The organism is Ruminiclostridium cellobioparum subsp. termitidis CT1112 (genome assembly GCF_000350485.1).
Taxonomy (GTDB): Bacteria; Bacillota; Clostridia; order Acetivibrionales; family DSM-1351; genus Ruminiclostridium; species Ruminiclostridium termitidis.
Window position 1 is genome coordinate 115,344 of record NZ_AORV01000025.1, and the last position, 57,671, is coordinate 173,014.

At 39.3% G+C, this 57,671-nt stretch carries 47 protein-coding genes (2 of these 47 cut by a window edge); 12 read left to right on the forward strand and 35 right to left on the reverse strand.

Annotated features, from left to right (window positions below):
* Positions 1–138: the 3' portion of a hybrid sensor histidine kinase/response regulator gene (locus CTER_RS07035; protein ID WP_004624537.1), read on the forward strand. 2,823 nt of this gene lie to the left of the window's left edge; the window shows 138 of its 2,961 coding nt (coding positions 2,824–2,961); its start codon lies off the left edge, out of view; it ends in the stop codon at positions 136–138.
* A gap of 127 nt (positions 139–265) precedes the next feature.
* Here CTER_RS07035 and CTER_RS07040 read toward each other — a convergent pair whose 3' ends face one another.
* A complete protein-coding gene (locus CTER_RS07040; protein ID WP_004624716.1) occupies positions 266–628 on the reverse strand; it encodes a VOC family protein in 363 nt (120 codons plus the stop codon).
* A gap of 151 nt (positions 629–779) precedes the next feature.
* Here CTER_RS07040 and CTER_RS07045 point away from each other — a divergent pair, with 151 nt between their 5' ends.
* Entirely contained in the window at positions 780–2,285 is a 1,506-nt protein-coding gene (locus CTER_RS07045; RefSeq protein ID WP_004624599.1) for an Ig-like domain-containing protein, read from the forward strand.
* Between the two features lie 217 nt (positions 2,286–2,502).
* Here the strand turns inward: CTER_RS07045 and CTER_RS07050 are convergent, their stop codons facing one another.
* Positions 2,503–3,543 carry an HD-GYP domain-containing protein gene (locus CTER_RS07050; protein WP_004624637.1) on the reverse strand — a complete coding sequence of 347 codons (1,041 nt, stop codon included), beginning with the start codon at positions 3,541–3,543 and terminating at the stop codon, positions 2,503–2,505.
* A gap of 165 nt (positions 3,544–3,708) precedes the next feature.
* Here CTER_RS07050 and CTER_RS28720 point away from each other — a divergent pair, with 165 nt between their 5' ends.
* A complete protein-coding gene (locus tag CTER_RS28720; RefSeq protein WP_004624588.1) occupies positions 3,709–4,977 on the forward strand; it encodes a helix-turn-helix domain-containing protein in 1,269 nt (422 codons plus the stop codon).
* Between the two features lie 318 nt (positions 4,978–5,295).
* Here CTER_RS28720 and CTER_RS07060 read toward each other — a convergent pair whose 3' ends face one another.
* The 3 genes from CTER_RS07060 to CTER_RS07070 form a co-directional block, all read right to left on the reverse strand.
* Positions 5,296–5,583 carry a CD3324 family protein gene (locus CTER_RS07060; protein WP_004624686.1) on the reverse strand — a complete coding sequence of 96 codons (288 nt, stop codon included), beginning with the start codon at positions 5,581–5,583 and terminating at the stop codon, positions 5,296–5,298.
* A 605-nt stretch (positions 5,584–6,188) separates the two neighbouring features.
* A complete protein-coding gene (locus tag CTER_RS07065; RefSeq protein ID WP_004624602.1) occupies positions 6,189–8,972 on the reverse strand; it encodes a glycoside hydrolase family 3 protein in 2,784 nt (927 codons plus the stop codon).
* A gap of 191 nt (positions 8,973–9,163) precedes the next feature.
* The gene (locus tag CTER_RS07070; RefSeq protein ID WP_004624624.1) at positions 9,164–9,367 is read right to left on the reverse strand and encodes a hypothetical protein; all 204 of its coding nucleotides are present in this window, start codon (positions 9,365–9,367) and stop codon (positions 9,164–9,166) included.
* Between the two features lie 110 nt (positions 9,368–9,477).
* Between CTER_RS07070 and CTER_RS28525 the strand changes: the two genes are divergently transcribed.
* Together CTER_RS28525 and CTER_RS07080 are read left to right on the forward strand one after the other, a co-directional pair.
* On the forward strand, positions 9,478–9,786 hold the full coding sequence (locus tag CTER_RS28525; protein ID WP_004624712.1) for a hypothetical protein: 309 nt from the start codon (positions 9,478–9,480) through the stop codon (positions 9,784–9,786).
* A gap of 129 nt (positions 9,787–9,915) precedes the next feature.
* Positions 9,916–10,218, forward strand: a complete 303-nt coding sequence (locus tag CTER_RS07080) for a transposase (RefSeq protein ID WP_242834942.1) — start codon at positions 9,916–9,918, stop codon at positions 10,216–10,218.
* Positions 10,219–10,549: 331 nt separating this feature from the next.
* Here the strand turns inward: CTER_RS07080 and CTER_RS07085 are convergent, their stop codons facing one another.
* Complete coding sequence (locus CTER_RS07085; RefSeq protein WP_004624652.1) at positions 10,550–10,891, reverse strand: LytR/AlgR family response regulator transcription factor; 342 nt, start codon at positions 10,889–10,891, stop codon at positions 10,550–10,552.
* Positions 10,892–11,177: 286 nt separating this feature from the next.
* Here CTER_RS07085 and CTER_RS07090 point away from each other — a divergent pair, with 286 nt between their 5' ends.
* The 5 genes from CTER_RS07090 (at position 11,178) to CTER_RS29250 (ending at position 13,980) form a co-directional block, all read left to right on the forward strand.
* Positions 11,178–11,675 (forward strand): hypothetical protein, encoded by a 498-nt coding sequence (locus tag CTER_RS07090; RefSeq protein ID WP_004624610.1) that lies wholly within the window; start codon positions 11,178–11,180, stop codon positions 11,673–11,675.
* A gap of 90 nt (positions 11,676–11,765) precedes the next feature.
* Positions 11,766–12,620, forward strand: a complete 855-nt coding sequence (locus tag CTER_RS07095; RefSeq protein WP_004624571.1) for a hypothetical protein — start codon at positions 11,766–11,768, stop codon at positions 12,618–12,620.
* 73 nt (positions 12,621–12,693) lie between these two features.
* Positions 12,694–13,437, forward strand: coding sequence for a hypothetical protein (locus CTER_RS07100; RefSeq protein ID WP_131469383.1), 744 nt, complete (start codon positions 12,694–12,696; stop codon positions 13,435–13,437).
* Positions 13,438–13,620: 183 nt separating this feature from the next.
* The gene (locus CTER_RS29245; protein ID WP_165585949.1) at positions 13,621–13,824 is read left to right on the forward strand and encodes a DDE-type integrase/transposase/recombinase; all 204 of its coding nucleotides are present in this window, start codon (positions 13,621–13,623) and stop codon (positions 13,822–13,824) included.
* Positions 13,825–13,863: 39 nt separating this feature from the next.
* Entirely contained in the window at positions 13,864–13,980 is a 117-nt protein-coding gene (locus tag CTER_RS29250) for an IS3 family transposase (RefSeq protein ID WP_083908935.1), read from the forward strand.
* A 142-nt stretch (positions 13,981–14,122) separates the two neighbouring features.
* Here the strand turns inward: CTER_RS29250 and CTER_RS07105 are convergent, their stop codons facing one another.
* The 9 genes from CTER_RS07105 to CTER_RS07145 form a co-directional block, all read right to left on the reverse strand.
* Positions 14,123–15,688 (reverse strand): extracellular solute-binding protein, encoded by a 1,566-nt coding sequence (locus CTER_RS07105; RefSeq protein WP_004624546.1) that lies wholly within the window; start codon positions 15,686–15,688, stop codon positions 14,123–14,125.
* 56 nt (positions 15,689–15,744) lie between these two features.
* A complete protein-coding gene (locus CTER_RS07110; RefSeq protein WP_004624663.1) occupies positions 15,745–16,608 on the reverse strand; it encodes a carbohydrate ABC transporter permease in 864 nt (287 codons plus the stop codon).
* A 15-nt stretch (positions 16,609–16,623) separates the two neighbouring features.
* Complete coding sequence (locus CTER_RS07115; RefSeq protein WP_004624616.1) at positions 16,624–17,574, reverse strand: ABC transporter permease; 951 nt, start codon at positions 17,572–17,574, stop codon at positions 16,624–16,626.
* 374 nt (positions 17,575–17,948) lie between these two features.
* Positions 17,949–19,466, reverse strand: coding sequence for an extracellular solute-binding protein (locus tag CTER_RS07120; RefSeq protein ID WP_004624707.1), 1,518 nt, complete (start codon positions 19,464–19,466; stop codon positions 17,949–17,951).
* Positions 19,467–19,549: 83 nt separating this feature from the next.
* Entirely contained in the window at positions 19,550–21,907 is a 2,358-nt protein-coding gene (locus CTER_RS07125; protein WP_004624623.1) for an AraC family transcriptional regulator, read from the reverse strand.
* 443 nt (positions 21,908–22,350) lie between these two features.
* Positions 22,351–22,575 carry a hypothetical protein gene (locus CTER_RS07130; protein WP_004624536.1) on the reverse strand — a complete coding sequence of 75 codons (225 nt, stop codon included), beginning with the start codon at positions 22,573–22,575 and terminating at the stop codon, positions 22,351–22,353.
* Positions 22,576–22,845: 270 nt separating this feature from the next.
* Positions 22,846–24,756 carry a glutaminase domain-containing protein gene (locus tag CTER_RS07135; RefSeq protein WP_004624607.1) on the reverse strand — a complete coding sequence of 637 codons (1,911 nt, stop codon included), beginning with the start codon at positions 24,754–24,756 and terminating at the stop codon, positions 22,846–22,848.
* Between the two features lie 42 nt (positions 24,757–24,798).
* Positions 24,799–26,973 (reverse strand): pyruvate formate lyase family protein, encoded by a 2,175-nt coding sequence (locus tag CTER_RS07140; RefSeq protein WP_004624587.1) that lies wholly within the window; start codon positions 26,971–26,973, stop codon positions 24,799–24,801.
* Positions 26,974–26,995: 22 nt separating this feature from the next.
* Positions 26,996–27,895 (reverse strand): glycyl-radical enzyme activating protein, encoded by a 900-nt coding sequence (locus tag CTER_RS07145; RefSeq protein WP_004624638.1) that lies wholly within the window; start codon positions 27,893–27,895, stop codon positions 26,996–26,998.
* Positions 27,896–28,176: 281 nt separating this feature from the next.
* Here CTER_RS07145 and CTER_RS07150 point away from each other — a divergent pair, with 281 nt between their 5' ends.
* Complete coding sequence (locus CTER_RS07150) at positions 28,177–29,394, forward strand: GntR family transcriptional regulator (RefSeq protein ID WP_004624544.1); 1,218 nt, start codon at positions 28,177–28,179, stop codon at positions 29,392–29,394.
* 220 nt (positions 29,395–29,614) lie between these two features.
* On the opposite strand, the gene CTER_RS07155 is transcribed toward CTER_RS07150, so the two are convergent.
* The 19 genes from CTER_RS07155 to CTER_RS07250 all read right to left on the reverse strand — a co-directional run bounded on the left by CTER_RS07155 (position 29,615) and on the right by CTER_RS07250 (position 54,772).
* Complete coding sequence (locus CTER_RS07155; RefSeq protein WP_004624635.1) at positions 29,615–30,574, reverse strand: glycoside hydrolase family 43 protein; 960 nt, start codon at positions 30,572–30,574, stop codon at positions 29,615–29,617.
* Positions 30,571–32,337, reverse strand: a complete 1,767-nt coding sequence (locus CTER_RS07160) for a glycoside hydrolase family 2 protein (protein ID WP_423219199.1) — start codon at positions 32,335–32,337, stop codon at positions 30,571–30,573. Before CTER_RS07160 ends, CTER_RS07155 begins: the two co-directional genes overlap by 4 nt.
* 147 nt (positions 32,338–32,484) lie before the next feature.
* Entirely contained in the window at positions 32,485–33,327 is an 843-nt protein-coding gene (locus tag CTER_RS07165; protein WP_004624621.1) for a carbohydrate ABC transporter permease, read from the reverse strand.
* A 25-nt stretch (positions 33,328–33,352) separates the two neighbouring features.
* Complete coding sequence (locus tag CTER_RS07170; RefSeq protein ID WP_004624719.1) at positions 33,353–34,243, reverse strand: carbohydrate ABC transporter permease; 891 nt, start codon at positions 34,241–34,243, stop codon at positions 33,353–33,355.
* A gap of 107 nt (positions 34,244–34,350) precedes the next feature.
* A complete protein-coding gene (locus CTER_RS07175) occupies positions 34,351–35,724 on the reverse strand; it encodes an ABC transporter substrate-binding protein (protein ID WP_004624705.1) in 1,374 nt (457 codons plus the stop codon).
* 385 nt (positions 35,725–36,109) lie between these two features.
* A complete protein-coding gene (locus CTER_RS07180; protein WP_004624609.1) occupies positions 36,110–37,060 on the reverse strand; it encodes an ArsR/SmtB family transcription factor in 951 nt (316 codons plus the stop codon).
* Between the two features lie 342 nt (positions 37,061–37,402).
* Positions 37,403–37,621, reverse strand: a complete 219-nt coding sequence (locus CTER_RS07185) for a hypothetical protein (RefSeq protein ID WP_004624683.1) — start codon at positions 37,619–37,621, stop codon at positions 37,403–37,405.
* 245 nt (positions 37,622–37,866) lie between these two features.
* Positions 37,867–39,702, reverse strand: a complete 1,836-nt coding sequence (locus CTER_RS07190) for a DUF2264 domain-containing protein (RefSeq protein WP_004624684.1) — start codon at positions 39,700–39,702, stop codon at positions 37,867–37,869.
* Between the two features lie 16 nt (positions 39,703–39,718).
* Positions 39,719–40,906, reverse strand: a complete 1,188-nt coding sequence (locus tag CTER_RS07195; protein ID WP_004624633.1) for a glycoside hydrolase family 88 protein — start codon at positions 40,904–40,906, stop codon at positions 39,719–39,721.
* Positions 40,907–40,950: 44 nt separating this feature from the next.
* The gene (locus CTER_RS07200) at positions 40,951–41,799 is read right to left on the reverse strand and encodes a carbohydrate ABC transporter permease (RefSeq protein WP_004624579.1); all 849 of its coding nucleotides are present in this window, start codon (positions 41,797–41,799) and stop codon (positions 40,951–40,953) included.
* Between the two features lie 50 nt (positions 41,800–41,849).
* The gene (locus tag CTER_RS07205) at positions 41,850–42,767 is read right to left on the reverse strand and encodes a carbohydrate ABC transporter permease (RefSeq protein WP_004624554.1); all 918 of its coding nucleotides are present in this window, start codon (positions 42,765–42,767) and stop codon (positions 41,850–41,852) included.
* Positions 42,768–42,837: 70 nt separating this feature from the next.
* Positions 42,838–44,178, reverse strand: coding sequence for an ABC transporter substrate-binding protein (locus CTER_RS07210; RefSeq protein WP_004624649.1), 1,341 nt, complete (start codon positions 44,176–44,178; stop codon positions 42,838–42,840).
* 193 nt (positions 44,179–44,371) lie between these two features.
* On the reverse strand, positions 44,372–45,982 hold the full coding sequence (locus CTER_RS07215) for a response regulator transcription factor (protein ID WP_004624617.1): 1,611 nt from the start codon (positions 45,980–45,982) through the stop codon (positions 44,372–44,374).
* Between the two features lie 42 nt (positions 45,983–46,024).
* Positions 46,025–47,800, reverse strand: a complete 1,776-nt coding sequence (locus tag CTER_RS07220; RefSeq protein WP_004624639.1) for a sensor histidine kinase — start codon at positions 47,798–47,800, stop codon at positions 46,025–46,027.
* A 102-nt stretch (positions 47,801–47,902) separates the two neighbouring features.
* Complete coding sequence (locus CTER_RS07225) at positions 47,903–48,718, reverse strand: DUF7402 domain-containing protein (RefSeq protein WP_004624647.1); 816 nt, start codon at positions 48,716–48,718, stop codon at positions 47,903–47,905.
* A gap of 651 nt (positions 48,719–49,369) precedes the next feature.
* Positions 49,370–50,992, reverse strand: coding sequence for an extracellular solute-binding protein (locus CTER_RS07235; RefSeq protein WP_004624592.1), 1,623 nt, complete (start codon positions 50,990–50,992; stop codon positions 49,370–49,372).
* Between the two features lie 52 nt (positions 50,993–51,044).
* On the reverse strand, positions 51,045–51,938 hold the full coding sequence (locus CTER_RS07240) for a carbohydrate ABC transporter permease (RefSeq protein WP_004624717.1): 894 nt from the start codon (positions 51,936–51,938) through the stop codon (positions 51,045–51,047).
* A gap of 31 nt (positions 51,939–51,969) precedes the next feature.
* Positions 51,970–52,920: an ABC transporter permease gene (locus tag CTER_RS07245; protein WP_004624713.1), complete on the reverse strand. Its 951-nt coding sequence runs from the start codon at positions 52,918–52,920 to the stop codon at positions 51,970–51,972.
* Positions 52,921–53,188: 268 nt separating this feature from the next.
* Entirely contained in the window at positions 53,189–54,772 is a 1,584-nt protein-coding gene (locus tag CTER_RS07250) for an extracellular solute-binding protein (protein ID WP_004624670.1), read from the reverse strand.
* Positions 54,773–54,957: 185 nt separating this feature from the next.
* Here CTER_RS07250 and CTER_RS07255 point away from each other — a divergent pair, with 185 nt between their 5' ends.
* Positions 54,958–57,237, forward strand: a complete 2,280-nt coding sequence (locus CTER_RS07255; protein WP_004624680.1) for a helix-turn-helix domain-containing protein — start codon at positions 54,958–54,960, stop codon at positions 57,235–57,237.
* A 164-nt stretch (positions 57,238–57,401) separates the two neighbouring features.
* Here the strand turns inward: CTER_RS07255 and CTER_RS07260 are convergent, their stop codons facing one another.
* Positions 57,402–57,671, reverse strand: the final stretch of a protein-coding gene (locus CTER_RS07260; RefSeq protein ID WP_004624674.1) for a family 43 glycosylhydrolase. The gene runs 1,146 nt beyond the window's last position; the window shows 270 of its 1,416 coding nt (coding positions 1,147–1,416); its start codon lies off the right edge, out of view; it ends in the stop codon at positions 57,402–57,404.

Here is a 57,671-nt window from a genome sequence, read left to right on the forward strand (position 1 = left end):
AGGCTGCTTAGGCCTTTATTGCTTCAAAGCTTTGAGCAAAACAGGATGGGCGAACTTGAGGAAGCAATCCGGCAAATGGACTGGGAGGCTGCACTCAAAATTTTAAAAGAGCTTTTGAAAGGTATAAATATAAGATAAGGTCCAATGTAAAATGCAGCCTTTGGCAACTGGCCCACAGGCAGTTTTCTAAAGGGAGTTTGCAAAATGAAGTATTTTCATTTTACAAACTCCCTTTCAATGAAAAAGAATACCTGCAAAATTGTATCTACATATTTTCTACAAATTGTATTTTTAAGCCATCGGGGTCTGTCACATAGAAAAACTTCACGTGGGGGTTGGGCTGGAAAGGTCCGCTGTGAACAGCTATTCCCTTTTCCTTTACAGAGGACATCATTTCATCAATTGATGCAACTTCAAAGCCAAGTGATATATCCTTTCCAAGGTTTGCTTCATTTACGCCTTTATTATAAATCAGTTCAACCTGAGTCTCCCCTTCTCCCAAAAAAGCTATTTCCATATCTGTCCCCATACCGAAATGCCTGTTTACGGGAAGCCCCACAATTTCCTGATAAAATCGAAGGGATTTCTCCATATTTGTCACCTTTATGGTAGTCCAGCAAAATTTCATGTCATTTTCCTCCCAAGCTTGAATTTATTTTACTTCCGTATCTCTACATATATCATTATATTCAGTTTTGCAGACTTTATCAAACTTTCAGTGTCATAAATTTACATCCATGACCGCGTGTGTTAAAATGTAGATAATATGGAGGTGTATTATGAAAACAATTTCAAAAATATTTTGTCTTATCCTGGTTTTAACTTTGAGTTTGACCATTCTCGCCGGCTGTGCCACCGATGAGCTTGTACTTTTAAGTGCTTTAAGCAAGCAGCCTGAAATAACTTCGAGCGAGAGTAAAACTGACGTAACCTTTAATTTGACCTCGGAAGGCTTAAAGGATTACGACAAGGAAAGTTTTGAACAAATAGCCGCAATGCTCAATGGAATGAAAATTGAAATTAATCAAAAATCCAAAAGCAATGCCGAAAAAACCGTCTCACAGGCTCAAGCCGATTTATCCGTTGATATGAGCGGAATCAGTACCAAGGCATCCGTATGGGTTGATACAGACCTGACAGGAGATGTCCCGAAGGTTAAGGAAATATTTAAGGTTCCCTCCCTTTTGACAATGTTTATGTCTTCAGAGAACCAGGGTAAGGATTACATGGTGCTGGATACCGATAGCATGTTCTCCTCCAAGGATGCCGCTGTTTTCAACACATCCGGCAAACAACTGATGCAGTACAGCACCAAGCTGACTCCCAAGGTTATGAATTTTATCAAGGATTTTGCCAGAAACTCCAATCCCGGATTTTCCATAGTTACCGGCAAGGGAAGCAAAACCGTTGATAACCAGACAGTTTCTGTATACAACCTGAAGCTTGATGACACTACCTTTAAAAAGCTGTTATCCTATACTGTAACCAGCCTTGCCCAGAATGAAAATGCATTGAACCTGTTCAGAGATCTTTCCATGGACACCGTTGACATATCCGGCCTTTCATATATGGAAAGGATGAAAGCAAAGGGGGAAATAAACAGATCCTTTGAAAAATTCAAGGCTGAACTTCCTGAATTCCTCAAAACCTGGGACAATATCATGGCTTCGGTCAAGGATGTAAAAATTCTTGGAGACAAAGGTATAGATATTGATTTTGGAATCAACAGCCAGGGCTATATTGTCAGCGAGAGCGGTACCTGTGATTTTGTCATCAACCTGAAAGAAATCAGTGCTGCCTATGAAAACTTCAATGCTCTTGAAGACCCTGATTACATAAAGGAAGAAAGTAAAGAGGAAGGTATTATTAAGCTTGGAATTACCTTTAACACCGTTAACACTAAAATCAATAAAGATGTCGTTATTGATTTCCCGGCAGTAACTCCTGAGAATTCCTTCAATTTCAGCGATATGCTAAATACGGGCAGAAGTTATTCCAGTGTCGCTTCCCAGGAGTACAGTTACGAACCGGATACCGTAGCGCCCGATGCGCCTGTTGTAAATAAGGTTTTAAAAACATCAAAAACAGTAACGGGTAAATCAGAAGCCTTCTCAACAATTACTGTTAAAAAGGGTGAAACCGTTATCGGAGAGGGGATATCCGATGAAAAAGGAAACTTCACCGTCGACATTACTCCCGTAAAAACAAATTGTACACTGACGGTTACGGCAACCGATGTTTTTGGAAACGAAAGCAAAGCAACCACTGTAAAGGTTGATAAATAATTTCCGCAAAAACTACTGGAACTGTTGCACAATGAATAAATTTTATTCATCCGGGCAGCAGTTCCTTTTTTATTTTTAAATATAGTAAAATGGGATCTCAAGGTGAGAGAATTGCAAATAATGGATTACTGAGTTCGCGAGTTAAAAATAAAAACCCATAAAGAAGGCCATTTCTGGGCACTCCTCTACAGGTCACTTGGGGCTGTGAATACCGTTTTTATACAAAGCTCACAATCTGGGGGCTTTCATTTCTCGTTATCTTCAGGAAGGTCGAACCCACCCTTATTATAGGATTTATAATTTCATGAGGAGGTATATATACAATTTCTCCTACCTCTCCCGTGTCAAGCTGAACCTTGGCTCCCACAAGATGTGTTGAAAAATTCACCAGGAATGTGTGCAATACCGATGTATCGAATGTGCTGAGTCCTGTGGTAAGGAACATGTCGAAGGCCTCAAAAGGTGTTACCCTCTTCTTATAGGGACGATCCGAAGTCATGGCATCATATACATCTGCAATGGCAACAATTTTTGCATATTCTCCTATCCCCTCATCCTTTGCGCCTGTTGGATAGCCTGAGCCATCTATCCTCTCATGGTGCATAAGCACAGCGTTCTTTATGTTGATTCCGAAATGTGAGGACCCGTTGAGTATCTCGAAACCCAGGTAACTGTGCGTTTTAATTGTTTCAAATTCTTCGTCGGTCAGCTTGCCTCTCTTGTTGAGAAGTTCATTGTCTATTTTCATTTTACCTATATCGTGCAGCACCCCGGCCTGTATCAGGTCTATCAGCTTGGAATCCTGCATGTGAAGCCGCCTTCCGATCAGCATTGAATAAAAACCCACATTTACGCTGTGTGAATAAGTGTAGTCGTCATACCCTTTAAGCTGATTAAGGTATTGTATTATAATATCTATACCATCCAGATTATTGTAAATTGATTCGGCAATACGTTTTATTTCCTTGTATTCAAACCTTTTTCCGGCTGCAATTTTATTAAAAACCTGTTTAACTGACAGAACTGTTTCCTTGTACCCCGCAACCATCTTTTCCTTTTTTTCGTAATATCTATATGTGCGGCTTGAGTCTTTAAATATCCATACAGAAGTTATGCCGATAGTTTTTAATTTTGAAATGATGAAATCATTCAGTACTAAATTTTCTGCAGCCAAAATCAATCCTTTGTCACTGATTACATCCCTGGCTATAACGTCACCGCATCTGCAATCAAATACACTCACCCGTAATTTAGTCATATTAAACTCCTCAGGAAAATCTATCTTTGAACAAATATTGTCACATATAGTTAAAATATTGTAACTATTGTAGCATTTTGTATATTATAATACATATATGAAATAAAGATTTTTTACATTAAATTAATGTACTTTTGTACATTTACCCACAAGAAAGGAATAATTATGCACGAAAAAAGTACAGTAGGCAAAATAATCGACACCTATACCGGAACTACTCAGGTACCTGTTATGTATATTGAAGATCCCGATTCGCCCCCTACTCTATTTTCCGAGAACTACGATTACGCAGGCATTCTGGAATACGCCGACTTTGAAGAAATATCCGGCTTTCTTAAGGATTTGTTCTTCCAGCCCGCCGAATTTTCAAAGAATATTAATACATATCACACAAAAGGATACCTGGCATACATTATCGTACCCATCAGCAGTGAAAAGATAATCAAGGCTGTTTATATTGCCGGACCCATGCTCTCATATGTACCCGATACAAAAAAAATTGAAGATATCTTCACCAATAAATCCTTACCTATTCATAAAAAAGTTAAATATGAAAATTTAATAAGGACTTTACCTATTGTCTCCGAAGAAAGGCTTTGCCATCTTGGACAGCTTTTGCTGGTTTTAAGCCAATCGGAGGAAAACAGTTGGTATTCTCCTGTCCGTGAGGAATACGGAAATAAGGATATTAAAGTTACAACACTGCCGGTTAAATTAAAGGAGCACACTACAAATACATCGGAAAATGATGAGTATAATGCACTTTATGCTTTCTGCCTTAAATTGAAAGATAAGATAATACAGGGAAATATGGACGACATTGTAGATCTGCTTAACAGTCATTCAAATCTTTTATGGGATACCAGGATCATCGATGACAATTTCCGTATATTAAAAAATAAGTCCATAGTGCTTTGTGCTGTCTCATGTGTTTTTGCCGTTCTGGGAAATGCGCCGTATAAAAGGGTAATCGGATTGATCGAGAGCTTCTCGGCAAGTGTTGTCAATATGAAACAGCCACAGGAGATTATATTAAAGACCGCATATACCATTGAAACCCTGGCGTATCTGGTTTCGGTTTCAAACAGCAGCAATTATTCACTTCATATAAAGCGTGTAATGCAATACATTAAAAGCCACTATAAAGAAAAGATCACGCTTACGGTACTGGCCGAATATGTAAATCTCAATTCGGTATATCTGTCCAGTCTGATAAAAAAAGAGACCAATTTATCGCTGCTGGACAATATAAATCTCATACGCGTGGAGGAAGGAAAAAACCTGCTGATATTCACAAATAAGTCAATACAGGAAATCTCATTTGCACTGGGATATAATTATCAGAATCATTTCAACAATGTATTTAAAAAATTTACAGGTATGACACCTCTGGAATTCCGCCAGAATTACGGCCGAAACTCCTTCGAGCTGTGAGAAATAAAGTGTGCCGCGAAACAACCAAATTGCAATACATGATTAACTGTGATTATAGTGCGCGAGTATAACTTCAATAAATGGGAAGCTCAATTAAAAGTACATGCCTGAAATTTCAGGTGAAACACAAGTGTTTTAGCTGGCAAATCGGCAGGAAGCCGATTTGAGCAGCGATCCGAGACAGGAGGTCGAGTGTCCTGCGACAGCAAAAATACTTGTGATGAGCCGTACAAATTTCTGGCATGTACTTTGTGAGCAATCCATTTATTGAAGTTTGTATGGGAGCACTATTACAATATTTTTTCATGTGTATTTCAATTATTTTAGTTTCAAAACATCCCCTCTATTTTGTATTATCTTTTTAATGCTGTACTCGGAAAGGTGATATCTGTCGGCAATATCCTCCTTGCTGACACCGCTTTTATAAAGCATTATGATTTCATTATTCCTTATAATGTATTTCTCCCTGGTTCCGTTTGCTTCTCCCCAGCCGGCCCTTGGTGAGTCATCACCCGGGACATATATCATTTCCCCTCTGACATATTGCTGAAGTTCTTTTAACAGGCACTCAGGAAGAATTGTTTTGGCATTTTTATATTTTAACAAGAAAATTCACTCCTTAATATCGGTATTAACCGTTACAAAAAAACCGCAGAGAACAACCCCTGCGGACATGAAAAAAGTACGATAACCATACCGTACTTTAGCTTTAATAAATAATCGGTTTTAGGGTTATTACAAGTTGTTGACGCAAAAGGCATACAAAACAAACCAATAAATAATTGGTATTCGGAACAGCTATGCCTTTCACATGTATTCAGTTATATAAAGGCCACCTCATTATCAAATAAACTCATCATTTCAACACTCCCCTTTCACCAGAATTTTCAGAACAACAAATAGTTATTCCTACTTTTATTTTATTATGTGACCCGGTTGGCAGTCAAGATAAAGAACTGCTATAACCATTTATGATCAAGGGCTCAAAAAAAGGGCGCTCAACCCTTTCAGGCCGAACACCCCGGGCCGTCAAACGGCGGCCACCTCCATTATAGTCTTCAACGCAAACCACTCCTTTCATATAGGATTCGGTTCCGGATACCGTTGCACACAAATGTGTACAATCACATTATAACCCTTGAAACAAACGGTCTCAAGCCACTATTCAGCTATAGTCAAATTCTATCTTAAAAGTTGCCGGCGCAAACACCCTATTCCCTTTTACAGGTTATCTTAAGCTCACCCAATTCCATACCGCTCTGACCGAAAAACAGTCTCAGGTAGGCACATTTGCTTCTATAAGGGCCTATTTCCAGAGAACTGTCTATCCATTCCCCGTTTGCCGACCCATTAATAGTGACTATCTTTATCAGATGCTGATTTATAAATATCGACATAGGCAGCTGTGCAAGTTCAGAAGAGATAGCTCTTATTTTGAAATTCAGAGTATAGATACAATGCTCTGTGAGTTCAAGTCCGAACATTGCGTCAGAGCCCCTGTCGGTATTAACATTTGAGACATCAATAACCAACTGGTCGCCTACCGGAATACAGCTGAGACCGGATGTTGACTTTTCTTCCGGCTCAGTCTGCCATATATCAGCAGTCTCTTCCTCTGAAAGCCTTCCAAGATACCTGTCCATAACAGGAAGTTTCATAAGTGCCCTGCATATGTTTCCAGCGGCTCTTTGAAGCTCTCCGCGGGTAACCATACTCCGTTCCAGGCCTTCCAGCGTATTGTCCCTGCCGCTGTTGGTCAGGGAATCACTAACAACCATATATACATCATTCTGTCCTCTTATCATGGCGGCAGTATTGTCCAGGCGTCCATCCCCTCCCTCATCATTGATCTTTGCCCACCAATCGGTCATGACTAATCCGTCAAATCCCCATTCCTGCCGGAGCACAGTGGTTAGAAGATCATAGTTTCCGGCCGTCCACAGCCCATTTAAGGACCCGTAGGTGGACATGACCAGAAAGGCCTGCCCTTCATCAACCGCAATCTTGAAACCTTTTAAATAAATCTCCCGGAGTGCCCTTTCCGAGATGACGGAATCTATAAAGCTGCGCCTGAACTCCTGATTATTGGCAGCGAAGTGCTTGATGGTTCCAGTGGCTCCGTGACGGTGCATGCCGCGCAGCTGTGCTGCTGCCATTTTTCCCGTCAGAAGGGGGTCCTCTGAAAAATATTCGAAGTTTCTTCCGTTCAGAGGATTCCTGTGTATGTTCATACCGGGTCCAAGCAGTGTATCGATCTGATTTTTTCGTAGCTCAAGACCCAGCATTTCAAATAATTCTTCTATCAGCCCTGTATTAAAGGTGGCTGCCGCCGCAGTTCCATTGGGCAGGCTGAAGGCATGGGTCCCGCAGTCCATACGTATGCCTGAAGGGCCATCTGCACAGCACCCCACCGGAATTCCGAATTTCCGCAGGCTTTCGGTTACACCCCCAAACGCGGCAGCAGTTCCGGGCGTCACTTTTGGAGAGCACATACCTTCCCCGCGGACCATGCATGCCAGATCCTCATCTGAAAGCTGGCTCAGGAAATCATCCATGGCTGCCTTCCGGTCATATACCGACTCCAGCCTGATTCCCCGGTCCCCTTTATAAGGTACTCCGTCAGGGCGGTTGATTTTAATTCTTTCAGTTAAATTAATGGTGCGAAGCGGTACCGCTTCCTCCGCCCTTGCAATTTCGCTGCCGGTATCAATCCCATCAGCTGTCCCAACAGCTTTCAGCCTTTTAAAGGGTTTTACGGGAGCCAGGGCTTCCTGAAGCCGTTCGGTTACAACTGTTTCATCTATCTCAAAGCTTCCTGCCGGGCCGGCACTCCTGACGTCACTTCCGGCATATATAACATATTTTCCCGCTTCCAGGACATAACATGACTTGTATCCGGTGCAGCCGCCATCATCATAGGAGGCCATATCTTTCTTGAGGAGGGTGAAGCTTAGCAGTTCCCTCTCTCCCGGCTGCAGCAGCTTTGTCTTTTCAAAGGCAGCAAGGCTTCTGACAGGCTTTCCCAGCTTTCCCTGGGGGGCAGATACAAATATCTGTATAACTTCCTTGCCTGCCGTTCCTCCCCTGTTGGTCACCTCTACAGAAAGAGAAACCTTTTCCTCACCGACTTCAAAGCTTGTGATCCCTGCGGCGAATTCGGTATAGGACAGCCCAAAGCCAAAGGGATACAGTACCCTGTCTTTCGCAAAGGTTTCAAAATACCGGTAGCCCACGTATATATCCTCGGCATAGAAAACCTCATCAGCATCTCCAAAATTTCCGGTAGAAGGGTAATCCGAAATATCGCCGGCAATGGTATCCGGGAGCTTCCCGCTGGGATTTATCCTGCCTGTCAGCACATCCACAGCCCCGTTTCCGCCTTCCATTCCGCCCTGCCATACATAGAGCACTGCCTGCGGATCATACTTGTCTACCCATTTCATGTCAAGGATGTTGCCCACATTCAGCACAACTGCAGTACGCTTAAAATGCCGGCACACCTTTTGCAGCATTTCCTCTTCAAGGTCACTGAGCAGGTAGCTTCCCTTTTCAGCTTTATTATCCTGGTCTTCCCCGGCGGTACGTCCGATTATAACTATGGCAATATCCGAGCGTTTTGCCGCGGCTTCCACTATTTCATCCGTCAGTGGCATTTCCTGCTGTGACCAGGGTTCCTGGCCCCAGCCCTTTCCCTGGTCGAAAGGCTGCTCAGTAACCCATTTTTCATATATATCCAGCAGTTCCCCATCTATGGTAATATCCTCGCAGGCCTTTAAAGCATCCAAAATGCCTGTGACATATTTTGTGTTAACCATTCCTCCCGAGCCTGTTCCGCTTTTGTAATAATTGAACTGTATCCTGCCAAAGACAGAAACTGTTTCACCGCTTTTTACAGGCAATGCCTGTGCGTCATTTTTTAATAAAACCGAACTTTCTGCGGATACCGCCCTTCCGAGAGCAGCATATTTTTTCATATCCAGCGTATATTTTCCCATGTTTTTCCTCTCCATACGGCACGTATATAACAACAAACCGACAGTATTAAACGCAAGTACAAACAGATATATTATACTGAAATTACTCCGGAATTGATAGTGGGTGAGGGCACATTTACGCCAGGTTTGATTTTAAGCGGTTGTGATGTAATATGTTGGAATAGGAATTTAAAAAAATAAAACGCTACCGGTCAGATAGCTTTTGTCTTGTCATTTAAAACTTGGATTTTCATATCATGGTATGTAATTTGTTCTTTAATAGTTGCTGCTTCATCAATGATCATGTCCAACTTTTGATGTGTAACCTTGCCTTCAGCTTTTAAAGCATTAATATCGGCCTCGAGTTTATCCAGCTTTCCCAGCTTATCAAGTATGAGGTTCAATGTTTCTTCCATGATTGCATCCCTCCGGAGAATTATTATATCATGCGTTAATATCATAATTCCATACTTATTGCGATATTTTATTTACAGGTTTAAAATGGTATATATAGGAGGTAACAGACATGAACAGAATTAAAAGAATAATCCTGGGCTTATTGGCCGCATTGCTTTTACTTACCGCAGCACCGATTTCAGCCGACAATCACATTTACAATCCGGAAGCGCAAACAGCCAATATATCAAGTTCCCTGCAGACCGACCGATTGGCGTCAAGCAATAAGAAATCGGTAACCGTTTACATAACAAAAACCGGTGAAAAATATCACCGTTCGAACTGCAGGTATCTTAAAAAAAGTAAAATTTCAATAAGTTTAAGCGATGCCAAAAAGGACGGCTATACTGCATGCAAGGTGTGTAAACCGCCAAAATAGGGAAACCGAAGTCCAAAATGACTTCTTCTTCACGCAAGTCAATTACCACCAGCACAGTGAAGTTATAAAAGAAAAGTAGACAAGGATTATAAACCACCTTGCCTACTTTTCTTTTATAATTAATTACAGGTGTGTGAGATTATTGGAATTGGTAAAGGTACTAGAAGAAGAAATTGGACTTATGAAGAAGAATTACGAATAGTACAACGTTATTTATATGCATATTCAGGCATCAAACGTCTAGCGAAAGAAGAAAATATGGATTATAATCTATTAAATCATTGGGTTCATAAATATCTAGATAATGGTGAAGATGGCCTAAAACCTAAGGGTCATCCAGGGAATAAATTTGCAGCTATACATACTAGTTCTGATTTACCTGAAATCGAACAATTAAGACTTACTGTCGCTAAGCAGGGAAATAAAAATTGAAAGTTTAAAAAAAGAATACCTGGAGATATCAGGGCACTCACACCACTTATATGTACACATCAACCCATATGGCAATTTTGACCTCAATATGAACGAAAGACTTTTAAATTGATATTGCTATACAATTACCTTTACTTTTCAGTACATGACACGGCTGCTCCCATTACCCCATTTTACAGAAAAAAAGAACTACTCCTATGCTTATGAAAGAATCAGAGAGTAGTCTTTATACATAATCAGTTATCTATTCTTTACTTTCAGTATTACCAGAACCTTCCTTCTTGTTCTGAAACTGGGGTATGTATATATTTAACCAGTTGAACCTTTAATACTAGATTATTGAAATTTTTTCTTTTAGATTTTTTAGATTTTTTTGGGTTATATAAACCTGATTTTTAATATCCTTGAAACTAATGTTATAAGTCTTATTATTAAACTTACTGATACAATCTATCTTATTTAAATTAATAATAAAGCTTTTATGGCATCTGAAAAAGTTTGAGCTGTTATTAGATAATAGTTCATTCAAATAATTTAAAGATGATACTGCTAATTCAATGCTAGAATCTATAGTAAATGCAATAATTTTATTTCCTACCGTTGAGAAGTAATATATTTCGTTTAAATCAATTTTTTTTAAGCAATTTCTATCCTTAACAAATAATTGTTTCATTTATTTCCTCCTTGTAAATGGTATATCTTCAAAATTATATCATTTATTGTCTGAAAAAAATTGTCAGAATAAGGTGAAACTGCTTTAATCTCATGTACTAGGTCCTATATTGGATGTTAACCCAATATAGGACCTAGTTTTTATACATAAAGCCCTTTTTATACCAATATATACCTATAATGAATTACCAGTATTTCTTTTTGATGATAATAAGTGTACATTAGATTTGTAGCTACGGGCATACCTGCAAGATAAAATAAGAAAAAATGTAAAGGAGATTTTTATTATGAAAAAATTAAAAAGAATTTGTATTAGTATGGGAATATTCTGTTTAATAAGTACCATGTTATTTTCTGTTGCATTTGCACAAAGCATAGATTCCAACACAAGTAGAGGCAATATAATTATTAATGACTCCCAATCCACAGACTCTAAATTGGCGACTAGTGATTCTAAAGTTACTCCACTTGATGTTGTAATAGGAGGAACGTGTGAATTGATATTAGTACCAATAGGTAATTTATACTGTGATGCTGATTGGACGGTTGCTAGTACAATGGCATTATCTCGTGTAAGTCCGGTTGTTACATGGGGAGATGGTACTAAACAAACTACTACAGTATATGGTGGAATATTACTAAAACTATATGGATCATTTCAAAGAAGGTTTCCAGCACCAATAACAACTAATGCTACTCTGACAGGTACAGCTTTATTAAATAATGAATATACAGCTACTTTAGCACCGTATACCCCTCCTGCTTCTGTAAATGTATACCGCTAGTCTAGAATTTAAGATTGTAAAAAATTAATAGAATCCTTCTACAGATATTATATCTGATAGAAGGATTCTAAATTAAAAGGAATTTTTAATATGTTAAGAAAATTAAAATTGACTTTCATGCATTACATTGTAGTCTTTACAGTGGTATTTATTATTGGAACAATAATTTCTTTTTATACAACTAGAAACACTGCAGTAAAAATATTAGAATCCCATCCTGAGTTTAATGTCTTCTACTGGTTATCTCCTGAGTTTTGTGTAATTCAAACAGGTAATTTTATACTACTTTGTGGTGGGATTTTTGCTTGTATTTTTGGCACCATTTTACCTAGTGAGAAAAATAATTTTTTACTACAAATTTTTAGTACAATGAAAAAACTATTAATTGGAAACTTTATTTTTTGGGTTACATCAATATTGACATCATTCATTTTGGAAGAACTTACAATATCTTATGTACGTAATATTAATATAAGTAAAGATATTTTATTTCATTCTTTAAAAATGTTTATAGCAGTGTATATCTTTTTGTCATTTTGGGGAATGATTGGGTATGGATTAAAATTAACTTTTTCCAACATCCCTATAGCATTAATTTTAGGAACATCAATTCAACTTTTAGAGATTTATGTTATTTTCTTTTATTTAAAATCCACCTTTTTAAAATTTCTTCCGACAGCATTAAGTAGGCAGATAGTTGTATACCAATTTCCATTTTGGGAATTAGATTCTTGGGCAAATGTAAAGTCAGTGATTCCTTTTGCTAGTGCTCCATTAATTATGGATAAATCATTACAATTAGTAAAAATTAATTATATTTGGATATTTTGCTTTTTAATTTGGTATCTTCTTTTAGTTTATTTCAAACCAATGTATAAATACGTATTATATAATTTACAAAAAAAAGAAAACTCTGTTATAATTAGTGATAGAAAAAGTTTTTGAACGGGAGGGAAAACTCACGCTTATTAAGTACAATAATAGAATTCTTCCAGATCTTAAGGACGAACAAAATATATTGAACCAAAGTATTTTAAAATGTAAACATATAAATTATATGAATTTTTTTCACAAAATTGATTCTAAAGGTATTTTAGTTTCAAATAGTGAAATACAATTTATGGTCGCGATGTTATATTGTTACAATGACAATTCGCTTCGGATTCAGTATACACCACCAGCTAATTTAGGTAATATAGAAATCTTAACACTACCTACAGTACAAGCTTTAACAAGCATTTTCAAAGATGTCACGGTTTTAACAGACGGCCAAGGAATACTACAATTTTATTTAACTGGACTTTTACCAGAATGTGAAAAAGCTTTTACTGTATTATGGAATAATAACATAATAGACAAATCTATAATAGACTGTTTTAAAGGAAAAAACATAATAAATGTAGTCGATCCAGGATCTTCACCTATTATTTTTGAGTTAGTAGATAAAAACTATTCTTTTGATGAGATGAAGATATGTTCACACATATTAAGTAATCACTTTTTATCATTTTTATTTACCCAATGTATAAGAAATGATATGTACTTAGTAGTCCCATTAAAGGGATGGAATATTAATGAAATTGATAAGTGCGAATATTTTAATATGCTAACTCGTATCTTTCAAAACGTCTGGTTTTGTGGTTATGGAGATAAATGGATTAGTGATAATATTATTGTTTATCAACCTTATAAACATATAATTGCTCAATTTTCGCACTTGGATAGAAGTGGGTTCAGTAGTAATACTTTATTAAATGAATAAAGGTATAGTGTTATGCGTAGTGAGTATTAAAAGCTAAAATATCACTAATTTTAATATTCTATTGAATGTATCCGACTGTCGATCAAAATTTATTGAAGATAAGACAGAATAATATTTTGTATGAATGGACTTATATTTTAGACATCTTTAATAACGAAATTTTTTCTCATCATATTTCAACACGTGAAAGGTGATAAGGTTCCATACTATCAATGTCTTGAAGATTTAAAAGAAAAAGTAAAGGAACAGAAAGAACCCATCGTTTTGCACACGGACCAGGGATCAGTCTATTCCTCAAAAGCCTTTATCGAAGCTCCTAAAAATTATAACATAATTCATTCTATGTCACGAGTGGGAACTCCAACAGATAATCTATTGAATCAATAAATGGCTGGATAAAGGCAGAAATATATTGGAGAGGAAAAAATGGATTTTCCTAAATTTTTAAATAACTACGTCAATTATTTTAATAGTGAGCGGCCAGCTTATGCATTAGGGTACTTAAGCCCTGTTCGGTATAGAGCCAAACAAGACTTTTCCTAAGGTGGTTATTAAATCAGCCAACATTGACTTTACAACTTCACATAGCTTGTGGTTTTCTATACAACAAAACAACAAAACTCAAGGCTCCGAGCACCTTGAGTTTTGTTGTTTCTCTTTTATTTGTGTGTGTAATAACTATATCCTATTTAATATTATTTTTTGCCACAAAATCGTCTATCTGCTTCTGTGTATCATCTAATATCCTCTGAATACCGGCAGCCTTAAGGTTTTTAACAACCTTGTCATAGTCCTCACCTTTCTGCTTTGCACCGAAGAACAACGGAATCACTTCATCGGTCATAACCTTTTCTACTGCCGCCTTTTCAGCCTTTACATTTTCACTTGAGTATGAGAAGGTCGAAAGAGGTGCTGTCTCAGGCTTTAAGCTGTTCCAGAAATCCAATGCCTGTGTATATGCAGGTGAATCTGTCGTCCAGGTTCTCAGGTAAGGGAAATGCATTGTAAACCAGGGTGTAGGATTGTATCTGTCTTTAGGATCGGTGCCTTCCGGAACCTCCGCCTTTTCCCCGTTAAGTTTGTAGGTCTTTCCTTCAATACCCAGCATGTACATGTCATAATTCTTCTGGTCTTTTCTCAGCCAGTTCATAAACATTACTGCCCTGTCAGGATTTTTACTGGTTGAGGATATCATGCCGAAATTGTTAACCGGACCTATATTTATCCATTTTCCGCCCTTATTAATTATTGCCAGTTCAACCTCACCGTTTGGTACGTTCTTTTTGAGCTGGTTTTCACGGTCATTTATATTATAAAGGTCACCACCCATGGAAGCAGCTTTACCGGCGATGAATTTGCCGTCGCGGTCCTTGTCGGAGAGGAAATCCTTCTCAAACCAGCCATTGTTATAGGCCTTTATATCCTCTTTCCATATTTCCTTGAACAAATCGGTCTCTACATAGTTTTCCACCTTCAGAGGTCTCTTGTCCTGATCCACATACAGATAACTCATGTTATCTCCGCCAAAGGTAAATATCGAATGTCCGATTTTACCTGCGTCACAAACAACCGCGGAGGACAGGTCACCGCCAAGACACGGTATGACATCGGGTTCATTTTTAGCAATTGTATCAAGGAACTGCTCATATGTTGCAAGACTTGTTATCTCAGGAAGATTGTACTTTTCCCTAAGGTCTTTGCGGACCAGGAAACCTCTTCCCATTTCAGTCATTGCGTAAACTGCCGGTATGCCGTATATCTTCCCGTCAACAGTCAGAGAATCCCACAGGTTCTGCGGTATCTGCTGCTTCAGATCGGGACCGTATTTATCAAGGAGGTCATTTATGGAAATACACTGTTTTCTTGCAATATTGCCTGAAAGTTCTCCGAAAAAGCTGAGGAAAATATCGAATTCCTCTCCGGCAGATGCTTTCAGCTTGACCTGGCTTACGTAATCTCCCCAGGGTATGTAGTTAACTTTAAGATTGATATTCAGTTCATCTTTTGTCGCGTTATTTATTGCTTCCAGTACTTCATCCTGCTGCTTGGGTCTGTCTCCTGCCACGTAAATCGTAACAGGTACTTCCTGCAGTTTTGCGGCCGAGTTATCTGCCGATGCCGAGGATGCTGCCGACTGACCTGAAGAGGCCGCTGACTGTTCTGCCGAGGTATCTTTTCCGCAGCCTGCAAGAGTGGTTAAAAGCATTGTTAATGCCATAGCCAGACACAATAATTTAATTACCTTCTTCATTTTTTCAACTCTCCTTTAAATTAAATTTATGCCAACCGGATTTCTCCGGATTAAGCCTAACCTTTAACTGCGCCTATAGTTATACCTTTTATAAAGTATTTTTGTACAAAGGGGTAAACCAGCATTATGGGACCGATTGTTACAATAACCGTAGCCATTTTAGTGGATTCCGCCGGGATTTCCGATACATTTGCATTCATTGCCGCCTGACCTACGTAAGAGACTCTCATTAAGATCATTCTAAGCAGGTATTGAAGCGGATAAAGCTTGGTATCATTTATGAGCAGCAGTGCCAGATTCCACTCGTTCCAGTAATTCAAGGCATAAAAAAGAGTAATTGTTGCTATTCCCGGAGCTGCCAGTCTCATTACTATGCTGCGGTAGATCCTGAATTCACCGGCTCCGTCAATCTTGGCCGATTCAATGACCGCATCCGGCAGACCTCTGAAAAAGTTCAGGATCAGAAACATGAAAAACGGATTGAACAACATTGGCAGTATAAGACCCAGGATATTGTCCTTCAGGTGGAGCTTGAGCAAAACCATATAAAAGGGTACCAAACCCCCTGAAAAAATCATTGGGATGTATACAATCATATTCAGGACATTGCGGTATTTTAAACTCTTCCTTGACAGTGCATAACCCAGCATTGAGGTAATCAATACAGAGATAATAGTGCCTGCAACGGTTACAATTATCGATATCCTGTAAGCATCAAATACAACCGATCCTTCAAATAACAGCCGGTATGCACCCAGTGACCACTTCTCTGGAATAAGTCTGAAGCCGTTTTTTGCAATGCTGCTCTCATCCGAGAAAGAGACAGCCAGTACGACCAGAAAAGGAAACAGCGTTAATATTGATACTACTGCCAGAAATATTGTATTGGTTATTCTGAAAAGACTAAATCGTTTATCCATCCTGTATTTTCCTTTCTAAAACAATCCCATGGTGTCGTCATATTTTTTTACTAGCTTGTTGAATACCACTACCGTAATAAAACCGCAGACCGACTGGAAAAGCCCCACAGCCGTTCCGGTGCTGAAATCACCGTTATTTCTCATAGCTCTGAATATATAGGTATCTATGATGTCTGTGGTTTGATTTAAAATGCCGTTATCACCTATAATTGAATAAATCATGCCGAAATTGCCGTAAAATACTTTTCCCAATGCCAATAGAAGCATTAATACGATGGTGGGGATCAACTGCGGAAGTGTAATTCTGAATATTTCATCAAATTTTGAAGCCCCATCGATCCTGGCTGATTCATATAACTCATTATTTATTGAAACAATGGCCGCAAGATATATAACAACGTTATAACCGAAGGATTGCCAGGTATTTATGACAGTCAGTATCCCTCTCCACAGACGGGGTTCGTTGTACCAGGTGACCGTCGAAAAACCCATACTCTTGAGCAGCATGTTAAGCGCACCGAATTTATCATTAAGAAAGCTGTATACCAATGCGGATATGATTACCCACGAGAGAAAATACGGAAAAAACATTGACGACTGTAATACTCTCCTTACAAGGCTGTTTGTTATTTCATTAAGCAGGATTGCTATTGTAACCGAAACAATAAGACCTGTTACTATGAATAAAATATTGAGATATAATGTAGTAAATAACAAATTCCCCGCATAGGGAGATTTGAAAAAAATCTCAAAATATTTAAAGCCGACGAATGGACTGTGCCAGATTCCATCCTGAAAGTTGTAATCTCTGAATGCTATTTGAATTCCCAGCATGGGATAATAGCTGAAAATCAGCAGAAAGGCTATTCCCGGCAGTGCCATGAGATATAATGCCCTGTTTTGAAAAAGCTCAAATAGTATACCATGTTTCAGTTTTTTATTTATCAGCACCTTTTCATGATACAAATTATCATTCCCCCTAAATTAAATGTAATTGTCTTTTTAAAAAATTTTGTTACTGTGGCTGGCAAATTCATCATAAAATCCCGGCAGCTTTTTGTATATAATAACTATTTTGAGTTTTGCAAATTATTTAAAATTTGTGCATATTGACTTTTTATAAATTTATAAATCTCTTGGATTTGATTTTTTTTATAAAATTATAATTTTTTATAAAAACGTGAAGCAAGCCTTATACAAGACTTTCATGGCATAGCTGTAATTTGGGAGACAAAAAAAAGATACCCTTTCGGGTATTCTTCGGTGAGACTTTGCAATATTTAACTTGATTTACCTGATATTTTCCTGGATTGTTTACTATGCTTTCTTTAATTTACAGCTTATTTATTCCTCAAATGTTTATCTATCTGTTTTTGAGTATCCTCTATGATCTTTTCAATTCCCGCTTTGTCAAGCTCCTCCAGAAATTTCTGATACTCCGCCTCACTGCTGATTATTCCCGTATTGAGCGGACGCCCCGTTTCCTCTACCAGTCTTTGGACTGCAAGAGATTCCGCTTTTACATTGTCACATGAAAAGGCAAAGGATGCCAGCGGCGAAGTCTCAGGCTTGAGCTCTTTCCAAAAATCAAGGGCATTTTTATATTCTTCCGGGTCGGAAGTCCAGGTGCGGAGATACGGGAAATGCATTGTAAACCAGGGTGTGGGATTATACCGGTCAACAGGATTGATCCCGTCGGGTACCTGAACCTCTTCACCCACCAGGTTATAGGTTTTTCCTTCTATGCCCAGCATCAGCATATCATAATTCTCCTGGCTCTGCCTCAGCCAGTTAAGAAACATAATTGCCCTTTCGGGATGTTTTCCGTTGGAGGAAAGCATTGCGTAATTATTTACCGGCGTCAGGTTTATCCATTTGCCCTCTTTATTAAAAATCGCCAGCTCTATCCTGCCTTCGGGAACATTTTTGGAAAGCTGATTCTGCCTTTCTACAATATTGTACAGGTCTCCCGCCATTGCCGCGGCCTGTCCGGTTACAAACTTATAATCCCTGCTGGTATCGGATAAAATATCCTTTTCAAACCAGCCTTTTTCATAGGCTTTAATATTCTCTTTCCAGATCCTTTTGAAAACAGAGGTCTTAAAGTAGTTCTCCACCTTGTATTTTCCGCTGTCAATATCAATGTACATATATCCCAGGGCATCATTGCCAAAAATATATACCTCATGCCCTAAAAAATCCTTATCGTTTGCTATGATTCCAAGACTGTCGGCAAGGATGGGTATCATATCCTTCTCATTTTTTGAAATGGTTTCAAGGTAATTTTCCAGAGTACTCTGGTTTTCAACTTTGGGCAGATTATATTTCTCCCTCAGGTCTTTTCTTATCAGTATGCTCCTTCCCATACCGGCCCTTGCATAAACCGACGGAACACCGTATATTTGACCGTTTACAGTAACACTGTCCCACAAATCAGGGGGAATCTGTTTTTTCAAATCCTCTCCGTATTGGTCAATCAATCCGTTCAGCGGAATACATTGTTTCCTTGCTATACTTGAGGCCAGCTGGGACGCAAAATTAAGGCAGATATCATACTCTTCTCCCGATATGGACTTTAACCGCATCTGGTCTATATAATCCCCCCAGGGTATATAGTTTATGGTTAAGTCAATATTCAAGGTATCCCTGGTCTTCTCACTTATTACTTTACAGACTTCATCCTGCTGTGCGGGCTTTTCTCCCGCAACATAAACTGAAAGGGGATATCTCTCAAGCTCTTGCTGTTTTACTCCCTGACTCTGCACCTTATCCGATTCTCCGCATGACATTAAAGAACTGAAAGAAACAATAATCAAAATAATTATAAGAAACTTACAGGCAATAATTTTTAATTTCATAGCCTTCTCCCACTCCCTGTTTTATACCATATCATTAGAAAATCTGTCGTCTGAAAATATCTTCTTGAACATCGAAGCAAACGTTACAGGGGATTTTTAAATTGACCTCTGTACTGGTTTGGAGTTATTCCGTTCCACTTTCTGAAGGTTGCGGTAAAATATGATTGATTTGAAAAGCCTACCTGAGCTGCGATATCATTTACCGAGAGGTTATTTTTCTCCAGAAGTTCCTTTGCCCTGTTCATACGAAGCTCTATTATATATTCATTTACAGATTTGCCTACAAAGTCGCTGAAAATCTTACCGAAATATCCGGGAGTAAGACTGACCATGTCCGACAGCATTTCAGAGGAAATATCCGTTCTCAGATAATTGGTACGTATATATTCCAGCACTCTTTCTATCATATCCTTCTGCCTGTTATCCTTCTTTTGTTCGAGCCTGTGAATTATTCCGCAGCAATAAGATTCCAGCCACTCCTTTGCAGCCTCCAGAGTATCACTTTTGTTTAAATTGGAGTAAATATTATTGAAATCCAGTTCTTCCTCTGCAGGGTTCAAAATACAGCCTACAGCCGTCATAATATCCAGAACCAGCTGATTGATGGTCAGTCTGATAAAATCATACTGGCAGGCGCCTATGAGTTTTACAAGCTCCTCCAGGCCCAGTTTCACCTGTTTTTCGTCACATACCTTGATGGACTGGATAATTTTTTTACGGTTTTTGTCCAGCGCCACAGAATTATCCTTTATGCCTGGTTTTACAAGAGTATTGTCCAGGACACAGTTATACCCGTAAATAAATCTGTATTTCAGCAGATTGAGTGCATTGGCGTATGAAAGTCCGACATCCTCCAGGATGCTTACAAGCATACCCTTTGCAGCACTGAGGGTAATATCCAGCTCATCCCCGATTTGTTTCTGACAGGCCTTGATACATGTATTCAGCTGTTCATCATACTCTTCTGTGCGCCTGATATTGAGCATTAAGGCAAACATATCCTCCTCCAGATCCACCAACTCCATTCCGGAAAACTTATTAAAAGAGGCCCTGATGATTTTATCCGCAACATCCTTCTTTTCAGCAATTTCAATTTTGTTTTCTATACCTTTGAGCGCCAGATATCCATCTATGCTGAATAATACAACACAGGTCTTTTCCTGCACGATATTAATCCCCAGTTCTTTTACCTTGGTTGACACATCACTGGAAGAGAAATGGCCTGACAGCATTTCGGTCAGAAACATTTTTCTGAGCATTGGAATATTCTGCTGTATGGAATTTTCAAGTTCATTCGATTTTTTAATTATATTGGTAAAAGCATTTGACAGGTACTCAACCTCATTATAGGTTCTCCGTCTCCTGTTTTCCTTATATTCACTTTTCAGATGCCATTCAACGGTTCTTACAAGTCTTCCGAAGGGGAGGTAAACATTATATGCGGCCAGGCCTGCAACTATGATACATATGATTCCTATGAATACACAGATCAGAATAATTGAATTTTTAAGGTTTTGGACTTCCTGAAGCAGTATTTGATAATCATACCTGTTGACAAACAAAAAGGGTATTTTTGAAGACATATTGTAAGTTATCAGGTATTTCTTACCCTCATCGTCACTGATCATATATCCGCTTTTTTTATCCGATTCAAGTACTTTTTTTATATATTGCCTGTCCGATATGTTTTTGCTGAAATACCCGTAATCAGAGTCGCATATGACTTCTCCTCCCTTGTCCAGGAGGAAAATACTGCTGCTGGGGGAAGTGTACTGCCGGGTAAAAGCTTTCTGTATATAATCGGCGTTTAAATTTATAATGACTACGCTGTCCAGCAGTCCGTTGCCCTTTATGTCACTTTTTATATAGTCCTGGGATGAGTCTACAAAAATAAAGGTAATGATCTTTTCATTTGTTTTGCTGCCATTGGGAGACTTGTTGGTGTAGCTCAGCGGAATGAATTTCAACTTGTTGCCTTCCTTGTAGTCCACAGTCATTTTCTTCATTTCGGCATCCAGCGAGTTCAGACCGGAGGAACCCAGGCTGCTGGTAAACTGCTTTGTTTCGCTGTTGTAGACATATATGGAATGTATCATTGGATTGCTGCTTTTCACCTGATAGAGCTTTCTTGTGGCCTTATACTTTATTAATTCATCTGTAGCACCGTTACGGTACATTGAATCAACTATATCGCTGTCACTTATAAGCTGCAAGCCTATTGAATACACCTGGTCCCTTATAAGTTCAAGCTGATTCATGTTCTGTGCCAGATTTTCTTCTATATTTTTCCTTATACCCTCGACGGTAGCCTTTGAAAACCGCTGGTACAGTACACCTGCAATCAGCGAAGTGGACAAAATCACTATAATAAAGAATGATATGAGCATTTTAGTCAATGTTTTACTGACAACCAGTCTGTTATTCCTGCTAAAGCCAAGCATATTAACCTCCATGAGCCACATTCGTGGCCACAAAATGTTATGTAAGTGATTATCCCTTATCGCAATGTGGCGAATAAAGGAGGTTAATTGGCCATGTGCGCTTTCAAAGTATTGCGAAATACTTTGAATATTTCGCACGGCCATAAATTCACAGGTTTGCTTGGAATACAAACGCAAGTGAAGTCTTTCAAGTTAACCTCCCGAGTCTGAATTTCACAGACTTATCATAGCTTGCCTGTCATCCTGCGCAAGCTTTCTGTCTATATTCAACTTGTTCTTCGCTAGGGAACCCTATGGTTCCCTTCGACGAAACACTTCGTGTTTCTGAGCACCCTCCTTAAACCGGAAAAGGGGGATCCCCTTTTCAAACCCCTATGTTAAGAACATATTCGTATTTGAACTCACAATGCCTTATATCACTAGTTTGTATTCATTGATTAACATCATAATTTGCTTAACACCAAAAAAGGCTTTAGCCAACCTAAGCCTTTTTTTATTTGCAGATAATTAATCTTGATCAATTCTTTAGTTGCTGAAAATGAAACATGGAAAACATAAGTGATAGCCAGGGGTGTTACATCTAAAGGAATTATTTCCCGGCAGCCTGACACCGGGAAATAATTCCCAAAACCCCATATCCGGAGTGCTCTTAAATTATTTATATACATAATTAACTCCTCCCGTCGTCCGCGCTATCTCAAAGCTCTATCAAACATATGATAGTAAAAGATAAAGGATTATAGTGCAGTGCATATAATAATTTTGCAAGCGACATATGCTGACTATAAAAGGATTATTCCGTTAAATAAGTACATATTATAATTTAGCATGTTTTATATATAATTACAACCGCCTGCATTTTGGCAGGTTTCTGAGTATAGAGCTTCAGCAATACTACTGCCCCCCTTCAGTTTCACATCTTTGACTCCGGATTGACTCTACAGCTTCACCCGGAAACCACCGTCGACAAGAAGTTTTATGAACAGCCCGCCCTGTACGCTGCGGTGCTGAAAACCAACTTGCTTTGCTGTAAGAGTATCATACCAGTCGCTCATGGGCACTCTTGATTCTGATTCATTGTAAGCCTTCCACAGCGGTTCTATCATTTTTTCAAAATCGGCTTTGCCGGGCATAAGTGCCGCACTCCAGACAAGCCAGTCGGATTTTGTATACGCTGCTCGGTTGTCAAGAGGCATACCGTAGGTATTTATATGTATGAAATAGCTTTTCAGCTCGGCATCCAGCACCTCCTCCGGAAAAAGACCTGTCTTGAAAATACGGTCCCAGATCAGATTATATTTCATGCTGAAAGTGCCGGGTTTATCAAATGTAAGCCTGAAAGTGCCGTCCTCATTTAATGCTCTTTCCGTCCAGCTTTTTGCCATATCCCTGGCGGCATTGTAATATACCCAGCTTTCCTCGCTGCCCGACAGGTTTTCCATTATAATACCGAAGCTTGCAATGCCCATCACAGCCTTTGCCGCCAGATTGCAGTTGTGGGCCAGGTGGCCGGCAAAATCATCGGTGCACAGCTGGTTTTCGGGATCTGCACCGTTGCTGATAAGATATTCGGCCCACTGCTTCAGCAGCGGAAGATATTTTGCAGCAAAGTCAAAACTGCCCCCGGCCAGTGAAAGTGCAGCTGCCGTAATCAGCATATTGCCGCATTCCTCAATGGGCATCTGATCCTCAAGGTTTGTTCCGCCGCCATACACCTGCCCGTTAAGCAGAGGATATGTACCCGCATCATGGGGTGCAAAGTCATGGCACCATACATCTGAAGCGGCATATTTGAAAACAGGTCTCAGCATGCCCTTCACCAGTTCGGGATTGTACAGCAGGAACATGGGTATGGAGGGATATGTCACATCAACTGTGGCGGCACAACCATTGCTGAAGCATTCCTTGGAAATAAACAGCAGTTCTCCGTCTTTGTCAGCACAGAGCTTGTGGGCGGCAATTACCTGCCTGTAGGCCAGCAGCAGAAGCTCTGCATATTTTGAGCCGCCGCTTGCAGCAGCTCTTTTATACAATTCCTCCGAAAACAGGCTGCACCGGCTCATAATATCATCGTATTGGTCAAACGCCCGGCCGATGATTTCCTTAATATCCTCCGATTCTCTTGTCCAGAAGCCCTTAAGGTTTTGGCCGAAATATTGGATACTGTATATGTCATCATAAGCAAAGGCAAAAAGAGCATGGTTCTGTCCCGCCGTATCCAGCACTGCGCTTGCTTCAAGTTCTGTAGCTTCTCCCTGCTTCCGGATGCTTATCTCAGGACAGCCATACTTTGCCGCCAGATAAAAATAACCCCAGTCAATGCGGACATCATCCCCAGCCCGGTTAAGTACCTGCTGGCTGGTGCTGCCCATCCTGGCGCAAACCACCTCATTCTCCATTGCAAGCAGCTCTCCGCCGGTCTCCTGCTCATCTCGGTTGTTGACGCACAGATCGTCGGAGACATACAGGTTTATCTTTATATTGCGGGGCCGGCCGTCCAGGCTGCGGACCTGGGCTTTCAGGTAGGAAACGGGCCTGGACAGTACTTTCAGGTCATCCAGCAGCAGAGGTGATGTAAACACCAGCTTCAGTTCAACCGACTCAACTTCAAAGGTGTAAATTGTCGACATGGCGTTGATTTTGCAGCCTGTCTGGGCCATCTTCCCCATATTTTTACGGTCTCCCATAAACAGATATTCACGGCCGTCAAGCTGTAAAACACCGGTGACGGCGTTGGATTTTCCCGTCCAGTGCACGGTTTCTCCCCCATTCAGCTCATCCTTGAAAGACCAGACACTGAAGTAGGGGTCGATAGTAATAAGTGGTGTTGCCGGTGCTCGCAGTTTCATTGCTATAATTACCTCCATATTTGTTATGATCACTTTTATTTATCATTTCCTGCTGGAAAGAAATCTGTCCACTACCTGCTGCCTGTATTCCTTTGACAAAGATGCAAAAAATGCCGAATAACCCGTTACACGCACTACCAGGTCAGGATGCCTGGAGGGATCCTCATGGGCCTCCAGCAGCTTCTTTCCGGTAAGACAATTCAGGTTGATAAGGGTTCCTCCCATCTGATTATGGGTATGGATCAGTGAAATCAGTGCATCTATTCCTCCGGCTTTTCCCAGCATATCGGTATCAATGTCCAGGTGCAGGGGTGAAGAATTGCCGTAGCCCGGCTGCAGTGCCGCTACAGCATTGGCCTTTAATGAAGGCGAAAAGGAGTCGATTCCTGCCGCAAAACCCGGATCGGGTTCGTTGGAATGGGATATGGCTTCTCCGGCCTTTCTGCCGTTTGGTGTCGCAGGAAGCTTTGCCCCAAGTTCTCCTATATTCCCGTGTGAAAACATGCCTGGAATTATTGGGAGATTGTATTTCGGCGTGCCCTCATGCTTACAGCACCAGACATAGTGGTTCCTGATTCTGTCGGCCCATTTCTGCGCCTCCGAGCCCGGGCAGCCCAGCCGGCTGATATTCTTCAGCATAAGGCGGATATTTTCAGCCCCTTCATAGTTTTTGTCAAGAACATCAAACAATTCCTGCCATGTAATCCTGCCTTCCTTCACAACACGCTGCTCAATAGCTGCAAAGGAATCGGCGACGGTAGCCATTCCCACGCCGTCGATATTGAAGTTAAGAATGTCCACACCACCTTCGGAACAGTTAAGCCCCCTCTCAACAGGGCCGTGCATGAACAGATTGTATACAAGCTCGGGCGTATTTCTTCCAATCACCTCGTAGTGCCTGTCATAGCCCGACTTGATGCTGTCCACTATAATTTTTGTGTGATGGCAGAACCTCTCGAACAATGCTTCCAGCGAGGGCTCCCCGCACCTTATATCCTCCATGGCATAGTGGAAGGCAAATCCCAGATTGCAGCGGGTGACATCCTGAAGGGGATATTCTCTTCCGGGTATGGCGGTCCAGTTGCAGCCGACCTTTGCCCTCATACGGGCCAGTTGAAGCGGGTATCCGTTCTTTGCATAACCCTGCTCGCAGCCGATATTACAGGAATAGCTGACGCCTGTGCCATCCTCCAGCATATATTCCAGAGAACGCCTCAGCAACTGGGGATTGACGTCGTCATGGACCCTGAGGGCTATATTTGCCGGAATGCGCAGATAATGCATGGCGTCCAGTATGATGAACGACATGCGGCTGGTCATATCTCTGCTGCCGTCGGGTGTCAGTCCGGCAATCTGTGAATAGTGGGTATCGTTGAAGAACAGGCTGGCCACATACCATACTGCCTGTTCATCGGTGAGTATCCCCGCTTCCATATCCTTTTCATAGTAGGGCCTCAAAACCTCATCCAGCTGATCCATTGCCCCTCCTGCAAAATAAGTGCGGTCAAGGGTCTGGAAGTGTGCAATGAACTGGCAGGCTTCCCGCAGTGTCCTCGGAGGGTTGTTTACCAGCCATTGGTTGATTTCAGCTATTTCCAGAAGATTTTTCCTTGTATCCGGGTCGCTTTCCTCCTGTGCCATCCTTTCGGCCTCCAGGGCCAATGCGCCGGTCCATTCCTGCATACCCAGCACCACCAGTTCCTCTCCGTCATAGAAGGAGGTATCTGCCGGTGAGTTGAACTCCCTGAAATGCCTTATTTTATCCAGCAGCCCGCCCCAGCCCAGCTTTAGGCCTATTTCTATATCCCCGGCACAGTGGTTCATGCCTCCAAAACCCGGAAAGGTATTGTATTTTGCCCATACCTCCTTCAGGTCGGAGGGCTGGTCCTCAGGTATTATGCCCATCCTCACGAAATTCTGCAAAGGCCCTATCCAGGCCCCTGCAAGTGCGCTGTTTTTATTTATGTATTTAGGTATTTCATTGAAAAATCTTCTTAAGTGCTCTCCAATGGCCACATAGCCATATACAAGTCCCGAGGGATGATTGGGCCTTGCTTCGAATTTGAAATCGGGATAGTGGACAAAACCCCAGTCGTCAAAATCCTGGTGTCCGATTTCCTTTCTCTTGAATTCATTGATTTTCAGTTTGTCTTCACGGAGTCCATTAACCCTTTGTGAATATAATTGTGACAATATAACTCTGTCAGTCTGCAACATTGCTGCTCCCCCCATCTCCATTTTATGTTTTAACCGCATTCAAACCTTCACTTACCAGTATTTCAACTGCTCTGTCCATCATAGCTTCAGTTGGGACTTCAACAGCTTTCAGTTCATTATCCATACCAAGTGCAGTATATTTGTTGTCGCCCAGCTTATGATAGGGCATGACTTCAACTCTGCTTATGTTTAAAGACTTAAGTATCCCGGCAATCCCGGGAATTTGTCCGTCATTGCACTCCGGAACAAAGGGAATCCTTACGAGTATCTGCTTTCCTGAAGCCGAAAGCCTTTCCAGATTATTCAGGATACGGACGTTCTCGGCGCCTGTCAGCAGCTTGTGTAACGCCGGATCAGCCGCTTTTATGTCATACAGGAACAGGTCGGTCAAAGGCAGAATTCTCTCAAAGCTGCTCCAGGGGACGTTTCCGGCCGTATCTACCGCCGTATGTATACCTTTTTCCCTGCAGCGTTTCAGTATTTCATACAAAAATTCAATCTGGAGCATGCACTCCCCGCCTGAAAAGGTGACTCCGCCTTTCGAATTACTGTAATACAAATAATCCTCCATGATGGAAGCAAACACATAATCAGCATCCACGTATTTGCCTACGGCAGTTATGGCATTGGCAAAGCATACATCGGCACAAGCCAGGCATCCAATGCATTTGGCCCTGTTTATCATATGCATCTGCTTATCGTCAAGTACGTGCACACCATTTGGACACGCCTTGAAACAGGCCCCGCACCCGATGCACCGGTCGGAATAAAACTCGATCTGATTTTTGGGTGAGATTGATTCCGGATTGTGGCACCATTTGCATCTGAGGTTGCAGCCCTTAAAAAATACCGTAGTTCTGACTCCCGGGCCGTCATAAATAGAAAAATGTTGAATGTTGAATATATTTCCTTTGGAATTCACCGAAAATATCAACCCCCTTTATACCTGATCTTATTACATATTATATATCAATATTTGTCATGTTTATTATATATTATATATTTATTATAATCAATTTATTTCTTATATTTTCAATAATGCATTAATTTGTCAGGTTCTACACAAGTACATTTCTTTTTTAACCACATGGAACTTAAAAGTATCTTGATTCCTTAACATAAATCAAGGCATTGACATGTTTGTTATATTTGTTATATCATGTAATATATACATTAATTATTAAACTGGAAGGATCCTTAAATATGAAGATTGAATCAAGAACACCGTTGTATGCAATGATCAAAGATTATATAAAAAAGCAGATCTCAGAAGGAACTTTTAACGAGAACGACAGGCTCCCTCCCGAGGTTGAACTTATGAAAACCTTCAATGTAAGCAGGATTACCGTAACCAAAGCCCTTACCGAAATGGCCGATGAAGGAATAGTTTACAGAATACCAGGCAGGGGCACTTACGTCAGCAGGAACCCTGGCAACCCCATAGAGGCTTCCGAAGCAAATGAATCAAGGGCAAAGGAACCGGTTGATGTTAAAACAGACACAGCCGAAAACCGCCGGGAAGGATCAGGTTTGATAGGTTTTACCATTCCCACCCTTGAGGACTATTTCTCCACAAATATACTTAACGGCATTAAAAAATCCCTGGACGAAAGGGGGTATTCCCTGCTCATACAGATAACCTTCAACAGGGCCAAGGAAGAGCAGGCAATAAGGAATTTTATTAAATTCGGCGTCGACGGCATGATCATCTTTCCCGTGGATCAGGAAACCTACAACGAGGAAATCCTTGCCTTGAAGGTGAATCACTTCCCCTTTGTACTGGTGGACCGCTATCTGCCCGGAATAGATACCAGTTATGTAGTTTCAAACAATGTGCTGGGCGGGAAACTGGCCGTATCCCACCTGTATGAACTTGGTCACAGAAATATTGCAATCTGCACAAGCACAATGCTTCCCACATCTTCCACCGGAGACCGCATTAACGGTTACCTAAGCGAATTAGCTGAAAGAGGTATAAAGGAAAATTCCGAGCTGATCATAAAGGACATCGATGTATCCAAATTCGAAAGCAGCTCCGACAGCGCACTTAAAAACAATATAGTAACATCTGTAAACAACCTGCGCCTTATAGATGCGCTTAAAAACGGAAAAGCTACCGCCTTCATAGTAACCGACGGAAAAACAGCGGTTTATATTTCAAGAATTTGCGAACACCTGGGAATCCGCATTCCGGAGGACATATCTCTGATATGCTTTGACGATCCCCTATACACCCCCTTTAACTCAAGCTTTTTCACCCATATAAAACAATCCGAGAGCTCAATGGGTTACAGGGCAGGAGAAATCATGGCCGATTTGCTGAAACCCGAAAAGAGCGAGAACCTCCAGGCATACCACAAAATCATTTTGGATCCGGAACTTGTTGTTCGCAAGTCCTCCGGCCCCGTCAGGAAGAAATGAGATATCGCCGTTGTATGCTTATCCGAACATAAAAATAAAACTCAAGCCAGAAATTCCTGAGTTTTATTTCAAATATTCTGTTATACATCAAATGATATGCCAAATGTGTTTGCGATATATCATTTGATATGTCATATGTATTTGCAATATATCAAATGACATGTCAAGTGCATTTGTGATATATCATTTGATACGTCACAGGGTTCCGGGTTCAATCATTTCAGAACTCTCCCGACGGCTTTCCCAGCTCCGACCACCGGGACATGGGTTCTCCGAATTCCGGCAGCCCCTCACTGTTCCAATAAAACGGCTGCGCCCAGGTACTTCTGAATGCCGTATTCAGCTTGTGGCCTCTTTGCTCTGAGATCCCATGGAAGATTATCCAATCCTCCTTATCATCGGGAGATTTTACAAAGCTGTTATGACCTACGGCAACCACCCGGTTTTCTACCGATTTAGCAAATACCGGAAAAGCTGATTTTGTCCAGGAATCTATATCAAGCAAATCACTTTCATCGGGAGCAGACACCATTCCCAGGCAATAATCCTCAGTCCAGGTCGTGCTGGCGGAGTAGATAACAAATATCCTGCCATTTCTTTTCAGAATGGCAGGCCCCTCGTTTATAGCCATTCCGCCCCGCATTTCCCAATCAAATTCCGGTTTTGTCAATAAGACATCCTCACCGGAAAGTGTCCATGGGTCACTCATTTTTGCGATGTAAATCGCAGAGCCATACTCGGGAAAATTCCCATAGCCCGCATACAGGAAATACAGCTCACGATTATGCTGCAGTACCGTACCGTCCAATCCGGGGTATTGTGTATTAACCTGCCCTTTTTCGGTCCACGTTCCCAGCATGGGATCTTCGGATTCATTTTCCAGAACAAATATCCTTCTCGTTTCATCTCCGCCGCCATCGTTGGCAGTGAAATATACATACCATTTGTCATTTATAAAATGAAGCTCCGGCGCCCAAAGATTCTTTGAACAGGGTCCCGTTGACCCAGGAGTCCAGATTGTTTTCTTCGCAGCCTGCCCTATACCGGTAATGGACCGGGAAGCCCACATTTCAATCCTATCCCCTCTTGTCACCATAAAATAATAAAAGCCGTTACAATGCTTATACAGCCATGGATCAGCACCATTTTCAAAAATAGGATTTTTAAATGTATTTTTCATTTAACCTCATTAACCTTTCTTATGGCTTCAATATCCACCTTCGGTTTTCTGTCGGCCGTCAAAAGGCCGTTTATCTCCTGCATAACATCAGTCAGCTGGGTATAGCAATAGCCCCTGATATACGGAGTGTTTTTGATGGCCCCCGTAATATCTCCAAATCTTTCAAAAAAACTATTCTCATCAACAACCGTCCCATTATATCCCCAATTGCCGGAATCCTCGCTTTCAAAAGCTATTCCTCCATATTCAGACACCAGTATGGGCTGTCCCCCGTACTCCGTCCCTTCGGCGTACAGAAGCCTCCAATTGTTTACCGAACCTGTCAGCATTTGCTCCTTATCGTGGTACTTTTCATTAAATTCCCCGCTCCAGGCTTCATAATCGTGGATTCCGCAAATATCGGATTCCACCTGCTCCCATCCGTCATTGGTGCTGATCAAACGCGTTTTGTCCATTGAGCGGAGGATGTAATATAGAGATTTCGCAAAATCCTGCTGTGTTCTATCAGTATAAATATTCCTAACGCCCCAGGATTCATTCAGCGGCACCCACGCTACAATACAGGGGTGATTATAGTCACGGTTTACAAATTCAATCATCTCAGTTGTAATATTCTGAGTTTCCTCTATGCTAAAATCATATGCAGCCGGCATTTCACCCCAAACCAGCAAGCCTAATTTGTCAGCCCAGTAATAATATCGCGGGTCCTCTATTTTCTGATGTTTTCTGGCTCCGTTAAAACCCATTTTTTTGGTCATTTCTATGTCATGGATAATAGCCCGGTCACTTGGCGGGGTCAGCAGGCTCTCAGGCCAGTAGCCCTGATCCAGTATCAGCTTCTGGTAATAGGGACTGTTATTCAGAAGTATAAAGTCACCCTTTACCGATATCTTTCTCATGCCAAAATAGCTTTTAAATTCGTCCGACCGAATCCCGTCCTCTTTGACAGTAAACCTGACATCATACAAATTGGGCGTTTCAGGCTTCCAGTAGTGTATTTCATCTATGTAATCCTCCTCAGCCATATCAATGGTCAATTTGAATATCCTTCTATCAATGCCGGCTGTTATTTTTTTCTTTTCCTGCCCCTTATAATCCACAACGACAGTAAGCTCGGCATTCTCCGGCTCCCTGTTCAGAAAAATTTCAGTCAATACGGTTTTCCTGTCAATGTCGGGTGTTATTCTCAGTTTATCAACATACAATCCGCCTACTGCTTCCAGCCAAACAGTCTGCCAAATGCCTGAAGTCGCAGTATACCAGCACCGGTCGGGGTTTTCCTTCCAGTATTGCTTTCCCCTGGGCTGCGTGCATTCATATCTGTCCTCGGCCTTTACAGTCAGCCGGTTTTTCCCAGGCCTTATACTGCCGGTAATATCAAACTTGAAAGGCACATATCCGCCTTGATGTTTTCCTGCATATTCTCCATTTATCCAGACCTTTGCGGCGTAATCCACAGCTCCGAAATAAAGTAAAACCTTTTTTCCGGCAAAGCTTTCAGGAATTTCGAACTCTCTTTCATACCACAGGTATTCATGCATTTCCCTGCCGGCAATACCGCTTAGCTCACTCTGGTAACAGAAGGGCACCACTATTTCTTTGGAAAACTCCTTCCCTCTATACCATCTTTGTTCTTCACCGGCATTTTCATCATCAAATTCAAAATTCCAAACTCCATTGAGGTTCAGCCATTCCGCCCTCTCAAAATCCGGTCTCGGATATTCGCTTCTAGGTTGGTTAGTCATATTATTCAAAGCTTTCATCTCCCAAATTATTAGTCTGATCATTAAGTACTGCTCTGTTTTAGCTTCCAATTCCATTCTTTGAGTTTTTACAACCGCAGAAATATGAAATAATTTCAGCCCTTAATTGCCGGTTACCAGCAGCCAAAAATTTTTTCATATTTGTTATTATCCTTTTATTCCCGAAAGCGCAATACCTTCAACGAAAAATTTCTGTGCCAGCAGGTATATGACAAGAATGGGCAATATACAAATTACAGTGCCTGCCAACAACAAATTATATTGGATGTTGTATTCGAAGCCTCTGAATATGGCCAGGCCAAGGGGCAAGGTAAACATATCCTGTTTATTTGTGACTAGCAAAGGCCACAGGAAGCTGTTCCAGGAACCAATGAATGAAAAGACACAAAGTGTTATGATTCCAGGCTTTGATAATGGCATAATTATCCTGCAGAATATCCCGAATTTGCTGCTGCCGTCAATAGTGGCAGCTTCATCCAGTTCAGACGGAATGCTCATAAAAAACTGCCTCAGCATGAAAGTCCCATATGCCGTGAAAATAGAAGGCACTATGAGAGCCTGGTAAGAGTTCAGCCAGTGGAATACCCTCATGATAACGAAATTAGGTACCATAACTACCGGAAAAGGTATCATCATGGTTGCCAGGTAAGTGAGAAAGATTTTGTCCCTGCCCTTATAATGAAGTCTTGAAAATGAATAAGCAGCCAGTGAGCTGGTGGTAATCTGGCCCGCAACCGTAAGCACAGTTACAAATACGCTGTTAAAGAAGTATTTGCTGAAACTCGCCTTAACCCAGGCATCGGTGTAATTGGAAAGCTGCACGGGGTCCGGTATGAACACCGGCGGGTAAATGAATATCTGCCCCGAGGTTTTTAAAGAAGTTATGACCATCCAAAGAAATGGGAAGCCCAGGAATATGGCAAATATGGTCATAAAAATGTATATCAATGCTTTTCTGGTCATTCGAAGTGCTATATTGTTATCCAACACGTCTGTACCCCTCCTATGCACTCAGTTAATACTCGACCCATTTGTCCTGCATTTTAAACTGGACATATGTGAGTGAAAAAACGATCAAAAACAGGATCCAGGAAAGGGCCGAAGCATTTCCCATCTTAAAGAACTGGAACCCGTTATCATATATGTAACTGACAATGGATTTCGTCGTGTTGTTGGGCGCTCCTCCGGTCATCATGTACACATAGTCGAAGACCTGGAAGGAATTGATAATGGACATAACCAAAACAAAAAAAGTTGTGGGTGTGAGCATGGGTATAGTCACTGAAGTAAATTTGCGTATGGTGCCGCCTCCGTCTATCTCACAGGCTTCATACAGCTGTCTGGGTATTGCCTGCAGCCCCGCAAGGAACAGAACCATATTGTATCCCGCACTGCTCCATATTCCTACAGTAGCAATGGCAACCATTGCAGTCCTTTCGTCGGCCAGCCAGTTTATGGACGGAACATTGAATATTGACAGGAACTGGTTTATAAGTCCAAAATCGGTATTGAACATCCATGTCCAGACAATTGAAACCGCAATCGAGGAGGTCACTACCGGCAGAAAATATATAAACCTGTAAATCATTCTTCCTCTCAGCCGCTGGTTTACCAGAAGTGCAAGGAGCAACGCCAAAATCATCATTCCGGGTATGGCTATGAGACAATACCTGACGGTATTCCATAAAACCTTCCAGAATAAAGGATCTGCAGTAAACAATTCTTTGTAATTGCCTATGCCGATAAATTCAGGAGGACTTATAAGATCCCAGTTGGAAAAACTCAGAACCAATGAAGCTCCTACAGGTATTAAGGAAAATATGAGGAAGCCGATGAAGTTTGGCGCGATAAATGCAAGTCCCGTGAGCAAATTCCTTCTTTCACGGGAATTATTTGTTTTTTTCAAGTTGCATTACCTCACTTTTTTTTATATTATCAAGCTCTTCCAAAACAATTGCTGCAGACATCAGCTGCTGCAGCAATTGTTTTTTGAGTTATAATGGCTGACTTAAATTATTTTGCTTCGTTGACCTTTGCCTGAAGCTTTGTCTGCACGCTGTCAAGCACTGCCTTTACATCGGCATTTTCCTTTGTCCATATCAGGTCAAATTCCGGCCAGATCTTTGATTCTATTTCGCTCCAATTTGAAGTTGTATAAGCTCCTCTTGATATCTCTGCGGATTTCAGAGTAACACCCAGATCCACGCCCGGAGTCGTGGAGGACTTCAAATAAGCATCCGACTTGGCAATCTGAGTATTTGCAGGCATACCAACTTTTCCTTCGGCAGCTACCTTCTGCCCTTCCTCGCTTACATTAAACGCCAGGTATTTCCAGGCATCCTCTTTATTCTCCGACTGGTTTACAATAAACCAACCATTGGGAAAGGTATTAACCACGCGGCCGCCGTTAGGCGCCTTGGGAGTCAGCGTTATACCATAGTTGATCTTTTTATCATCATAAACTGCAACATTCCAGCTGCCCAAATCAAACATAGCAATATTTCCATTTGCAAAATCAAAGGCATTGCTCTTGTTAGCCGCTGCAGAAGGTGTAACCTTGTCCTTCCATATAAGATCATGCAGGTACTGGAAGGTTTGTACATTTTCAGCAGAATTTAAAACGGAGGTTTTTCTGTCATCCTTTATAAACTCTCCTCCATTTGCCCAGATGTACGGGAAAATAAAGTTGGGCCATGCGCCGAAGGAAAAGCCGTATTGATCAATTTTTCCGTCTCCGTTTGTATCCTTGGTCAGCTGCTTCGCAGTTTCCCTCAAGGTATCCCATGTATAATTTTCATCCGGATACGAAATACCGGCTTTATCGAAGATGTCCTTGTTGTAGAAAAGCACATTTACAAAGGTCATTGTAGGCATGGCATACAATTTTCCGTCAACGGTAAACGGTCCATACATGCCCTCCGGCATACAATCCTTTTTAAACGAAGTGTCTTTGCCCATATAATCGGTAAGATCCGCCATGATACCTTTCGCCTGATATGTAGGTGTCAGCATCTCCTGCATGAATGCAATATCCGGAGGTGTACCGCCTGCAATCATAGTCTGCAGCTTTGTCCAATAAGTGTCATTGGGAAGAGTCTGCAGGTCGATTTTTAAATTGGGATACTTTTGTGTAAAGGCATCATTAACCTTTTTCTGCGCATCCCACCTGGCCTGTTCACCCCACATAACCGCTACCAGCGTTTTTTCCTCACCACCGCTTTGTGCGGCATTCGCTTCGGCACCGGTGCTTTGAGCCGCCGTGCCGGAGGATACCCCTGCGGTACTTTGTTCGGCTGCATTCTTGCCGCCACAGCCGGCCAATGTGCCCGCAACCAGGATTACGGCCAGTAAACCTGACAATAACTTGATGCTTTTTTTGATCTTCATCTTATTTTCCCCCTTGAATTATAATTACTGATGTCTTTTGCCAATCTATTAAAGAATACTGATCCATGCCGGCCCGGCGCCTTTTAAGCCAACTGTGTTTCGTACCCAAAATAGGTTAATATTAAACTTTCTCATATATTTCAGTCTCGATATTCAGATATTCATCGGTATTCTTTTTCTTCGGGATCCTTTAGATTTGGCCATGATGATACAGTACTTATTACGGTAAACAACCTAAGCTTTAAATTATATAAAAGTAAAGATTTTGTTTTATTACATGTTTTTTGTTGGTTTTATTAAAAAAAATGTAATTCATACAATATTATTGTTTTATTACATTTTTATTGTAGCATTGCCCATAAATATTGTCAACATATTAATGGATTTATTCAAAATTATTGGAATAATCAATTCTCATAACTATGTTTTGTGCATGGTCTCCGAACTTATCACCAAATATGTTGATGCCTCCCACGTTGGCAGCATCCTCCCTGACTCCTATCCTGACACTGATATAATCACGTGAGTTCAGGGACAGGTCCTCCAGTCTGATGCCGGATAACGGCAGTTCATCTATACTTGAACCTTCAGAATTTATCCTCCAGGTTTTGAGCATACCGTATTGCGTACTGGCATCGGGCCACCACTGCGGATTGAGCCTTCCTCGTCTTCCGCCGAAATCACCCGGACATGTCCATGTTCCTATTTCAATATCATTTATCCACAAGGTAATGTCCGAAGGCCAGTTATTACGGTAGTTCGGGGCTTCGGAGCACAGTTCCAGGGACAATTCCAGCAGGTTGGCCCTGCCGTGCTGCAGAATGCTGTTGGGAAACCGGTATTCCACATAGCCTTTATAGAACCAAATCAGCTGGGCGTTTATTCTCTCAGGGTTATAAAAGCTTCTGGGATTATCCTCCACATCAATGCATGCCTTTTCGCTCATTATTCCGCATGTAGGGCTGACTTTGCAGTCAATATAGCTGCCGATGGGCATATTTATGTAGAATGAATTGACCACCGCCGCATTGTTTTGCGGTGAAAGCTCAATGTTGATCAAATCTATTTTGCGGCTGCACAGCTTCATAGAGCCTCTGACACCGGGCTGCAATTCAGTGAGTATAAGCCCTGCATCCTCCAGGAATTTTACGTTCACCGCAGCGGTGGAAGTGGGTATCCCCAGTTTTTCGGCTATTTCGTTCACATTCAGACTATCTGTATTTAAGAGTTTCAATATTTCTATGCGGATTTCCGATGCCAAGGCCTTTGATACGCTAAATAACCTTTCTGCATCCTCCGTGCTTAAAAATACCTGCTTTGCAATATAATCCGTCATACAATCAAATCTCCTTCTATCTAATTGGGCAATTTATGAATCAAAGAATACATATTATATTATTATATTGTAAATTCGTTCAATAACTTTGTCAATTAGATACAGGATTAATTAATGGTTTATTACATATTTGTTGTAATAAACCATTGAAACTTACGTGTGAATAATGATATTTGAAGTATATATTATTTTTCCAGATACACTATCAATCACCGAAGTACAGCTTGATTCTTTCATTTGTATTTCTAAGACCAGAAACGGAATTAGTAGAGGCATAAAATGGAGTGAAATAGGGTTTGAAATATGCGGTGAATTTATCCACACAACCCAATTTGAAAATTTCTAATCGCTTTCCCTTTTAAAGAGCATTACATCCCCGGGCGGATATGCCTGAGTATAAACCGGACCATATTGATCCACCTTCAAAAGGATACCCCTGTTTTGATAAATATAATCCCATGGAGCCGGCAGGTTAAGTGATTTCATGTTAAACCCTGCGCAATCTTCCTGAAATTCGCCCCATATTGTCATATCGTTTCCATATATGACATTGCTTTTCATTATAATAATTCCTCCCCAGCTTTATTTCCTGTTCAAGTCCAACAGGCATGGTTTTGGTACATAGGAATATTATAAAAATATATAAGTTTATATAAAATATTGACTTTTTAATATTTGCGGTCTTTTTTAATTAAAATGTAACAAAAAAAGAAGGAATAAATCCTTCCTTTTGTCCTTAAGAAGTCAAAATGCACATATGAGCAAGTGTACTATTTAATATAGGATTTTGCAGGATACAAAGAGATTTAAATCAAGATTTCTTTTACATTTTTCCCATTGAATACTTTGATTAAATTATTTGTTAATTGGACTGATGGGAGGTTCATAAAAATTTGTTCATCAACTTCTCCTTTGATGCTTCCAATCACCAAACAAGCCAAAATATGTTCACCTGTTTCGAGATGCTCTATCAATGTTGGAATCCACGTACGGGGTTCTAATAGGTTTGTATTGGCTTCCGCTCTGATAATTTTTCCTTCTCTATTGCCAGTAAGATTTATTATACCACTTGTACCCCAACGGCAATTAACCATTGCAATATTAGTACCGCATTTCATATTCTCGCCAGCAGAAAAATTAATATCCTTTTCTCGTGATATTGCAAAACCTCCTTCAGCAGTATCCAATTCTCTACGGGTCTTAATTTTATGTATTCTGACATGATTGCCTTCATAGGGAATAATCCATGTCTGTATCTCTACATCTTTCCAGGGCTTCCATCGTGAAAATATATAGTCTTTTTCTACCTTTACCTCTTCACATTTTCTTCTGACCCTGTAATAGTTATCTCCTTCACTCAATGCCAGCATAGAGTCATAGGCTCCCTGTTCAAGTCCAAACTCTCCTCTTGGAACACTAAAACCGAATACATTGGAATATGCAAATTTCTCATATTTTGCCGCACCGTGAACAGGCTCAAATTCCGCATGTTGGCCGGCAGTATAAACTATTACATGCTTGTCATGCCTGCATATAAGCATATACGGATGCTTCTGTACAGAACTCCCTTCCAGTAACGGTAATTCCTCTTCTTCAGTTTTCCAGAACGGATGATCATCCTTTAAGGCAAGTAATATAAAGGTTTTTAATGCCCAGTACGGTGACCCTGGAGCATTGTAGCCTTCTGCCATATTAAGATTCGGGTAGGCATATCCGATGGACAGTATTCCATCTGTTGAAAAAATCGGCTGTTGAAACCACCATCTTAAGTTCCTACATATTATCCCTTTCATCACTCCCAATGGTAATTCATCAACACCTGCAAAAACCAATGCACTCCAGAAGCATGACTGAGCAAATCTGTATGTCAGGCTTCTCCCAAATGGTATTGATGAGCCATCCTCCGAGAACCAATATATGAAATCCCCGGCAAAAAGTTTTGCCCTTTCCTTATATCTTTCGGCCCGGTTGTCATCATCCCCAAGCTTTGAATAAATAAGTCCGTAAAATTGCATGGCAAAAGGTATGTAGTAATCTCTCTGGCTGGAAATACCATCCTGATACCAACCGTCAGAGATATAAAAATCGTCCAGCCGGTCCAGATCTCTTTCCAGCATTTCGAAATCGTACTCTGCTTTTACTTTTTTTAAGCCCAGGTTGACAAGTACTCTGAAGAAAAGCCAATTGCTATCAACTACAATATAATGATTAATTTGGGCCAACCACTTTGAAAAATTATGCTTTTCACTTTCATTCAATGGCTCCCATACTCTTTCCGGAATCATACATAACGCAAGGCCCAGTACTGCCATTTCAACCATCAGCTGATCCTTATCGCCTATCTTCCCCCAATATTCCTGACTATTCGGGTTGGTTCCGTTTTTTATACCCCTTACATATATATCAATAAGCTCTGACTCCCCGCCTCCCGCAAGTAGAGGCACCAAGCCCCATAAGGGCCTTGAAAATGCCTCCATTCCGGCAGTCCTCCCAGTGCAAAAACTTCCGGTATTTCCAATGTGAAGTCTGGTTCCACCCTTGCTGTAGAACTTTTTTAGCGGACAGCACAGCTGTTTTACAGCCTCCTGAAAATCCTTTTTACTCCTAAGGGGGTTGTCAGTAACCGCGTTATATACAAACATTTTTACCACTCCTTACTTACCAGTATAATTTCCAGTTTTTAATCAGTCTGACGAGAGCCTCAAAATAGAAGTAATCTCCCCATATGTTGCACTCGTCTATTCCTTTACCATCTGGTTTTGAGTACACAGCGTGCAGGAGAACTCCGTTTGATTCAGGGCAATTAACGGATGTATATCCCTTACTCAGCGAATTAATAATATTAAGTGAGGCATTTTCATATACTCTTTTATTTTCTTCAGTCAGTGGCAGATTTCTACACATCTCAAGCAGACCACAGGCGGCAATAGCCGCAGCAGAGCTATCCCTCTCCTCACTTCCCTCTGTAAAGAACAAGTCCCAATAACAAATAAAATCCTCCGGGAGCCTGTTTATGAAGTAATTGATTACTTTTTTATTAAGCTCAATCAATTCCCAATCCCCAGTATAAATATAACTCAAAGTAAATCCATATATGCCCCAGGCTTGCCCTCTAGCCCAGCAGGAATTGTCCGAAAACCCTTGCGCAGTCTTTCCATATTTAGGCTGTCCGTTCTCAACATCCATATAGAAAGTGTGAAAGCTTGATGCATCGTCTCTGATAATGTTCCTGGCGGCCTGTTTTACATGGTTGTATGCTGCATCATAATATTTCTTGTCTCCGGTAATTTCTGCAGCCCAGTATAACAGCGGCAAGTTCATACAGCAATCTATTATCATCCGTCCTCTGTTTCCAGGATCGTTGAGATCTCCCCAGGCTTGTATTATTCCTGCTTTATCAAAATAACGTACCATAAGAAGGTCTGCAGCTTTTAGTGCCGAGCTCATCGCTTCCGTATTACCAGTCAGCTTAAACGCTGCAATACAGGAGAGAGTATATAAAAATCCAAGGTCGTGGGTATCGGTGTATATTCTTTCATCTATACGCTTTTGATAACTAATCAGTTGATTTTCAGCAGCTTTTCTATACTTTTCATCTCCTGAGACCTCATATGCAAGCCAAAGCATTCCTGTCCAAAAAGATGATGTCCAATCAATATTATCTATTGCGGGATAAATATTATTTACGCTTGCAGGCGCAGGATATTTGTCCTTGAACATTTCCATATTCCGGTCAATCTTTTTTAATACAAGCTTAATGGCATTTTGGCAATACTCCTTTGTCAATACCGGAGCACTTAAGAATTTTTGAGGACTTTTTATACCTTCATCTATTATCTGCTTCATTTTTTTATCTCCAAATATATAAGTTTTTGACTGCCTATAAAGCTTTATCCCTTAATACCGGTTGTTGCTATTCCTTCTATAAGAAATCTTTGAGCTATCAAGAATATTAATACTACCGGAATCATTGAGCACACTGCCGCAGCCATAATCAGTGCAAAACTTTGGTTATAGTCACTTAAAAACAATCTGATTCCTAATTGTATAGTCAGATTTTTCTGGGATGTCAGATATATCAACGGTCCTAAAAAGTCATTCCATACAAATACGGCAGTAAATATTCCAAGAGAAGTCAACGCCGGTTTCGCCAGGGGGAGAATGATCTTTGCATATATACCAAGTTCCCCCAATCCGTCAATTCTTGCTGATTCTGATAGTTCCTCAGGTATGCTCATAAAAAACTGTCTTAAAAGGAATACTCCATAAGCTGTAAATGCCTGAATCAAAATTAATGATAAGTGAGAATCACTTAAGCCGAGTTTTCGGATAATAATAAACTGAGGTATCATATAAACCTGAAACGGAACGGCAATAGTTCCTATATAGGCTATAAACAGAGTGTTTCTACCTTTAAATTTAATTTTTGCAAAAGCATATGCAGCTAAACTGCTTGTTAAGAGCTGCAGAAAGGTAATTATAACTGTCAGCTTGACAGTATTAAAATAAAAAACACCAAATTTTATCTGCTTCCATATATCAACATAATTTTGCCATCTAAAAATTTTAGGTATCCACCTTATAGGGAATTCATATACATCATTATCAGGCTTAAATGAAGCTGAAAGCATCCATGCAAATGGGAACATTACAAGTACCGCCGCAATTGAAAGCCCAATGTAACCAAGTATTGTTGTTAAATTTGGTTTGGAACGCCTAAGTTCTGTGTTTATCGGCATAATTTTTGGCCCACACCTTTCAAAATAATATTTATTTTGTCAGCCAATCGTTACATGTAATTGACCCATTTTTCCTCATTTTTGAACTGAACTATGGTTATAGTTAAAACAAGTGCAAATAAGACCAATGCAACAGCTGACGCATATCCCATTTTAAAATTAACAAAGGCCTGATTGTATATATAATATACAAGTACGTTCGTAGCCCTGCCCGGTCCCCCGTTAGTCATAACAGCTATTTGATCAAAAACCTTGAATGAATTTATCAGAAGCATTATAGTGACAAAAAATGTTGTCGGGGTCAACATCGGGACTGTTACTTTCCAGAATTTCTGCCACGAATTGGCGCCATCCACAGTAGCAGCCTCGTATAACTGTACAGGTATATCATTTAATCCTGCTATGTAAATGATCATATAGTATCCCATCGTCTTCCATATACCAACAAAAATAATTGCGGGCATTGCCCAGACTGTTGATGCTGTCCAACCTGGAGGATTACTTATTCCCAATGACCTTAATATTTCATTAATTGGTCCCATATCGGGCTGAAACAACATATTCCATGCAACAGCGACTGCTACAAGTGATGAGATATATGGAAAGAAAAACAGTGATCTGAAAAAGTTTGTTATCTTTGATCCCTTACTCAGAGCAAGTGCCAGGATTAGTGACAGTATTAACGTTCCTGGTACCACTGTCAAGGTATAATAAATTGTGTTAAGTAGTGAAATATAAAAACCTTCATCTTTAAACATTGTGATAAAGTTCCCCAATCCAGCAAATTTTATGGGATTGGAAGTATCCCATTCCATTGTGCAAAGCACGAAGGAAAAAAGAACAGGTATCAGAGTAAATACTAGAAAACCAAGAAAATTTGGAAGGAGAAAAGCATATGCAATAATCCTGTTTCTTGTATCTATCTTTTTATTAATTGCTTTATTAAGATCTTTATTTGCAATATTCATTGAAATCACCTCTCCTGCCGTATAAAAATTCAGGTGCTTAACAGCACCTGAATTTTTATATTAATTTGACCTACTTGTTATCTGCCGCTAGATCCTTTGTTCTTTCATCCAATTCTTTCAAACCCTCATCTATACTCTTTGCTTTTGTAAGTATCAGTTCGCTCTCTTCAGCTAATATTTTCTTCATTTGAGCAGCATTTTTATGAGGCAGAAGCTGTTGGACAACATCCACAGTTTCAAGTGCTGACTTGTTGTCTTTAGGAAATCCATCAATACTGGCAACTGCATCCAATACAGCCTGATTTATATAACCGGGCATTAATCCTCTCTGTCCTAACATTACCGCACCTTTTTCACCTGCCATAAATTTGAGGAATTCCCAAACGGAATCGCCTTTTTTCGAACTTGATAACAAAGCAACAGGTGTCAGATTGCCAACTGTTGTTCCAGGCTTATTTTCAGCAAAATGAGGAGCTTTGGCTATTCCCCAGTTAATATTTGTTGTACCTGCTTTTTTATCTGCTATCAATTGTCCTATATGCCAGGTTCCCATAACATGCATGGCAACCTTACCCGACTCAAACATTGCTTTGTAATGTGCATTTGAAGTTTTGGCAGCTGCAAAAGTCATAGCCGATTTATCGTCCTGCTCCATTTCAAGTGCTAACTCAAAGGCAGGCTTTAGATAACCGAAATTACCACTGATAAGATCACCCTTTCTTGTAGCAGTGCTGATATCAGCTATAGTATTGTCAAACGTGTGAAAATATGTACCCCATATCTTATCGTTACCTTTGCCGCTGGTTAACTTTTTTGAAATTTCTCTGAACTGCTCCCAGGTCATGTCATCAGTAGGATAAGCTAATTTAGCTTTGTCAAAAATATCTTTATTGTAATACAATATCCAAAAATCGGATCTATACGGAAGAGCCATAGTCTTTCCTTCTGCTTTCAAAACATCGGCATTTGCTCCATAAGGATTCATATTAAAGTTATCTTTACTGATATATTCGTCAAGTGGAGCAATCTGTTTCTTCATAAGTAAACTACTGTACTGTGGAATTTCCTTGATTGCTATACCATCCAAATCCTCACCTGCTGTAAGCATAACAGCTGTCTTGTCTATATAGTCCTTTGAAGCAATATCAACCAATTCAACCTCAACTGTGTCACTTTGCTTATTAAATTCTTCTGCCAGATCATTAAACTCTTTTGCATTTGTTGCAATATCCCAACAAACAAATTTAATTTTTTTCTTTTCAGATACAGTTGATGTACTAGCCTGAGTCTCTTCACTTTGCACTTCTGGTTGAGAAGCGGCTTCCTCAGTTTTTTTGCTTCCACAGCCTGCAAAAAGAGTTGCAATTAACGACAAACCAATAAAAATAGCCGTTATTTTTTTAAACTTCATATTCTTTGTTCCTCCTTTTTATATTTTATAGCAATATTATAAGAGGTTGTCTAAAATGAATAAATGCAAAATAATTATATGGAGAATACTTTATTAATAAGTTTTTTCAAAAAAAGCAACGTCCCTGTATGTATAAAAGAAGAAGTAATTTTTTTATAATACTTATTATATATTTTGAATACTTTTTTCAGATTTATTGCTTATCAATAAACTCTCTGGGAGTCATGCCTGTTATTTTTCTGAATACCCTACTGAAGTAGTAAGCGTTCTCATAGCCCATAAAATCAGATATCTGGTATATTTTAAGATTTGATTCCTTTAATATTTTCTTTGCATATTCTATTTTCACTTCGGTTGTATAGTCAATAAAATTCTTTCCGGTAACCTGTTTAAATAACGTACTTAAATAACCGGGACTTAAAGCAAGAGCTGCGGCTAATTCATTAAGCTTAATGTCTTCTTTTATATGATCATTAATGTACTTCTTAGCCTTGATAATAAACCGGCTGGTATTATTATTACTGTTATTTTCCATAATAGTACATAAACACTCTCCAAACTTATCCAACCAGTCCCTTATTTCAGGAAGCGAATTCTGCCTTAGTATTTCTGCAAATATACTGATCTCATATCCCATAACTGACTTGAACAACTTTTCATCAATTACGTTAATAACCAGATACGCAAAATGGCAGCATACGTCATATGCTTTTTGTTTTGTGACCTTTTCCTTTGAAAGTAGTTGACTTACCTCCTCAAAAATTCTTCGAATCTCACATGTATCTGATAATTCAATTGCATTTTTTAGTCTACTCTTATAGTCGGATATTTCTATTGTTTCTTTAACGGGATCGTTACTGCAGCATTCATTGTAAAAAGTATAGCTTCCAAAGCCCTTGAAAAATCCCGACTCAACTGCTTGATTGCTTTGAAGAAAGGCTGTTCCCAATTCTTTGAAACCCATATGTATGTCACTTATACCTATTGAAACTGAAATATTAAAGTATTGCTTCAGCATTTGAATGAGCCGTTCCATAGATTGTGATAATTTATCATTTAAAAGCTCTCTGCTCCAATTTATGTTGTAGGAAAATACAGAAGCATACTCTCCATGACTCCATTTAAATACATATCCCTTAAATGTATCATTTAATATTTCATCAATTATGTTTACTACTGAAAAATCAAACAGCTGTATATCTTCCTTTCCGAATTCAGTCATATTATCAATCTCATATACTCTAATAAAAACACACATGAGCGCATTTTCATTAAGGCTAACTTCCAGGAAATCCATATCTTCTTCCAGTTCTTTTCTATCAATAAACAAATGTCCAACAAGTTTTCTAAAAAACTCCTCTCTTAAAACAGGCTTGTTTACTCTGACCTGTCTCTCCAAAGAGCCTTTACGTTCGTATTCCTCATTTTCCTGAAGTATTATCTTTTTTGCCTGATTAATGGCATTTATCAGTATATCCTGCTCAAGTTCAAGTTTTATAAGATATTCAACAGCGCCTAATTTCATAGCTTGCCTGACGAGATTAAACTCATCGTAACTGCTTAAAACTATGTATTTGGGCCCTTTCCTTAGATCCAGCTGCCGCATCATCTCTATTCCATCCATTACCGGCATCTTTATGTCGGTTATAACTATTTCGGGTCTATATTTCTTAATAATTTCAAGGCCTTGCTGCCCGTTGGAGGCCTCGGCAACAATTTGACAGTCATTCTCCTCCCAATTTATCATGGATTTAAGTCCAATCCTCACCAGGGCTTCATCATCAATAATTACTACAGAAAACATACTGCCACCCACCTTTTTTTATATACTACTTGCTGCACTAATCTAATCCTCCTTAGGAATCTTAATAATGACCCTTGTAAAGCAACCCTCTTCACTTATAATATCAAGACCGTAATTACTGCCATATGTAAGCTTTAGCCTGTCATCAACATTTTTTATGCCCATACTGCTAATCCCAATGTTTTTATCAATATTTGGATTAAAGAATAACTTTCCGATCTGATCCCCGGTCATGCCTACACCATCGTCTTCAATTGATATCAACAGCTCCCCATCTGCTTCTGCAAGGCTTAATATAATCCTCCCTGCATCCTTTTTGGGTTCAATCCCATGAAATACAGCATTTTCAATGATTGGCTGCAGTGTGAATTTAACAATTCTGAAATTCATAAGCTCTTCCCGGTCAACCAGCTTTTCAAATTTTATTCTCCCGCCATATCTGATATTTTGAATAAGTACATAGTCTTCAATTAGGCTTGTTTCTTCTCTTAAGGTTATTTTATCGGAGGTCCCTTTTGCCAGGTTCTTCAAAAGCCTTCCCAGGGCAGAAACGGCATTACTGATTCCATCAGCTCTTTGAACCGAAGCCATCCACTTTATAGAATTTAAAGTATTGTAAAGAAAATGTGGATTAACCTGACTCTGGAGAAGTTTCAGCTCCAGCTTTCTTTTATTTTCCTCCTCCATAAGCTTAAAATCTAACAGGGCTTTAATATTCAAAGTCATTTCGTTAATTCCTTTTCCCACCTCTCCAATCTCATCCTGCCCTTCAATTGACATATCTCTTGTAAAATTCCCATTTGAAATATTTTTCATATGTCTCTTTAATTTTTTCAGAGGGTTGGTTAAATTAGATGAAAGATAGACCGTTAAAGTGAAAGATATCATAGTACTGATAAATATTACAAGAATAGTGGAATTAAAAAGCACCATATTTTGTCCGACCAATGCTTCATATGACAGCTCCTCAACAATTATCCAGTCGGTAGTTTTAAATTTATTAAAGACAATCATCTTGTTTATACCGTTAATTTTAGTGTCGAAACAGCCCTTACCCTGAGATAATACAGTTTTAATATACGGATGGTCCAGGTAATTTGTTCCGATCATTTTTGGGCTTTGATGAGAAACACATATACCCTGTGGATTTATTACATATATCTGCTCCACATTACCCGATGTAAATTTCTTATACACATCTGAAATAAGACTTTCTTTGAAGCCGATAAAACTCCATCCTATTTTTTTATTATAAACAGAACTTATAACCGGGCGTACTATAGGCAAAACATATTTATTGGAATTATATTGAGAAGGGTTAATAATAATTGAATTCCAATGTATTAATCCATTTTTATGCAGTCCGTCGACAAACCAACCGGCAGTCTCAATTTTCTCTTTATCTACCATACTGGCATCTTCACCTGTTCGAATATCAACACCATTATCCAAACTAATTATGAGTGATGAGATATTATTTCCAATTGAAGAACTTATGATCTGATCGTTAAGAATATCAACTACCCTGCTTATATCATCATCGTATGGGACTTCCACCGAATTATATTTCTTTAGCTTAACGCGTTCAAGTGAACTGTTCATGAATATCCAGTCCGATAACTGACCCGCCAATTTTAACTGCTTCTCAATATTATCCGTTATATAATTAATACTGGGGTTAGCATTTTCAATCATATTTTTTTTTAGTAAATTTTTTGTACTATAATAGTGGAATAAATTTATAGAAATTGAAAGTATAATGGTTGAAGCAGTGAAATACAAAATTAAACGGGTTTTCAGATTTTTTGGCTGTCTCACTTTTTTAACCTCCGTTAAATTCCAGTTTTGCGCTGCAGAAGGTATAATTAAAAAACTTCAATTAAAGCTTAATACAAATTGACATAATTCGTCAACCAACCGTCACCGTATTTGTACAGCCTGCACCTCTTCAAACACCGTCCCGTAAACCTCGATCTGGCTTAACGCCGGAAAGGGAGACGGATCATCAGATTTTATCAGATTACTTAGTCTGACCCAGGTGATTATCTTTTTTTCAAAATTTAACAAGTGGGGTTTGTGACTTTTTTTTAACTGCCAATCAATGCAAGACCCGTCAGAGAAGGATAAAGTAACCTGTGTCCACCAATTGTCATGTGGAAAGTCTGCACGGGTGTATAGAATTATCCTATCCGCCACAATTCTACGGCCAAAATCAATCATAATTGTTGCATCATCCTGTCTGTTAATTCCCCATGACTGGAAAGGCCATTCACCGTGGGAGGTGTTTGCAACGACACCATCTATTGCATTTCTTGCTGCAAATACCGCTTCTCCTCTAGTTTCAACATTTGCTGCAGCGTGAGGATAGCAATCAGTTTCCCCAGGCTGATCAGCGACATTTAACGCAAGATTCCTATATGCTTTTATCTCATCCCTGGTAGCAACCCGTGCATAAAGATAGTGTTTACTGCCACAGAAAACTTTTGGAGAATAGCTGATTCTCTTATCTCCGAAAGGTACGTTATAGTTCACATCACCCGCAACATATACAAATGCAGGCCCAAGCGCATCGTCAACCTGCAGAATTACGTGAAGATTTTTTACAGACGACTCAATACGTATTATGTCACCCCGTACATATTCTGAAGTATAGATGAGTGTCACTTCATTTTCTCCGGTATTTTGAAGCTTTACGTTTTGATTCTTGTCAATAATTTTTATGGCTAGTTCTACCATAATAACTCCTATCCTGTAAATATTAAACTTATCTGATTATTAGTTTTTAATTTAAGCATATCATACAGTTTATACTAATTCTCGTTATATATTATTGAAAATACTGCAAATCCTGACCTGTAAATTTTTTAATTACCGGATTTTATACACACCTATGACATTAACCGCTGGACTAATTACTATAAAAGTGTTACAACTAACTTGAATGTTTGCTGTACGCCCACTTTTTTAAGCCTTATAGTTATCCGATAACAATACCTCTTATCTCCGAAATGTCCCCTATATTCATACCGTTTGCAGGCTGCCCTGCATAAATCCCGGTCAAACAAGTCGTTTCAACAGTCCGATATTGAGCTTAAATACTTCCATTGAATCTGAAAAACTAACTGTCGTACCACATGATAATTGCAGTGCAGATGGGAACTCAGCAATAGACCGAAGCTTTTTGTATTCAGGCTGTATATGAAACATATCTATTTCGTTTTTTGTCTCCTTAAATAAACAGAAACCCTTTTGCTCTCCGTATTTCAATCCATTTTTAAGCTTCTCAATGGTATCACTGCTCTCACCACGTTTCATATTTTATTTTAGTGATTAAGATTAATAAAATGGGGAACCACGAGGGTTCCCCAAAGCTGTTTACAATAAGTACTATTTACCAATTGATTTGCAATAAGCCTGCCATTGTTTAGTGAATTCAGCCTGAATCTTTTCAAGGCCTGCACCCTTGGCTTTCTCCCGGAAGGTTGCTGCACCTTTATCAACATCGGCAACAAAACCGCCCATCAACGGAACAAGATACTGGCTCTGAACCTGATATAAAGCAGTACGTTCAGCCTGGTATGGTGCATAGTCCTCAACAAATCCACCGAAAAGATTTTCTCCTATAACAATACCGTTGCCTGCTTCATACTTCTTAAAGATATCTAATACAGCATCGAAACTCTTATCAAATAATTGAATTTCCGGATTTCTCCAAGCCCAACCATTCATTGCCTCTCTGGCAAACCCGTTTGTTGTAGTATCACCTATCATTTCATAATGGCCATCTTCTGTAATTTTATAATTCTTACCTTCGATACCATACTCAGTCAAATAATTGTATGTCTTATCAAGCACCATCTTGGAATAGAAAGCAACTGCCCTTTCAGGATTTTCACTGCTCTTTGGAACTGCGAAGCCATTGTGAATCGGATGTACCGGTTCTACATAGCCTGCTACTTCCGGAGCAGAAAGATAGCCAACTTCCCAATCAGGATGGTTTGTTCTTACTTTGGATAAAGTTGTAGCGTATTTGCCCGGATTGCTTGCCATAACACAAGCAATCTTACCATTTTCAAATTCATCAGCGGGATACTCCTTGGTTGAAAGAGCACTCTTTGACCAGAAACCCTTCTCCTGCCATCTTCTAAGAGTTTTCATGTCATTTACAAATTCTTCTGAACCCCAGTAATCAATTAATTGAGATGGGTTTTTATAATCGTTATATAATCCATAAGGAACAGTAGCGCCAAAATTTGAGGTATGTGTTTGTTCAAATATTGGTCCCCAGGCTGTGAATCCAGGTCCACCAATTCCCCAGTCAGCAACCAGTTCCTCTGTAGGAATCATATTTGGCTCATTTTTCTTTATTGCTTCAAGGTAAGCTTCAAGTGACGTAATATCCTTAATTTCAGGAGTTCCATATTTTTTTCGCAGGTCTTCTCTGTATACTATAACTCCGGGAACATACTCTTTCCAGGTTGCAGGAATAGTATAAATTTTCCCTTCTACTTTACAACCATTCCAATAGTTTTCAGGAATCCACTTCCACAGATCAGGTGCTGCTTTTGGAACTACTTCATCAAGAGGCTTGAAAGCACCTTTTTTAGCATACTGGTTGTAGTTCATCCAATCGGCTGTAAACATCAGGTCAATAGGCTGACCAGATGACAGTAAAAGATTATATTTTGTATTTGTGTCCGACCATGTAGTATAGTTGAATTTAACAGTGCAATTAAGATCCTTCCTGGCAAGCTCATTAACCTTTGTTTGTATTATTTCCAGGTCCCTTGGAGCATTTCCAAGCATATAAAACTGTAATTCTACTTCTTTTGAAGTATCAATTCCGTTTTGGCTTGCTGCCGCAGTTGAAGTAGCTGCCGTAACTGACGTAGTCGGTGCAGCACTACTGTCTGCCGCTTTGTCAGCTGACGAACCACAGCCCGTCAGTGCACCGGTAAACAGTACAACTGCAGACAATGCACTAATAAACCCTGTCATACCCTTTTTCATGTACAATTCCTCCTAATTAATATAATGATCTATGTTAGCCGACAAATCGGTTCTAACCTTTTACAGCACCTATGGTTAAACCTTTTACGAAATACTTCTGGATAAACGGATACAGAAATATAATAGGCCCGACGGCTACAACTGCCATTGCAAGCTTAGTGGTTTCAGTTGGTATAGCCACACTGTCATATACACCTGCACCCTGGGAAAGATTTCTGAGGAACTCGGCTCCATTGAGAAGGTTATATAAAAAGAACTGCAGGCTATACTTGCTGGGAGTATCGATAAATAACATACTCATAAACCAATCATTCCAATAATGCAGCCCCAGGAATAAACCAATAGTTGCAAGACCCGGTAGAGATAAATTCAGCACAATACTGTAATAGATCCTGAAATCGTTTGCCCCATCAATTTTAGCGGATTCTATAATCTCATCGGGTACCGACATTTTTATAAAATTCTTCATCAAAATAATCAAAAACGGAGACATTATGGACGGCAGGATTAAAACAGCTATTTTATCACGTAAATGCAGGAAATTAGTGAGAAGGATGTACCAGGGAATCAAACCACCCTGAAATAATGTTGTAAAATATACGAAAAAAGAAAATTTGTTTCTGCTTCTGAAATCTTTACGCTGAAGGACATATCCCCCCATTGATATCAGTAATAAACCGCTGAGAGTCCCTGCAACAGTTACAAAAATAGTGACACTATAGGCATCGATTACTCCTTTAGGTATCTTAAAAATAGCCTTGTAGGCATCCAGGGAAAATTCTTGAGGAAATAAACGGTATCCGTCAAGAATAATGGATTGATTTGAAGTAAATGAACCTGAAACTATAAGCCAAAACGGCAGCAGGCAAAGCAGTGTAATAAATCCCACAATAATATAAGCCAATATGTTAAATAGAATTGTACTTTTTGCTTCTCTTACCTTCATTGGAACAATTTCCTCCTTTTAAAATACCATATTAAAACAGTGCATATTCTTCATGATTCCTTTTAATGAGCCAATTTACAGTAATTATTATTATGAAACCGAATACCGACTGATAAAGCCCTGCGGCAGTACCCATTCCAATATCAAAATTCATTTTAAGAGACCTGAAAACAAATGTGTCAATAATATCAGTTGCATCAAATAATAACCCATTTGAACCTATAACCTGGTAGAACAGATCAAATTGCCCCCGCATAATGCTTCCAAGACTGAAAAGGAATAGCATAATAAATGTTGGAACAAGTAACGGTATGGTAATAGAACGTATCTGCTGGAATATATTTGCCCCATCAATCTTAGCAGCTTCATAGTATTCAGAGCCGATTCCAAGGATTGCAGCGAGATAAATAACAGTTCCGTAACCAAGCATTTTCCATATATATAATGCTACCAGTACAAATTTCCATAAACCAGGAGTACTATAAGCATCTATAGGGTCCATATTAAAGTTCTGAAGCATTGTATTTACAAAACCCGATTCATAATTGAACAAGTTATAAACTAAAACACCGACAATAACATAAGAAACAAAATAAGGCAAAAACATTATGGATTGTGATACCTTTGCAAATATACGGCTTGACATTTCACTAAGTAAAATTGCCACAAATACTTGTAATGCATTTCCAATAACAATAAAGGCCAGATTGTACAGAACAGTATTTACTGTTATCTTTAAAATTGTTCCGGATTGGAACAAAAATTTAAAGTTATCAAATCCCACAAAAGGACTGCCAAAAAGGCCACCATTAAAATCAAACTTGGTAAAAGCATAATAAATGCCAACCATGGGAAGATAAGAATTAATAAAAAAGAAAACCACGACCGGTGCCAGCATTAACAACAGTATCTTATTTTTTTTAAAATCATATATCAGATCGCTTTCTTTTCTATTTAATTTGTTACTGATTTTTACTGTCACTAGTGCATCTATTTTTTTTTATATCTGTTTTCACATTACCTTACCTCCACTGAATTTGTCTTAACTTCGATGAATTCATCGTGATGGGTTTATTGTAGAGGAACAAGCCGATATTTAATACTGAACAATGGTTAGATTTGTTAATTTTTTATAGATTAAAGAAGTATAATCTGGGTACTTTTGTAAACATTTTTGAGTTATGTAAATAATAATTTAATAAAAAAAGGAAACCCCACCAGGCTTCCCTTAAGTAACTTACAAATTATTTTCATTTTCCGATTCCCTTGCAGTATGCCTGCCATTGCTTACCAAACTCAGACTGGATTTTTTCCAGTCCTGCACTTTTAGCCTTTTCACGGAAGTGCCGGACTCCCTCCTCAACGTCCTCAACGAAACCGCCCATCAAAGGAACAAGATACTGGTTCTGAACTTGATATAGAGCCGCCCGTTCAGCCTGATATGCCGAATAGTCTTCGATAAAACCACCTAAGAGGTTTTCACCTACAACAATCTGAGTTGATTCAAATTTTTTAAACATTTCCAGCACTGAATCAAAACTCTTATCAAATAACTGTATTTCAGGATTTCTCCATGCCCAGCCATTCATAGCCTCTTTTGGAAAACCGTTTGCTTCTGTATCACCTATCATTTCATAATAACCTTCATTGGAAATTTTATAATGTGTACCTTCTATCCCATACTGGGTTAAATAATTATATGTTTTGTCCAGCACCAGCCTGGAATAGAACGCAACTGCTCTTTCAGCCTTCCGGCTGCTCTTCGGAACTGAAAAGCCATTGTGTACCGGATGAACCGGCTCTACGTAGCCTGAAACTTCAGAGATTGAGAGGTAACCAACCTCCCAATCGGGATGTACTGTTCTTACTTTTAATAATATGGTTGCATATTTTACGGGATTGCTTGTCATTATGCAAGCAACTTTACCATTTTCAAATTCATCGGATTGGCTTATGTTTGCAGAAAGGGCGCTTATTGACCAGAAGCCTTTTTCCTGCCATCTTCTGAGAGTTTTCATATCTCTTACAAATTCTTCTGAATCCCAATAGTTAATCAACCGGGACGGATTCCTGAAATCATTGTATAAACCATACGCAACACCCAAGTTGGAAGTGTGTGTTTGATCAAATAAGGGAAGCCATGCCGTAAATCCCGGTCCACCTATACCCCAGTCTGCCACCAGTTCTTCGGTAGGCTGTATCGTGGGCTCATTTTTCTTTATTGCCTCAAGATAAGTTTCAAATGTTACAATATCCTTAATTTCCGGAAGTTTATATTTTTTTCTCAAGTCTTCTCTATATACTATAACTCCCGGGGTATACTCTTTCCAGGTTGCCGGGATAGTATATATCTTACCTTCCACCTTCACAGCATTCCAATAACTTTCAGGTATAAATTTCCACAAATCGGGAGCTGCCTTGGGAACAACTTCATCCAGTGGCTGGAAAGCACCTTTTTTTGCATACTGGCTATAGTACATCCAGTCAGCAGTATACAACAGATCAATATCCTGTCCTGATGATAATAGGAGACTATATTTTGTGGTTGTGTCAGACCATGAAGTATAGTTAAATTTTACTGTACAGTTGAGATCTTTTTTTGCAAGATCATTAACCTTTTCCTGAATCAGTTCCAGATCTCTCGGAGCATTTCCCAGCATGTAGAACTTCAATTCCGCTTCTTCAGATATATTAATTCCATTTTCACTTGTCGTCTTTGTACTTACAGCCGGAATAGCAGCACCGCCTTTTATTGAACTGCAGGATGACATTAACCCGCCAAGCATCACAACAGCCGACAATGTACTGATAAACCTTGTAATAACATTTTTCATGAAGAAACCTCCATATTTCACAAAATACCGATGTATAATCTTAATACTTTTGTATAAATTTACGAGGTTTTTATCGTAATACCTATTATTATCATTGCACAAAAATATTAAAAAGACTACAATAAATTCACATATCCATATAGAATAACTATATCCAAAATGAACATTTTTCAGGAGGAAAATCAATGTTAAAGAAGAAGTTTACCTTACTAAAAACAGACAGTCAAGTATACTTAAGGTTATTTTTATCATTGATTATTTGCATAATAATTGCTGTGATGATATCATCTTCAGTCCTCTATATTAAGTTTCGAGACATAGCAAGTAATCAGGTATATAATTTTAATCTGAGCAGTCTCGCACAAACCAATAAGCAGGTATCCATGATGACAGAAATAGCCAAAACTGTCTCATATCAGATTTTTTCCGATGTATATCTGTCAAAGCTGCTTTATTACTCTTCTCCCGACATATATGATATCAGACCTGCCATGGATCAGCTTGGTAATTATAGAATCTCCTTACCGTTTATCGATTCTGTTTATATTTATAACGCTGCTTCAGAAACCTTTTTTGTCAGTACCAATAACCAAAATGTCCGGATAACCGGTAACCTTTCAGGATCCCATAATAAATCTTCTTTTATAGATAAAGATATTATCAATATTATTGATAATATTGATAATTATAAACCATTTACCCCCATTTCCAGAAATTTCTCATATAGCATCTCTGATTCAAATTCATATAGTTTTTATACCTTTCTTTGCTATGATCCTCTTTCTCTTAATACCGCAAATAACGGTATTGTTGTAGTCAATATTTCAGAAAAATGGATAAGGGATGTAATGACAGCTGATTCCAAAAATTCTTTTTCCGATACTTTTATAGTGGACAGTTCCGGTAAACTTGTTTCAAACAGTAACACTGAAAAAATGGGTACATATATTTCGAATCTGGAATATTCGGAAGAACTTTACAGTAATCCGAAAACATCCGGTTACATTATTGATGAGGTTAGCGGGATAAAATCATTTATTATATACACTGAACCTGATGCTTTTGGGTGGAGATATATAAAGGTTACACCGTATGACTTAGTTTTTAAGGATATTGATAATCTGAAAAAGAATCTGATTATTGTTTGTATTATTGTATTTGCTTTCAGCCTTTTGCTGGCACTTATGGTTTCAAAAATACTCTCAAAACCCATTGACCGGAAACTTTCAGACCTATATATTCTGGAGTCTGAAAATCGTACAAAAAATAAGCTTTTGAAACAGGAATTTTTAAGTAACCTATTACTCCGAAGAACTTCTCAAAATCTGCAGATTATACAAAATTTGATCAAAGAGTATGAAATAAATTTAAATCCTGAATATTATATTATTATGTTTTTAATCAGAATTGATAATTTTGAGGAATTTACTCATAAGTATTCTATTGATGATATAAACCTTTATAAATTTGGAATTGGAAATATTGTGACCGAACTTTGCTCACCCTATTTCTCCTGTGAGGTAGTTGATATGGGTGAAGATAGAGTTATAATGCTGTTTAACTCGGAAAGTGATGAGATAAATATTAGTGAAGAAGAATTAAAACTCCTTTTTGATTCCATCAATGATTCCATGCAAAAATTTATGAACTCAACGGTCTCCATCACATTCAGCCCGGTCGGGTCCATAGAAAATGCAGGATTATTATACAATCAAGTTCTGGAAGCATCCTATCATAGACTATTTTATGGCCCCAGGTGCATCATAAATTCCAGGGACATTATGTTATACAAGGATAGGGAATACACTTACCCGATGTCAAAGGAAAAACAACTTACCGAATCAATTATGGGGTTCAATTCTGATTCCGCTAAAAAAATATATCTGGAAATAATAAATGAGACAACAGAATACCCATTTACAGTAATCAACTTTGTAATTTCCCATCTTGCATTGGCTATAACCAATACAATAAATATAGTATGTAAAAATAATTCCCTGCAGTATCAACCAGGATTTAATGTCTCTATGCTGAACCTAACCAATATTGAAAGTTTAGAGGATATCAACACCAAATTCTTCAGCCTTTTTGATGAGTTAAAGCTGCTGTTGGAAGAAAAGCGTAATACCAAGCATGATAATCTCATTCAAACAATTAATAATATAATTACCTCCTCATACGCAAGTATGGACTTATGCCTGAACGGTATAGCAGACAAACTGGCTATGAACCCTTCATATCTGGGAAGGGTATACCGGCAAAAAACACTGAAAGCTCTTCCGGATTATATTACCGAAGTAAGGATTAATAAAGCAAAGGAGCTCTTACAGAATACTCAATATTCGATAGCAGAGATTTCAGAAAAAATCGGCTTTGCCAACAGTTCTTACTTTTATAAGACATTTAAGAAGTACAACGGTGTAACACCAAATGATTTTAGAAAGAATTTAAATATCCATCATTAACTGCTATTAGTTTTAAATGATTGGTAAAATACAGCACCTGGTTTATTTGTGCTCCGGCTTAGACAGGTTGAAAAGCATATATAGGGGTTATGCAAAGTACCGGTCTCTGCATAACCCCTTCCGTTCACATTATTAAATATAAATACTTAAAGTGCGTGTATATTTTATGACCCATATACCTTAACCTCAAACAGTTGAGGAGTATACCAATTACTGGGGTTGTTCCACAAGACAGCATCTACCATATTAATTCTGACGTATCTTGCTGTTACAGATAGTGAATCCGATGTAAACCCATAAGTGGTGTTGCCCGTTCTGTCAAGTGCCGTTGTAAAACTTTTTCCATCGGTACTTGTTTCAATTTTGTACCTATAATATCCTTCCGATCCTTTATACATAAACCACGAAATCTGTACATTCTTAACAGTTCTATT

Excerpts from the sequence above, each read along its gene's own strand:
- CTER_RS07040 (WP_004624716.1), bottom strand. The coding sequence starts at position 628 with ATGAAATTTTGCTGGACTACCATAAAGGTGACAAATATGGAGAAATCC.
- CTER_RS07045 (WP_004624599.1), top strand. The coding sequence starts at position 780 with ATGAAAACAATTTCAAAAATATTTTGTCTTATCCTGGTTTTAACTTTG.
- CTER_RS07050 (WP_004624637.1), bottom strand. The coding sequence starts at position 3,543 with ATGACTAAATTACGGGTGAGTGTATTTGATTGCAGATGCGGTGACGTT.
- CTER_RS28720 (WP_004624588.1), top strand. The coding sequence starts at position 3,709 with ATGCACGAAAAAAGTACAGTAGGCAAAATAATCGACACCTATACCGGA.
- CTER_RS07065 (WP_004624602.1), bottom strand. The coding sequence starts at position 8,972 with ATGGGAAAATATACGCTGGATATGAAAAAATATGCTGCTCTCGGAAGG.
- CTER_RS07070 (WP_004624624.1), bottom strand. The coding sequence starts at position 9,367 with ATGGAAGAAACATTGAACCTCATACTTGATAAGCTGGGAAAGCTGGAT.
- CTER_RS28525 (WP_004624712.1), top strand. The coding sequence starts at position 9,478 with ATGAACAGAATTAAAAGAATAATCCTGGGCTTATTGGCCGCATTGCTT.
- CTER_RS07085 (WP_004624652.1), bottom strand. The coding sequence starts at position 10,891 with ATGAAACAATTATTTGTTAAGGATAGAAATTGCTTAAAAAAAATTGAT.
- CTER_RS07090 (WP_004624610.1), top strand. The coding sequence starts at position 11,178 with ATGAAAAAATTAAAAAGAATTTGTATTAGTATGGGAATATTCTGTTTA.
- CTER_RS07095 (WP_004624571.1), top strand. The coding sequence starts at position 11,766 with ATGTTAAGAAAATTAAAATTGACTTTCATGCATTACATTGTAGTCTTT.
- CTER_RS29250 (WP_083908935.1), top strand. The coding sequence starts at position 13,864 with ATGGATTTTCCTAAATTTTTAAATAACTACGTCAATTATTTTAATAGT.
- CTER_RS07105 (WP_004624546.1), bottom strand. The coding sequence starts at position 15,688 with ATGAAGAAGGTAATTAAATTATTGTGTCTGGCTATGGCATTAACAATG.
- CTER_RS07110 (WP_004624663.1), bottom strand. The coding sequence starts at position 16,608 with ATGGATAAACGATTTAGTCTTTTCAGAATAACCAATACAATATTTCTG.
- CTER_RS07120 (WP_004624707.1), bottom strand. The coding sequence starts at position 19,466 with ATGAAATTAAAAATTATTGCCTGTAAGTTTCTTATAATTATTTTGATT.
- CTER_RS07125 (WP_004624623.1), bottom strand. The coding sequence starts at position 21,907 with ATGCTTGGCTTTAGCAGGAATAACAGACTGGTTGTCAGTAAAACATTG.
- CTER_RS07130 (WP_004624536.1), bottom strand. The coding sequence starts at position 22,575 with ATGTATATAAATAATTTAAGAGCACTCCGGATATGGGGTTTTGGGAAT.
- CTER_RS07135 (WP_004624607.1), bottom strand. The coding sequence starts at position 24,756 with ATGAAACTGCGAGCACCGGCAACACCACTTATTACTATCGACCCCTAC.
- CTER_RS07140 (WP_004624587.1), bottom strand. The coding sequence starts at position 26,973 with ATGTTGCAGACTGACAGAGTTATATTGTCACAATTATATTCACAAAGG.
- CTER_RS07150 (WP_004624544.1), top strand. The coding sequence starts at position 28,177 with ATGAAGATTGAATCAAGAACACCGTTGTATGCAATGATCAAAGATTAT.
- CTER_RS07155 (WP_004624635.1), bottom strand. The coding sequence starts at position 30,574 with ATGAAAAATACATTTAAAAATCCTATTTTTGAAAATGGTGCTGATCCA.
- CTER_RS07160 (WP_423219199.1), bottom strand. The coding sequence starts at position 32,337 with ATGAAAGCTTTGAATAATATGACTAACCAACCTAGAAGCGAATATCCG.
- CTER_RS07175 (WP_004624705.1), bottom strand. The coding sequence starts at position 35,724 with ATGAAGATCAAAAAAAGCATCAAGTTATTGTCAGGTTTACTGGCCGTA.
- CTER_RS07180 (WP_004624609.1), bottom strand. The coding sequence starts at position 37,060 with ATGACGGATTATATTGCAAAGCAGGTATTTTTAAGCACGGAGGATGCA.
- CTER_RS07185 (WP_004624683.1), bottom strand. The coding sequence starts at position 37,621 with ATGAAAAGCAATGTCATATATGGAAACGATATGACAATATGGGGCGAA.
- CTER_RS07190 (WP_004624684.1), bottom strand. The coding sequence starts at position 39,702 with ATGTTTGTATATAACGCGGTTACTGACAACCCCCTTAGGAGTAAAAAG.
- CTER_RS07195 (WP_004624633.1), bottom strand. The coding sequence starts at position 40,906 with ATGAAGCAGATAATAGATGAAGGTATAAAAAGTCCTCAAAAATTCTTA.
- CTER_RS07200 (WP_004624579.1), bottom strand. The coding sequence starts at position 41,799 with ATGCCGATAAACACAGAACTTAGGCGTTCCAAACCAAATTTAACAACA.
- CTER_RS07205 (WP_004624554.1), bottom strand. The coding sequence starts at position 42,767 with ATGAATATTGCAAATAAAGATCTTAATAAAGCAATTAATAAAAAGATA.
- CTER_RS07210 (WP_004624649.1), bottom strand. The coding sequence starts at position 44,178 with ATGAAGTTTAAAAAAATAACGGCTATTTTTATTGGTTTGTCGTTAATT.
- CTER_RS07215 (WP_004624617.1), bottom strand. The coding sequence starts at position 45,982 with ATGTTTTCTGTAGTAATTATTGATGATGAAGCCCTGGTGAGGATTGGA.
- CTER_RS07225 (WP_004624647.1), bottom strand. The coding sequence starts at position 48,718 with ATGGTAGAACTAGCCATAAAAATTATTGACAAGAATCAAAACGTAAAG.
- CTER_RS07235 (WP_004624592.1), bottom strand. The coding sequence starts at position 50,992 with ATGAAAAAGGGTATGACAGGGTTTATTAGTGCATTGTCTGCAGTTGTA.
- CTER_RS07240 (WP_004624717.1), bottom strand. The coding sequence starts at position 51,938 with ATGAAGGTAAGAGAAGCAAAAAGTACAATTCTATTTAACATATTGGCT.
- CTER_RS07250 (WP_004624670.1), bottom strand. The coding sequence starts at position 54,772 with ATGAAAAATGTTATTACAAGGTTTATCAGTACATTGTCGGCTGTTGTG.
- CTER_RS07255 (WP_004624680.1), top strand. The coding sequence starts at position 54,958 with ATGTTAAAGAAGAAGTTTACCTTACTAAAAACAGACAGTCAAGTATAC.